Genomic DNA, 57,671 nt, shown 5'->3' with positions numbered 1-57,671 from the left:
TGGTGCAACCATTCTCGGGCGTTGGCGGAGCGTTACTGCCGACCGGTGCAATGACGGCATTATTGGGTGCACCCTTTTTACTTTGGTTATTAAATCGAAAGTTACTGCAATCTGAGCTTAAATCGAGGGAAACCAGTCAAGTAGCATATCAGCACAGAAACATCCAAAAGGTGTTGTTTCCGCTGGTTATTCTCGTGATTGTTTTCTTTGTGGTGGCTTTAGTTGTCGGCAAAAACCAAACCGGTTGGGTGTTGTCATTTAATACTTCAGTGATGGAGCTGCGATTGCCAAGAGTACTGGTTTCTCTTTTAGCTGGCATCGGATTGGCTATTGCGGGGACGGTCATTCAACGGGTCTCGACTAATCCAATGGCAAGTCCGGAAATATTAGGCATTAGCTCTGGCGCGGCGTTAGCGTTAGTGCTTGGCGCACTGTTTGGCTTGACGGTTGAACGCTATGAGCAAATGTTACTTGGCACCTTCGGGGCGTTTACGGTCACTGCGGTTATTTGGTTGATGGGGCGAAAACATAATTTTGCACCGGCGCAAATGTTATTAACCGGTATTGCGCTTAGCGCAGGACTCGATGCTTTTTTACGCATTGCAATGTCATCAGGGCAAGATAACGTGACCGCATTGCTAACTTGGCTGTCAGGTTCGACGTATTTGGTCAGTATGAGTGATGTGTATCTATTAGGTGCGGGAGTGGCCTTATTCGCCGGTATTGCGTTGTTAAATCATCGACGCTTAGATCTGGTTGGCCTTGGGGAAATCACCGCCACCAGTATTGGCTTGGATTGTCGCAAAGTACGATTGCTGTTATTACTCCTGGTAGCTGCGTTGACAACCTTATGCACCATTATTATTGGCCCGCTGAGTTTTATTGGCTTGTTAGCCCCGCATATGGCGCGATCGCTGCATCAGTATCGGGCATCTCATCAATTGTTAACGGCCAGTTTATTAGGTGGCTGCTTGATGATCCTTGCTGATTGGGTCGGACGAACATTCTGGTTCCCGTGGCAATTTCCTGCAGGGTTATTGGCTTCGTTGCTTGGTGGCGCGTACTTTCTATATTTAATGAGGAAGTAGGCGTTATGGTAATAAGTTACTTTAATATTACTTATTAAAACGTTCAATATCCTAGTTGTTTATCTCTCTACCTGTATGAAATTATAGTTTATTTTACTGTTTTTATAAAAAAAACAGTTGACCTCCCAAATGATAATCATTAGCATTCGCCATTGTTAATGGGGAATAATACAAATGTTATCAAAAATAATGATGAATTTAGATTAGTTTTCATAACCTGCAGTATGCGAATTGGTTGAAGCGTAATGCGTTTTAAGTAGTAAATATTAACTAACAAATCGTTATTGAATATTTTTAACGCTGAATACGAATTATTCATCTTTGAGTTCGTAATTCGGTTTGATGTAAACATAAACAAGAGAACAAAAATGAAAGTTAAAAAAGGGAATTATTCACTCACACTCGTTGCTGCCGCCGTTGCATCCGCAGTGTCGTTTGTATCGCTAGCTGCTCAAGCAGAAGGGTATACGTCAGAAGAAGAAACCACAGTGGTGGTGGCGAGTCGAACAGCAAGAGCGATCAGTGACATTCCAGGGACGGTTTGGTTTGTTGATTCAGAACAAATTGAACAGGAATATCGTGGTGGTAAAACTCTCGGTGAGATCTTAGCGGCAACAATTCCATCTTTGGATGTGAGCAGTGGTGCCAGAACCAATTATGGGCAAAACTTACGTGGTCGTGCCATGTTAGTGATGATTGATGGTGTGTCATTACAGTCTTCACGTTCTATCAGTCGTCAATTGGACTCGATTGACCCGTTTAATATTGATCGAATTGAGGTACTTTCAGGTTCTACTTCGGTTTATGGTGCTGGCGCAACCGGTGGTGTGATTAATATTATTACCAAGAAATCGTCAGGTGGAGAGCTGCAATTTGAAAGCTACGTGAGTGGAACCTCAGGGTTTAATAGTGGTGATGATCTTGATTATAAAGTGGCTCAATCTATTTCTGGTGGTAATGACACGGTATCTGCACGTGTTTCGGCTGTTTATACCGAAACTCAAGGATTCTATGACAGCGAAGGCGAGATAATTATCCCAGATATTACACAGGGCTCGTTACAATATAACCAAACAATCGATTTACAAACAACCGTTGATGTAACCTTGTCTGATACCAAAAGCATAAACTTCTTGGCTCAATATTATGATAGCCAGCAAGATTCTCCATACGGTTTGTATTTTAATGGTTACACATTTGTTGATGTCAGAGAAGGCTTCGAATCTGACCGTGAACATGGTACAGAGCGTATCATGTTAAGTTCGGCATACAGTGATTCTGACTTTATTGGTCATCAGTTAGTGGTTGAGGCCTCTTACCGTAAAGAAGATCAAACTTATACGCCGTACTTCCAAGGTGCATCACAGCAAATGACAGATGTGTTCTCGCTAAAAACCGCGTTGGCCAAGTCTTTTGGTAAGGTGGACTTAGTATACGGTGCAGATGCATATTTAGATAAATTCGATAGTAATCAAGCGTTATTTGATCCCACTATTGCAAATGGCTCCGGTAATTTAATCAATGAGACGTATGCCGAAATCGGCCGATACCCTGGGGTTACTGTTGGCTCAGTTGCCGCTTTCATTCAGGCTAGTGTCAATATTACCGATAATTGGTCAGTCGATGGTGGTTATCGTTATCAATACATGAACAATAAAATCGATGACTTTGTTGATTACAAGATCCAAAAGAAAATTGCGCAAGGCACTGGTACATCGGCAGATGCCGTTCCTGGTGGCGAAACGAACTACTCTGTGGGATTATTCAACTTAGGTACTGTCTACAGACTCACTGCTGAGTCACAGGTATGGGCTAACTTCTCGCAAGGTTTTGATCTGCCTGATCCGGCAAAATATTATGGTCAAGGCAGTTATAGCTTGGTTGGAGATCATTATAAACTTAATAACAGTATTAATGTTGCAGATTCTAAAATGTCAGGCATTAAAACCAATAGTTATGAGATCGGCTTTAGAACAGAGCAAGACGCATTAAGTTTCCAAACTGCAGCGTATTTCTCAGAATCGGACAAGTCGGTTAAATACAATAAAACGACATTATTAATCGAAGATGTTGATAATAAAAAGCGTGTCTATGGTGCCGAGGCACTCGTTTCTTATTGGGTTATGGATAACCTACAAGTCGGTGCTTCTGGCCATTATGTTGTCTCAGAGCTTGAAACTGATGGTAAATGGGATGATTTAAGCGCTGGAGAGGCAAGCAGTTCAAAAGCCAGTTCATGGGTTGGTTGGTATGGTTCAGATTTAAGTTTGAAAGTCCAAAGTCAAACTATGTTTGATTATGAAGATGCGGATGAAAATGAGTTAGACGGTTATACCGTATTTGATTTACTGGGCAGTTATCAATTGCCAGTCGGTAGCCTTGGTTTTGGTATTCAGAATTTATTTGATAAAGACTATACCACGGCGTGGGGGCAACGAGCTCAGATCTTATATTCTAATGAGGAAGCTTTTGATTATAAAGGTCGAGGCCGTACTTATACGCTTAATTACCAAGTTAAATATTAATCTTTCCGATTAATATCTAACTATCTTGTATAGAGATAACGTAAATAATTTTACTGTATTACGTGCATTATTGATGGCGTAGTCTAACTTTAATTACGCGTTCTCACATTTGTGAATATGCCTTGTTTTTATGTCCTCATTGGTGGCATGAGAACAAGGTATTTTTTTGTCCTTATTTTAGGGATGAGTTAGCGATGAGGCTAAGTTATTAAGCTTAATGTTAGGGCTTAAACGCTAAATTTAGTTAACGCAATGTTATTTCAGCACTGCAATATCAGTAATTAGCGCTTGAATATCTCTCATAACAGGGGTAGCGTTGCTCCTTTGTACTAAAATAACAACCGGAATTCAAAAAAGGCATTTATGGGTAAGGTATTAAAAGATCTGCTTGGACAGTTAACATTAGAAACCATTGAAGAAGGCATTTATCGTGGTCAAAGCCAAGATTTAGGTTTTGGCGCGGTATTTGGCGGCCAAGTAATGGCACAAGCATTATCGGCAGCGAAAGAAACCGTTTCAGCCGATCGTAAGGTACATTCTTTCCATTCTTACTTTCTGCGTGCTGGAGATGTTAAAAAGCCGATTGTTTATGAAGTCGAAAAAATTCGCGATGGCGGTTCAATTACCACCCGTCGTATTCGCGCAATCCAAAATGGCAACGCTATTTTCTACATGACGGCCTCTTTTCAAATTGAACGAGAAGGTTACGATCATCAAGATCAAATGCCGGATGTGCCGCCACCGGAGGAGCTACTGTCAGAGCAAGACCATGTATTATCACTGCGTGATGAATTACCCGATGATATTTGTGCCAAGTTTGTTTGTGAAAAACCGATTGAAATGCGTCCTGTGCATTATCTTGATCCACTTAATGAAGAGAAGTCTGCGCCAGAGCGTTATATTTGGTTTAAAGCCAATGGGAAAATGCCAGACGATGCCCGTATTCATAAATACTTACTTGCTTATGCATCCGACTTCTGTTTCTTACCAACTGCGTTACAACCACATGGTAAAGGCTTTATGAGTCCGAATATGCAAGTGGTCACCATCGATCATTCAATGTGGTTCCACCGTGACTTCCGCATGGATGACTGGTTATTGTATGCGGTTGATAGCTCGAGTGCCTCGGGTTCTCGTGGTCTGGTGCGTGGTCGTTTCTTTACCCGAGATGGCAAAATGGTCGCAACCACAATGCAAGAAGGATTAATTCGTAATCGAGAGATCGCTTAATTACGTACTTAATAACGTAATAGGACAACATTCCGGTTTAAAGTATCATAATGTTGTTTTATTACGAAAATTTGTGGCCGGGATCATGCTTTCCTGAAAATTATATACATTTCCTATCCCAACATATTCGCTTATGCCTAATTTTAATCTACAATGAAGTTCGTTTCTTGTTACTAGGTATTCAATCTTTATTATGTCAGTTAGAGTTGCTATTAATGGTTATGGACGAATTGGACGCAGTGTTGTTCGTGCGTTGTATGAAAGTAACCGTCAGGATGAAATTAAGATCGTTGTTATTAACGAGCTAGCAGATCCTGAAGCGATCGCGCATTTAACTCAGTATGACTCGACTCATGGCCGTTTTCCCTTCCCAGTACAGCTGGGCGATAACATATTACAAATCAAAAATGATTGTATTCATTTAGTCCGTCATCCCGAACTTGCTGATTTACCTTGGCGGGAACATGATATTGATATCGTACTCGATTGTACTGGTATCTATGGTACGAGGGCTGATGCCGAAGCACACATTGCTGCTGGCGCTAAAAAAGTCATCTTTTCCCATCCGGCCAGCGCCGATGTTGATGCGACCGTGGTATATGGTATTAACCATACCGAATTAACCGGTGATGAAACTTATATTTCTGGTGCCTCTTGTACCACTAATTGCATGATACCAGTGATCAGTGTCTTGGATGCCGCCTTTGATATCAAATGTGGCACGATCACCACGATCCATTCGGCAATGAATGATCAACCAGTCATTGACTCTTATCATACTGATTTGCGCCGTACCCGTGCTGCGAGTCATTCTATCATTCCGGTTGATACTAAATTAGCCGCAGGTATAGAACGTATTTTACCTAAATTTGCCAATAAATTTGAAGCCATTGCGGTGCGAGTGCCAACGCTTAACGTGACGGCGATGGATCTAAGCATCACAGTCGATAAAAGCGTCACCATTCAAGATATTAATGATTGCTTACACGCGGCGGCTGAAACTGAATTACGCGGTATCTTGGGTTATACCGAGGCACCACTGGTATCAATAGACTTTAATCATGATCCACGCTCTAGCATTATTGATGGTACTCAAACACGAGTCAGCGATGGTCATTTAGTCAAATTATTAGTCTGGTGTGATAACGAATGGGGCTTTGCCAATCGTTTACTTGATACCACGCAGTACATCGCTAACTTAGCGAAAAATAGATTGAAATAGATTGAAATAAATTTTATAAAATTGATAGCTTTAAGGATTAAACAATGAATATTATTAAAATGACAGATCTTGATCTTGCAGGCCAACGAGTATTAATTCGTGCTGATTTAAACGTACCGATTAAAGATGGAAAAGTAACATCAGACGCACGTATCCGTGCGTCACTACCAACAATCAAATTAGCATTGGCTGCAGGCGCAAAAGTGATGGTTACATCACATCTTGGCCGTCCAACTGAAGGTGAATTCGCTCAAGAGTTCTCATTAGAGCCAGTAGTAAACTACCTTAAAGAAGCGTTAGAAAATAACGTTGTGCTAGCACGTGATTACTTAGACGGCATCGAACTGAATGTCGGTGAGCTAGTGGTACTAGAAAATGTTCGCTTTAACAAAGGCGAAAAGAAAAACGAAGACGCATTATCAAAAGCATACGCAAATCTATGTGACGTATTCGTAATGGACGCATTTGGTACAGCTCACCGTGCACAAGCATCAACATACGGTGTTGGTATGTTTGCGCCAATCGCCTGTTCTGGTCCGCTACTTTCTGCAGAACTTGAAGCGCTAGGTAAAGCAATGGACAACCCAGCTCGTCCATTCCTCGCTATTGTAGGTGGTTCTAAAGTATCAACTAAATTAACCGTGCTTGATTCATTATCAACAATTGCTGATCAGCTCGTTGTTGGTGGTGGTATTGCTAATACATTCATCGCAGCACAAGGTCATAACGTTGGTAAATCACTGTGCGAGCATGATCTAATTGATACCGCTAAAGCATTAATGGCGAAATGTGATATCCCGGTAGCGACCGATGTATTAGTGGCGACTGAGTTCTCTGAAACGGCGGAAGCGACATTGAAACCCGCATCAGAAGTCAATGATGACGAAATGATCTTCGATTTAGGTCCAGATTCTGCAAATCAACTTGCAGAGATGATCAAAGCAGCGAAAACAATTATCTGGAATGGCCCTGTTGGCGTATTTGAATTTGCTAACTTCGCTAAAGGTACTGAAATCATTGGCCGTGCGATTGCAGAAAGCGACGCATTCTCTATCGCTGGTGGCGGTGACACATTAGCCGCTATCGATCAATTCGGTCTGGCTGATGGTATCTCTTATATCTCTACTGGTGGCGGCGCGTTCCTTGAGTTTGTAGAAGGTAAAGTACTACCAGCAGTCGCCATGTTAGAAGAACGTGCGAAAAACGCATAATTAACAGCTAACAATTAGCAACTAATGGTGAATAATTAATCGTTGTTTTGCTGCTACGGCTATCGCTATAACTATCGTTATAGATTAGCTGTGGCGGCAAAAAATATGTTAAAAATTCGTGCTGAATGATTCAGTACTTAAATATGTAAATAATAAGGCTAATATTATGTCTAAGATCTTTGATGTTGTAAAACCAGGTGTTGTAACAGGCGATGACGTGCAAAAAATCTTTGCGATTGCTAAAGAAAACAACTTCGCGTTACCTGCTGTAAACATGGTAAACACTGATTCAATCAACGGTACATTAGAAGCTGCTGCAAAAGCTAAATCACCAGTGATCATCCAGTTCTCACACGGTGGCGCTGCATTCTTCGCAGGTAAAGGTATTGGTCTAGAAGGTCACGGCGCATCTATCATGGGCGCAATCGCCGGTGCTAAATACGTACACGTTATGGCTGAAGCTTATGGTGTTCCAGTTATCATTCATACTGACCACGCGGCGAAAAAATTATTACCTTGGATCGACGGACTACTAGACGCAGGTGAAGAATTCTTCGCACAAACAGGCAAGCCACTATTTAGCTCACACATGTTAGATCTTTCTGAAGAGTCACTAGAAGAAAACATCGCTACTTGTGGTGAATACCTAGCACGTATGGCTAAAATGGACATGACTATCGAAATCGAACTAGGTTGTACTGGTGGTGAAGAAGATGGCGTAGATAACTCTGATATGGACGCATCTGAGCTTTATACTTCTCCAGAAGACGTTGCATATGCTTACGAAAAACTAACGGAAATCAGCCCTCGTTTCACTATCGCTGCCTCTTTCGGTAACGTACACGGTGTATACAAGCCAGGTAACGTTGTGCTTACGCCAACTATCCTACGTGATTCACAAGCATACGTTTCAGAGAAATTTGGCCTACCAACTAACTCGCTAAACTTCGTATTCCACGGTGGTTCAGGTTCTTCAGAAGCTGAGATCCAAGAATCAATCGGTTACGGTGTTATCAAAATGAACATCGATACTGATACACAGTGGGCTACTTGGGAAGGTATCAAGAACTACTACGAAGGTAAGAAAGATTACCTACAAGGCCAAATTGGTAACCCAACTGGCGTTGATGCACCGAACAAAAAACACTATGACCCACGTGTATGGTTGCGCGCTGGTCAAACAAGTCTAGTTGCCCGTTTAAGCCAAGCACATAAAGATCTAAACAGCGTAGACGTACTTTAATTAATAAGTTAGACGATTTATCCTTGTGATAGATCGCGTTGTTAAAGAGTAATAAATAAAAAGCCTGCTAATTTAGCAGGCTTTTTTATTTTTAGTTAAGCTATATATTCAGCGTAATCCGCGTAGCCCACTTCGGTACCACCGTACATCGTGGTTGGATCCACGTCATTGAATGTCCAATCATGCTTAATGCGCGCTGGCAAATCTGGGTTGGCAATAAATGGACGGCCAAAACCAAATATATCACCGTAACCAAGGTTAAGGATATGCTTGGCTTTTTCTACCGAGTACTTACCTGCATACATGATGATGCCAGAAAATGTATCACGTACGTCTTTATAGAAAGCGTCAGGTAAATCAGGGGCATTATCCCAATCGGCTTCTGCTAATGATAGGTAACCAATACCGATATTTTCGATGGTCTTAACAGCTTCGATATACGTTTCATGTGGATTCTCTTCAACTAAACCAAGATAAACGCGTACATCGTCAGTGCTTGAAAACAGTGGCGCAAAGCGAACGCCGACATTTTCTTTGCCCACTTCGTCAGCGACTGCCTGGGTTATTTCTTTTAAGAAGCGTAAACGGTTTTCTAAACTACCCCCGTATTCATCTGACCGTTTATTACTGTGCTCCGAGATAAATTGATTCACTAAGTAACCGTTCGCGCAATGTAATTCAACACCGTCAAAACCGGCTTGCATGGCATTCTTCGCTGCTTGTGCATACAGAGTGACAAGTTCTTTTACTTCTGCGGTTGATAGCTCACGTGGCATGCTTGGATCTGCCAATGCACCTTCACCTGGCGCCGTCTCAATGAATACTTTCACGTTATCCGCTAGAATTGCTGATGGTGCGACTGGGGCTGCGCCATCAGGTTGTAAACTGGTATGGGAAACACGGCCGACATGCCACAGTTGAGCAAAGATAACGCCGCCTGCATCATGCACAGATTTGGTTACTTTTTTCCAACCTTCAACTTGCTCATCAGAGTAAATTCCCGGTGTCCATGCGTAACCTTGACCACGAGGTTCAATCTGAGTACCTTCGGTGATCATAAACCCAGCAGACGCGCGTTGAGTGTAATACTTAGCCATTAATTCATTCGGAATATTGTTCGGTTGTGTACTACGCGAACGTGTTAATGGCGGCATTACAATACGGTTTTTTAAAACGTGTGTGCCTAATTTGGTTGGTGTGAATAATACGTCATTTTTCATCATGGTCTTTATCTCGTGAGTGGCTTATTAGTTGAACTATATCGCTGCTTAGGTACAATGAAAATCAAGTGAAGTGTGTATGAGAAACAAATATGGCTGATATCAGTAAGCTGGAAATAAAACAATTAAGGGTGCTTGCTGCATTATTACAGTTACACAGCTTAACGAAAGCTGCCGCTAAGCTCGGTATTACTCAGCAAGCCGTTAGTGAGCAATTGAAAAAACTGCGAGATATATTCCAAGATAGGCTATTTATTCGTGGCAGTCATGGCGTGGTACCCACCCCAAAAGCGCAAGAGTTAGCCCCCAAAATCCAACAAATATTAATGGCTATTGGTGAATTAACTGAATTAGCAGAGTTCAATCCGCAACGATTGAATGGGGTATATAAAATCAGTGCTTCAGATTATGCGATGCGCGTTATTTTACCTTCTTTATTAGTGCAGATCAGACAACATGCCCCGCATTTAAAAATCATCATTCGTCGCTTTGAATCGGATAATTTAATTCAGTTAATGGCCACCGGCGAGATTGATTTAGCGTTAACTTTTCCCGCGTTTATTCCGATAACCTGTCCGTCGATGCTGCTGTATGAAGAGCGTCATGTGTGTGTGGCTGCGAAGGCGGTGGCCAATGAATATCAGGGACTGAGTTTAAAAGAGATTGCCGCCGCGCCACAATTGGTTATTTCACCTTCACGGGCGACGCTAAAGGGATCGGCAGACGAATGGTTCGCTGCAAAGGGTTTTCAGCGTAATATTATTATGTCACTGCCGAGTTTCTCAGTCGCGCCAGATTGTATTGAGGCGATGGGGGTGTTGGCATTTTTACCATCCCGTATGTTACCCAATGATAAATTAGTGGAAGTAGTATTACCTGAGCCACTACCCAGTTTTGAGGTTGTGGCGGCATGGCATCAACGCTCGAATCAAACTCAGATTCATCAATGGATCACGGGTTTACTGCGAGAGCTATATCCACAATAATAGCCACAAACATAAGCAAAAAAAAGCCTGTCAGCGCAAACTGACAGGCTTTTTTGTTCCCTTCCAGTGTTAGCTATAAAAGCTAAGGGGGGAGGGTTAGAGAGGGCTCTATCTAGCGTAATAAACGCGAACGGATAGTACCGCTAATAGATTTAAGTTTTGCTAAACCACGTTCTGCATGTGCACTTTCGACATCAATAACCACATAACCAATATCGCCTGCAGTTTGTAGGTATTGACCCGAAATATTCACCCCTTCTTCAGCAAATGCTTGGGTGATCTGGTTTAAGATACCAGGTTGGTTCTGGTGAATATGCATCAGGCGGCTTGAACCTGCATGGTTTGGTAGTGATACTTCAGGGAAGTTAACTGCAGACAGGGTTGAACCATTATCCGAATATTTAGTCAGTTTACCAGCCACTTCATAGCCGATATTTTCTTGTGCTTCTTGGGTACTACCACCCACGTGTGGTGTTAGGATCACATTATCAAACTGGCGTAACGGCGAGATGAACTCGTCATTATTTGATGCTGGTTCGGTCGGGAATACATCAATCGCTGCACCCGATATTTTCTTGCTTGCCAGTGCTGAGACAAGCGCATCAATATCAACCACTGTGCCGCGTGAAGCATTAATGAAGATCGCGCCATCTTTCATTTGTGCAAATTCAACTTCACCCATCATCAGTTTGGTTTGTGGGGTTTCTGGTACGTGTAGCGAGATAATGTCAGACGTTGCTAACAAGTCTTCCATGCTCATGAGCTGCTCGGCATTACCCAGTGAAAGCTTGGTTTCAACGTCATAATACTTCACACGCAGACCTAAGCTTTCAGCCAAAATACTTAATTGAATACCGATATGACCATAACCAATAATACCCAATTGTTTGCCACGAGCTTCGTAAGAGCCGGTTGCGGATTTTTGCCATTCGCCACGGTGTGCTTTCGCATTTTTCTCTGGAATACCGCGTAATAATAATAGGATTTCGCCGAGTACTAATTCAGCCACACTGCGGGTGTTCGAGAATGGTGCATTAAAAACAGGGACCGCCGCTTTCTGAGCTGCAGCAAGATCAACCTGATTTGTACCAATACAAAAACAGCCAATACCAACCAATTTTTTTGCAGCTGCAATGACGTTTGCATTTAAATGAGTGCGGGAGCGAATACCGACAAAATGCACATCTTTAATTTTTTCACACAATTCTTCTTCACTTAATGCGGTCTTAATCGATTCGATATTGGTGTAACCGGCATTAGTGAACGTATCGACTGCACTTTGATGTAGTCCTTCAAGAAGTAATATCTTGATCTTATCTTTCTGAAGAGAGAGGTTGGTCATGTAAATTCCTTTATCACATATTTTGCAAATCGCACTAAATGATAAAGTAGCAGGTTTTATTTCATTAGTGAATATTTGTGATGAAAATCAAAGAAAATAGTTAATTTGTGGTTTACAGCTACCTGATTTGTTTGATAATTGCAGAATTTGGATTATAAAAATGTTTATTTATCAAATAAAGTTGAATATAACTAATTGTTATACTTATATAATATGTTTTGTTTATATTCAGAAAGGAGGTGGGACTGGTGTCGTTAGGTAACACCAGTTTAATATATTTACTTAGTTGTTTTCACGCCATCTTGTGTGCCAGTTAGCACAATGTCCGCGCCGCGAGCAGCGAATAGACCATTTGTTACTACGCCCACTAAGCCATTGATTGCAATTTCTAGTGCTTTCGGATCGGTGATCTGCATGTTGTATACATCCAGAATAATATTGCCGTTATCTGTCACAACACCTTCACGGTAAACCGGATCACCACCGAGTTTAACTAATTCACGTCCCACGTAAGAGCGGGCCATAGGGATCACTTCAACGGGTAATGGGAAATCGCCGAGAACATCGACATTTTTCGTATCATCAATAATACACACGAATTGGTTTGCTACTGCAGCAACGATCTTTTCACGTGTTAGCGCTGCGCCACCACCTTTAATCATGTTGTTGTTGCTATCAATTTCGTCAGCCCCATCAACATAGATATCAAGGTGCGGGATACTGTTTAAATCAAATACTTCAATTCCCATTGCTTCTAAGCGCTTAGTTGATTCGATAGAACTTGAAACGGCACCTTTAATGTCTTCGCGAATTGTACCTAATGCATCAATAAAATGATTAACGGTTGAGCCGGTACCGACACCGACGATGCTATCTTTTTGAACATATTCTAATGCTGCCCAGCCTGCTGCTTTTTTTAATTCATCTTGAGTCATGTTATATCCATTATTATTGATTGGCTTGATACGGAGATCGACTTGTATATTATCGATCTGATTATATACTTAAATTCCCCTAATATGCCAATGACGTATGGTTAACAAAACGCTAATGTTCTGGATGGCGTAATTATTTCTTTAATCGGCATGTCCCAGGGCGCAATGGGTAAATTATCATGCTGTTGGCAGTCATGGGCCAAACCCAGCACGTAGGGAGGCTGTTGATCGTCACGTACAAACTGATGTTGCGAAAAAGTACGATCATAATAACCGCCGCCCATGCCTAAACGATTACCGCATAAATCAAATGCGACTAACGGACTACACACCAGATCTAACGCCAGATACGGGATCACTTGAGTGACATTCAGTGGTGGTTCACTAATGCCGTATTTGTTTTTGATTAATAGCGTTGTCGCAGTAAGCCGGGTAAACAATAGTTGCTTGTGACTAAACGGGTGTAAAATAGGAATGTAGACTTGTTTGCCTTGCTGCCAACACCAGTCAATAACCGCTTGGGTATCGAGTTCGCCATCGTTATGTAAATAAATAGCAATATGTTGGGCGGATTGAATATGCGGGTGCTGACTAAACTGATGAACCAGATCACGGCCTGCTTGTTGCTGCTGCTGGATTGAAAGCTGCTGGCGACGTTGGCGTATTTGTTGTCTTATTGCGGATCGGGTAGTTGCTATTAGGGGGGGTAAATCAGACATAAACAAGATCCCATACTCGTTAAATTCGGTAATGGATTGATGTTAACACAAGAAGGGGGCCCCAGGGTGCGGCTACAAGGTTTAGTCCTGAACCAGAAGGTTCAGGTCGGCAATTCAAGCTGTTGCGTCAGGCTTCTCAGTACGAGCTGAGCTTGCACAATAGCAACAGGAATGAATGCCTATAAAGTGTGATTATCGGCTCAGGGACATAACCCGCATACCAATCACCCCAGGGTTATTTGGTTATACTGTAGACGGTTCTTTATCAACGTTATTATTGATTAAAGCGCGTTCAATGGTGTCTTGTAACAATTGAATGCGATCATCTACGGTATTTGTATATTCTGTTGTTTTATGACGTTCTTGACGAAGTTCATGGCAAAAATTTAACGCCGCCATTACAGCTAATTGCTCTAAATTCTTGATATTAGTCTTCGTTCGTATTTCTTCTAACTTATTGTTCAGTACTGCCGCTGTTTGATGAAGTTCATCAACATCTTCACTTGGACTTCCGACTTTAAAGTGGCGACCCAATATTGAAATATCAACCGCAGTTGTACTCATGTTTATACTCTAAGTTATCTGGCTACAAGGGCTATATCAAGCACCTTGGCTGATATGTCTGACCTGACTATATCTCGCAATTGTGAGCATTGCAAGGGCTTATCTAATTGAAGTTTGGAGTTGCGGATCGAGATTAATCAACTTGCCCATAAATCCAACAGCTTAGTATTAATTTTAGCGGGTGGTATGGATTAATCGGTATAAAATACGGGGATTTACGGGAAAAAGTAGACGTGACAGTTAACTATTTTACTCTAATTTATCGGGTGATTTGACCGCTATTACGTATGCATAGCGGCCGTTGACAGTGTTACGCGTCAGTGACTGATGTTTATACGCCCGACGTGTTGGTCGCTAAAAATGGTTTTGCCAAGCTGTTATCGACGTCTTGCTGCGCATTGGTTGGTTCTGCGTTCGCTTGTTTTGCCAAACGTTTGTTTTTCGCTTCCACTTTTGCTAACCATAATAACGGCAGAATAATAAAGGCGGTGCCAATTGCCATGCCGATATCAGGGATTTCATCAAACCAGATAAGACCGACAACCACAGCGCCAATTAAACCACTGTATTCAGCACTGGCAATTTTACTTGCTTCGCCAGAACGATAAGCCAACACACAAAAACCAGCATAGATAAGGATAAACAGTGTTGACCCAGCCGCTGTTAATAGTGGGGCGAAATCCCAGGGTTTACCTTCCCATACCACTAACCCGAGAGACGCCGGCATACCGACTAAATTGGTTAACAGTAAGGTTTGAAATACCGTTTGGTGTTTTGGCAGTTTACGGATCAATAAATTATTGGCTGCTAAGGTGAACGCAACAATCAGTGCCGCAATAGCAGCCCAGTCAAGTTGGGTTGGGCGGATGACGATTAGTACGCCAACAAAACCAAAAATTCCGGCAGCAACCGAGTGCACGGTTAATTTTTCTTGAAACCACAACATCGCCATGGGCAACATAATTAATGGCGCGGCATAAAAGATGGCATTGGCGGTTGCTAATGGCATGGCGTTAATGGCATAAACCATAAAAATGACACCTAATAGCCAAATATGGCCACGTACCGCATGCCACTTCAAGCCATCAACCAAACTCTTTCTACTGCTGGTTAAACAAAATGGGATCAGCAGCAGTACAGCTGTCAGTTGTCGGAAAAACACAAATTGATATACCGCGATATCTTCCGATAATGTCTTAATTAAGGCATCAGAAAAAACGGCAACAATGTTACCAATAATAAGCAAAATCATTGCTAAACCGACAGACATTTTAGGCATAGTGAATTCCAACTATAAAAATATAAAGTAATAAAAAGCATAAGTAGCAACATAAACAGTAAATAGGCTGGTTAGTTGAAAGATAAAAGTGTGATGTGGCTAGCATATTCCAAAAGCTATGATGAAGTATAATGATAAATATATTTTTAGTATGAGCTGAGCTAATAGTGAAACTTCCCCCGTTACGTGCGTTGCAATGTTTTGAAGCGGTCGCCCGTTTTAACAGTTTTTCCAAAGCGGCTGACCAGCTAAATATCACCCAAAGTGCGGTCAGTCATCAGGTACGTCAGTTAGAAGAGTATCTGGGGGAATCGATGTTTAACCGTAGAGGTCGAACCTTATCAATGACCGACATGGGCGAGCGATATTATGAAGAGGTAAGTCAATCACTGGCGAATATCTCTACGGCCAGCCAGCAGCTCCGAGAAGGTAAGTCCGGCAAGATCCGCTTAGCCTTATACAGCTCGTTGGCGGTAAAGTGGTTGATCCCGCGATTGGATAACTTACGTCAGCAATACCCCGAAATTGATCTGTCATTAAACATGGTGGCGGATGAACCTGACTGTAGTGATCAAGTGGCGGATTGTTTTATTACCGTGAACCCACCGAAACGTAATTTTGTCAGTCAGTTTTTATATGCCGAGCGTTTATATCCGCTGTGCGGTAAAAAACTCTGGCAACAGATCCAAGATCAACCGCTACCAGATGCGTTATGGCAGTATCCACTATTATCGGTACAGTCGGTTTATCCCGATAGCGCACTCGGGGAGGATTGGCAGCGTTGGTGTGAGTTAGGGGGATTTACCTTACCTAAAACCGCCACTGTTCACTATTTTAGTCATATGTTAATGGCGGCAGAAGCGGCACGTTATGACCAAGGTATCACTTTGTTAAATCACTACTTAATGAATGATCAAGACCGGCAGCATAATCTGGTGCGGATCCCCATGCACGAGATCTTAACGGGAGATAACTTTTATTTTGTGTATAAAAAATCCCGCGCCAAACAAACCGATATTGTTAAGTTAGGACGTTGGCTCAAACAGCAATGTTATGACCAAGAAGCTTACGGTTATGATCAAGATCTAGATGGGCCTGAGTAAGGTCTGTACTCGTTGCTAAAACGATTAAGGACTGGGCAACGCGGACTCGCGGTTGCTTGGCTATGGTCTTGATCTGGGTGAAATGCTAATATAGCCCCCATTATTCTAAATACATTAATCTATTGGTAAGGTCCTCGCATGGATAAAGTTAAACTTCCTCTTTTTGCTGACGTAAATACGCAGCTACAACACAGTGATTTATTAGTACACCCGGCCGATGTGCACGGTGTTATCTGTGGTTTATTATGTGGTGGCGTTAAGCTAGACAATAAAGCCTGGTTAGAACCGTTTGATCAGCTTCTTAACGAAGGTTTAGGTATTCCAGATTCATTGGAATCAGTATTCGCTGACATATATAGCAGTAGCGAAGCGGCATTGGAAGACATGACGTTAGGCTTTGAATTATTGATCCCAGATATGGACCAACCGTTAGAATCACGCATGGAAGCATTAGCTGAATGGCTGCAAGGTTTCCTTGGTGGTTTTGGCATGGTGCATTCGACATCAACCAATGCTAGTGATGAAGTGAAAGAATTGATTGCTGACTTTGCGAGTATTGCGCAACTGGATATTGATACCGAAGATGATAGCAACGAAGCAGAAGAAGCTTTTTACGAGATCATTGAATACGTGCGTATGGGCGCAACGTATTGCTTTAATGAATTAAGTGACAGTGGTGAAATTAAAAAAATACCAGTACTGCATTAATTTATCGCAAGCGCAATATAACCTTGGCTCGTGATGATATTAATTCTGGCTGGCTAAGATTATATTGCGTGTATTAACGCTTACCTAAATGGAGACTTATCGATGCAATCGCAGCGATGAAGTTATAGGTAGGTTTAAGTAGATAGGACAAGGAGTGTTTTATGTCTTTAATAAACAAATTAACGGCGAAGTTGAGTAATAAATCAAGTGCCTCTGCAGCCGTCATTTGGCCAGAAACGGCGTTTACCTGCGAACAACATGCAGTGCGTAATACTCAGTTTAGTCAAACTTACCATGCTTATACTGATCCACAGCAAGCCTTCGATTTTTGTCGTGCACAAGCCGATGAAGGTGTGGTCATGGCCCTGTATTTATTGGCCCTGCAGTATGAACAAGGAGATGGTCAGCAACATTATTTAAGCCAAGCGGTGAGTTGTTATCAACGTGCCGCCGATTGTGGCCACCCAGAGTCGTTATTTAATCTGGCGTTATTGCACTTACAAGGACAAGGGCAATTGCAGGGTAAATTAGGTAAGCCAAATGCGGTATTGGCGTTTAGCTATTTTGAACAAGCGGCAGAACAGGGTCTAGTACAAGCGCAGTATAATCTGGCGAGTATGTTGGATCAGGGCTCCGGTTGTTTCCAAGATCAAACCGTTGCATTTAGCTGGTATAACAAAGCCGCGCAGCAAGGTTATACCCAAGCATGGCAGAACATTGCGGTGATGTATTACCGTGGTGAAGGTGTGAAAGCCGATAAATTACAGGCGTATGCGTGGACATTATTAGCAGCAAAAGCCGGTGTTGACGAAGCGATTACCGCAGAACCCGAGATGACACAAGGGTTAAACTCGACCGAAATTTTGGTGGGTAAAGCGCAGTTTGATCACTTACAACAAGGCTTTTTAGCTTATCTACCAATCGAAACGCGATTTGAAGGTTAGCCGCATCTAGTTTAAGACGCGGTCTGTATTGTTTGTAGTTGTGCGATTTTGTTATAGTGTCATCGTTTTTTAATTCCAATAACTTGTTAGGATCGAAATGTCAGTGGTTGAATATGATATTGCAATTGTGGGTGCCGGCATGGTCGGTGCGACACTTGCACACGCGGTAAGCCAAATACAACACCAAGATGGCCGTCAATTATCGATAGCGTTAATTGATGCCAATCCGCCTACGACCAGTAACCACCCTGGGTTTGACGCGCGTGTGATTGCATTATCTTATGGTTCACAGAAGATTTTAACTCAGTTTAAGCTGTGGCATAAGATCGCACCGACAGCGACTGCAATCAAACACATTCATGTTTCTGATCGTGGCCACTGGGGTATTACCCGTCTTGATCACAGCGAATACAACTTGCCCGCATTAGGCCAAGTGATCGAACTGCAAACCGCTGGGCATATATTCCAACAAGGTCTCGCTGAGATCAACAATATCAACTGGTATTGCCCAAATCAGTTAGTCAGCCTCGATCGCCAAGTAGATCATACCGACCTAACCCTCGATGATGGCCAGCAAATACGCTGCAAATTATTGGTCGGTGCCGATGGTAACAATTCAATGGTACGTCAATTAACTCATGTACCAATTGAAGTGACAGATTTTGAACAAACAGCGATCATTGCCAATGTCACCACCAGTAAATTGCACGAAGGCAAAGCTTACGAACGTTTTACTGACACCGGTCCGTTGGCGTTGTTACCAATGACAGATCAACGCAGTTCGTTAGTATGGTCAGTGCGCTCTGATGAAGTGGATGCGATCATGGCATTGAGTGATGAGGCGTTTTTATCGCGTTTACAACAGCGTTTTGGCTATCGTTTAGGTAAGTTCACCAAAACCGGTCAACGTTTTTCGTATCCGCTGTTGTTAACCGAAGCGCTTGAGCCAACCCAACATCGTAGTATCGTAGTTGGTAATGCGGCGCATGCATTACACCCGATTGCGGGTCAAGGTTATAACCTTGGCTTACGTGACGTGGCGGTATTACATTATCAAATTGAACAAGCCTTTTTAAGCGACCAGGATGTCGGCAATCAAGCCGTCACCAAAGGCTACTGGCACAAACGTCAAGGCGATCATCAAAAAACGATCTGGATGACGACCTCGTTAGCGACTTTGTTTGCTAATAATTATGCACCGCTGGTGGTAGGTCGTAATTTAGCCCTACATACCATGGGTTATAAACCAGAATATAAACGCGCATTAGCACGTCAAGCACTTGGCGCGTTCAAGTTATTTTAAGCTATCAAAATTAGGATGTTATATGCAATCTTATGATATTGCGGTTGTTGGTGGTGGCATGGTTGGTCTTGCTTTTGCTGCAGCATTAAAGGAAACCACCCTTAAGATCGTGGTTATCGAAGGTAATGAATTTGATCGCGAATTAGGTGATGCACCTGAATTGCGCATCAGTGCACTGAGTCGTGCCAGCCAAAACATATTACAAAATTTAGATGCCTGGACAGGTATCGAAAGCCGCCGTTATCAAGCGTACAACGCCATGCAAGTTTGGGATCGTAATGGCTTTGGGCATATCGAATTTGACGGCGACGGACTAATGACAGATACCTTAGGTCATTTAGTTGAAAACAAAGTGATCCAATTAGCGCTGTTAGAGCAGATCGAAACAGCCAGCAACATTACCTTATTAACCGGTACTCGTATTCGTAAATTAACCCGCGGCGATGATGCTGCTTGGTTAACCTTAGAAGATCAAGAACCCGTGTATGCGAAACTGATTGTTGGTGCAGATGGCGCTAATTCATGGACGCGTTCGCAAGTGGATATTCCGCTGACGACCTGGGATTATAATCACCATGCTATCGTCGCTAATATCCGTACTGTTGAACCACATCAATCTTGTGCGCGTCAGATCTTTAATCCAGAAGGACCACTCGCGTTTTTACCGTTATGGCAACCGGATCTGTGTTCAATTGTGTGGTCATTACCGCCAGAGCGTGCCAATGAACTGTTAGCAATGGACGACGCTGAGTTCAACAAACAACTGACCGTGGCTTTTGATGGTCGTTTAGGACTGTGTAAAATTGAAGGTCAGCGTCAGGCATTCCCACTTAAAATGCGTTATGCCCGTAGCTTTGCTAGCGAGCGGGTAGCATTGATTGGCGATGCCGCGCATACCATTCACCCATTAGCAGGGCAGGGCGTAAACCTTGGTTTGTTAGATGCGGCGAGTTTGGCGCAGTGTGTATTAGAAAATCACCTCGCCAACAAAGACATCGGCACCCATGCCCATCTGCGTAAATTTGAGCGCTGGCGTAAAGCTGAAGCGGCGGTGATGATCTCAAGCATGGAAGGGTTAAAGCGTTTGTTTAGTGGTGGTCATCCGGCGAAACGTATTTTCCGTGATATTGGTCTAACCTTATCGAATACATTACCTGGGCTAAAGCAAAGCTTTATTAAACGTGCCATGGGCTTGGATGGTGAGTTACCTGAACTTGCTAAACTAAACAGTAGTCGTTAAGCTGATCACAGTTAATTGTTAAATAGTGTAATTAATCCACCTGCTTGGAGACACTATTAATGAGAATAACTAATGTAAACACTCGGTTTACATTAGTTATTATAATGTTAACAGGGTTGCTTTTAAGCATTGCAGCAGCTTAATCATTGTTAATATAGCTCCTACCTGGTAAAAACAACTGCCTAGTCCAGTGTTTTTGTGATCTACTACGTCATTATCCCCCTAAAATAACTTTTTCCACTATTTAAGTGTTAGCCTCATCCGCATTATTATTTGTTTAACCATTAGATTTTCTATTCCTTAAATGATTTTTAACGAATGCTATCTAAGGGTATAATCGAATTATTGTCATGTAATAGGCTTTACATAACTATTTTATACGAAAGCAACAAAGCAATTTTACTTGATCCCAAAGTCTTGATTAATAACTGTCAATTAAAGGAATTATAGAATGGCTCAACAAACAGTACTGTTCCCGAAGCACGTAGAAGCAGGGGCAAAAATGGTGGACTTTCATGGTTGGGATATGCCAATCAATTACGGTTCCCAGATTGCTGAACATAATGCTGTCCGCGAAGATGCGGGTATGTTCGATGTGTCACACATGACCATCGTTGATATCAAAGGCGCTGACGCTAAGCCGTTCTTACGTTATTTACTTGCCAATGATGTGGCAAAATTAACTGTTTCTGGTAAAGCGCTATATACAGGAATGTTACAACAAGATGGTGGGGTTATTGATGACCTTATCGTTTACTTCTTCAATGATGAATATTACCGTTTAGTGGTTAACTCAGCGACGCGTGTTAAAGATTTAGCATGGATCAACAAACAAGCTGCAGAATTTACTGTTGAAGTGACTGAATTACCTGAACTGTCAATGATTGCAGTACAGGGCCCGAAAGCCAAAGAAAAAGCTGCTACTGTATTCACCGCTGAGCAAAACGCCGCGGTCGAAGGCATGAAGCCATTTTTTGGTGTACAATCGGGTAGTTTGTTTATTGCGACAACGGGTTATACCGGTGAAGCAGGTTATGAAATCGTGGTTCCACAAGACCAAGCTTGCGATTTATGGCAGCAACTTGTGGACGCAGGTGTACAACCAGCAGGTCTCGGCGCACGTGACACACTACGTCTAGAAGCCGGCATGAACCTTTATGGTTTAGATATGGATGAAACTGTATCGCCGCTAGCCGCTAACATGGGCTGGACAATTGCTTGGGAACCTCAAGAACGTGACTTTATCGGTCGCGCAGCGCTAACTGCTCAAAAAGCAGCAGGCACTGACAAACTTGTTGGTTTAGTACTTGAAGCGAAAGGTGTATTACGTACTGGTCAAAAAGTCGTATTCACTAACGCAGCAGGCGAAGCATGCGAAGGCGTTATCACCAGTGGTAGCTTCTCACCAACACTTGGTTTTAGTGTTGCATTTGCACGCGTACCAGCATCAATCGGTGCCACGGCTGAAGTTGAAATGCGTAAAAAGCTTGTTACTGTTGCCGTAACTAAACCAGCGTTCGTTCGTAATGGTAAAAAACTAGTTTAGTGCGACCAAATAACAACATAATCATTTAAGTAAAAGACAAAAGGAAGTTTCAACAATGAGTAATATCCCAGCTGAATTAAAATATGCATCTTCACACGAATGGGTTCGTAAAGAAAAAGATGGTACTTACACTGTCGGTATTTCTGACCATGCACAAGGCCTTTTAGGTGACATGGTATTCATTGATTTACCAGACGTAGGTGATGAAATCACTGCTGGCGAAGATTGCGCTGTAGGCGAATCTGTTAAAGCGGCATCAGACATCTACGCTCCAATCAGTGGTGAAATTGTCGCAATCAATGAAGAATTAGAAGACTCGCCAGAGTTAGTAAACTCGGATGCATTCGGCGAAGGCTGGTTGTTCCGCGTGAAAGCGTCTGACGAAAGCGAACTCGAAGCGCTACTTGACGCGGTTGGTTATGCTGAGTCAATCGAAGACTAATTGTTGTTGAAACCCTGAGCTAGCCTCGGGGTTTTTTTTAGCGTTTAAATGCTAAGTTAATTTTATGAAACGTGAATTTAATTAGCACTTACTTATTTTTTATAAAATGTCATTTAATTTTGTAATAGTAAATATACAGGGAATTGCATGAAAACCCATACCCCACTTGCCCAGTTAGAGCAGATTGATAATTTCGCCCGTCGCCACATCGGTCCTTGCGAAGCAGAAACTAAAGCGATGTTAACGAAAGTTGGCGCAGACTCTTTAGAAGACCTTATTCAACAAACAGTACCAAGCTCGATCTTATTGGCAGAAGATATTGTTGCTGGCCATCAGTTATCTGAAGTTGCCGCACTGCAAGAATTAAAAGCCATCGCAGCAAAGAACACAGTAAATAAAAGCTACATTGGTATGGGCTATTACGGTACCAACGTGCCGAATGTTATCCTACGTAACGTATTCGAAAATCCAGGCTGGTATACGGCATACACGCCTTACCAACCAGAAATTGCTCAAGGTCGTTTAGAAGCACTACTAAACTTCCAAACCATGACGTGTGATCTAACCGGCATGGACTTAGCAAGCGCATCATTACTTGACGAAGCAACTGCAGCAGCTGAAGCAATGGCAATGTGTAAGCGTGTTTCTAAAAACAAAAAATGTGATAACTTCTTTATCGCCGACAGCGTACACCCACAAGTAGCTGACGTGATGATCGAACGTGCAGAGCACTTCGGTTTCACTATTATTCAAGGCCCTGCAGAAACAGCGCCTGAGCATGACTTGTTTGGTGCGGTACTACAGTATCCTGGCACGAACGGCGAACTGACTGACATTAGCGGCATCATCGCGGCTATCCAAGCGAGAAAAGGTGTGGTTGCAGTTGGTTCTGATCTACTGGCTCTAACACGCGTTAAATCACCGGCTGAACTTGGCGCAGACATCGCGTTTGGTAGTTCACAACGCTTTGGTGTACCAATGGGTTATGGCGGTCCACACGCGGCATTCTTCGCAACGTGTGACAAACATAAGCGTTCTATGCCGGGTCGTATTATTGGTGTTTCTAAAGACACCCATGGTAAACCTGCACTGCGTATGGCAATGCAAACGCGCGAGCAACACATCCGCCGCGAAAAAGCCAACTCAAACATTTGTACTGCACAGGTACTATTAGCGAACATGGCTGGTTTCTACGCAACGTATCACGGTCCAGAAGGCCTGAAAGATATTGCTAAGCGTGTCCACCGTTTCACGGATTTATTAGCAGCTGGTCTTGTTAAAGGTGGTTTAAGCCTTGCTAACAATACATGGTTCGATACCATCACAGTGCAGTTAGACAACGACCAGTTAGATAACAAAGAGAAAGTGGTTACTCGCGCATTAGCAGCGGGCATTAACTTCCGTCTTGACGCTGAACATCAAGTTGGTATCAGCATCGATGAAACCATCACGCAAGCAGACCTAGCGACATTATTCGACGTACTACTGGGCGATGACCACGGTATCTCGATTGATGCACTAGAAGCTGAACTAGCAGCAACCGGTAGCACGTCTATCCCAGCTGAACTTGAACGTGAATCAGCATTCCTAACTCACCCAGTATTTAATACTCACCATTCTGAAACAGAAATGATGCGTTATATTAAATCACTGGAAAATAAAGATTTAGCGCTTAACCATTCAATGATTTCATTAGGTTCTTGTACTATGAAACTGAATGCGGTTGCCGAAATGATCCCAGTAACCTGGCCTGAATTCAGTAACATGCACCCGTTCTGCCCAGCAGATCAAGCGGTTGGTTATAAAGTGATGATTGACCTGTTAGAAGACTGGTTAATTAGCATCACAGGTTACGATTCAATTTGTATGCAACCTAACTCGGGTGCACAAGGTGAATACGCGGGTCTACTCGCAATTCACAAATACCATGAGTCACGTGGCGAATCGCACCGTAACATCTGTCTGATCCCTAGCTCTGCGCACGGTACTAACCCTGCATCAGCGCAAATGGCGGGTCTGAAAGTTGTAGTAACTAAGTGTGATGCGAACGGTAACGTTGACGTTGCAGACTTACGTGCTAAAGCGATTGAGCTGAAAGACAATCTTTCTTGCATCATGATCACGTACCCATCGACACACGGTGTATACGAAGAAACGATCAAAGAAATCTGTCAAATCATTCATGACAACGGCGGCCAAGTTTACATGGACGGCGCGAACATGAATGCACAGGTCGCATTAACATCTCCGGGCTCGATGGGTTCTGATGTTTCTCACCTTAACTTACACAAAACATTCGCTATCCCACACGGTGGCGGTGGTCCAGGTATGGGTCCTATCGGCGTTAAAGCACACCTTGCACCTTTTGTTGCTGGTCACGCGGTTGCTGACACAGGTAAAGAAAGCCGTCACAACGGTGCGGTATCGGCTGCACCGTTCGGTAGCGCAAGCATCTTGCCTATTACGTGGATGTACATCAACATGTTAGGTACAGCGGGTCTGAAAGCGTCTACACAGACAGCTATCTTGAACGCTAACTACCTAGCTCAAAACTTAGACCCACTGTTCCCAGTGCTTTATAAAGGCCGTAATGATCGTGTTGCTCACGAGTGCATCATTGATTTACGCCCACTTAAAGAAATTACGGGTATCACCGAGTCTGATGTGGCTAAACGTCTAATGGATTATGGTTTCCACGCGCCAACAATGAGCTTCCCAGTAGCGGGTACGCTGATGATTGAGCCAACTGAATCAGAATCTAAAGCGGAATTAGATCGCTTCATCGAAGCAATGACCAGCATCCGTGCTGAGATTGCGAAAGTTGAATCGGGTGAGTGGACTGCAGAACAAAGCCCACTCCATCACGCACCACACACGCTAGCTGATATTGTTGACGCTAACTGGGATCGTGTTTATGACCGTGAAACGGCGGTTTACCCTGCACCTTACGTGAAGAAAGACAAGTTCTGGCCTACAGTAAACCGCATCGATGATGTGTATGGCGACCGTAACTTATTCTGCTCATGTCCGCCAATTGAAGCGTATAACGACTAATTTTGGTGTGTAGCCGAGTGTTATAAATTCGGACAAAGGTAATTAAAAAAAAGACAAACTTCGGTTTGTCTTTTTTTTACTGAATCGGGGTGGGAACATGGCATTAAGTTGGTTAACTTTAACAAGATGATTAATTTCCCAATTAAATAATAAAAAAGGCGAATCAGAGATTATTCGCCTTTTTGTTTTTCTATGCCATATACTCATTAAACGAGTTCAGAACATCATTATTGGGTATTCCTATGTAACATTCATGCTATGTTGAAGATCCTTGAAGTTTATTCTCTGTGTTTCTAGATCTGCTTTTCCAAATTTATATCTGAAATAACTTGAAGTGTGGTCTTCGTGAGTAGAGATGAAAATCTGTCGATCCCTAAATTCATGTCTTAGCAGATCAATAAAACCAGCAACATTAATTTCATCCATTGTCTGCACTGGATCATCAATCAACAATAGTGAGTGCTTGGCATACTTATGGTTTAAAGCCATTGTGAACGCAATTACTAATGATGATAATTGCCCTGAGCTCATAGTGAAAATTACATCATGTTCAGCATTAGGAGTATCTTTAAAGGAGATTGATTTGCCATCGGATTCAATAAATATACCTAAACCATTATGAAAATTCTGAAGTAAACGACCAGAATAGATATGGAATAATATTTCAATGCCCTTACTGATACTCTCTATATAGTCGTTTACATTATCCGTGTATAGACGAATTAGATTACCGAGATTTGCGTCAATCGTAACCGCATTATCGAATGTGTTTTTTTCTTTATCGTATTTTTTTTCTTGGTCTTTTATATCTTGTAATCTTGATTTAGCATATTGTTGTTGCAAGTACTTTATTTTTATATCTATTGCAGCAATGTTTAATTTAAGTAATTCGTTTTCATTATTTTCAAATACCTCAGTAAATAAATCATCTAGATCTGGAGATAAATTATCATAGATAACAGGCTTGTATAGAGTTTTAACTTTCTTTATTAATAATTCGGTTTGTGTATCTATAGATAAATCAAACGATGGCAAATAGTAACTAGATAAATCTATCCGATATTTAATAAAGATCTTTTTTAATCGATTTAGGTATGTTATTTGTTTCTCGTCAAGATCGCATATTTTTGTTTTATAATCAATTTGAGATTTTCCAGTGTTAACTATGGCTGTACAAATATTTATAATCTGGGATAGGTATTTGGTTTCAATGTCTTGAACTATTTGTTGTAAACTTGAGTTGCTAGCCTTAAGAATCGACGCCAATGCTTGTTCTTGTATTTTAAACTGAGAAAGAAGTACCTCATGTCTTAACCAGTCATGTCCACATGTAGGGCATTCAGATTCATTTGAATCAAGCTGTTTTTGATATGTATCATGATCCTCTAAATATTGCGCTCTAGATGATTCAAGTTGAGATAAATGCTGGCTTAACTGATCCGATGATTTTAGTAATATTTTTAACTCTCCAACTTGTGATTCGAATTCTTCAAATTTGAGGTGTTCGGGAAATTTTTTTCTAATTGATATTTTTGGAAATATTAGATTGTTTTCAACTAATTTAACTAATCCAGTTTTGGAATTGTCCACATATTGCTTCGCATCCTCACATAAATCAATTTCAATTTTATATTGAGCAATGCGGTCAAGGCGGTGGCCAAATTGTAATAAGGGTATAAGCGCCTTAGATTTTAGAGCTAACTTTTTTTGATATTCTCGTTATAACGGTTGTTTAAGAAATCATCACTATTTTCTTTTAAATATTTTAAGCGCGCTAATATTCCATTTTCACTAGTCCATTGAGCATATGTACCAGTGCTAAAGTCAACAGTTTCGCCATCCCAAGGGAAATTTTTGGTCTCAATTAGGTGGGTATGAGGTATCAAATTAGAGCTATCGGGGAGCGATTCTTTTTTTAAAGAGTTAAGGGCTTCGAGCAAAGTACCTAATGTGGTTTTCTTAGCCGGTGTTTTTAGTTTTCCAATACTATTTCTGATCTTTGTTAATTTTTGTATCTTTTTTCGGTAATCTTCAACATCAAATAGGTGATCAATTTTTTGTTGCTTTGACTCACCTTTGCTTTTAAGCATTGCAGTGTTTTCTTCTTGCTCAATATAGTGGAATAAACCATAATTTTTTTTGTAGTTATTTCCGAGCAGCTTAGTTAGATAAGTCTCGTCATGGGAAATTTTTTCCCACTTATCACTCTCTAATTCTTTGACATAAAAGTCGAACTTAGCATCCGATATGCGCTTCGCACTTTCCAGAGTTTCTTTTGTTGCGCATCGTTTTATATATTTAACACTATGGTCTATCTCAATTGTTGCTTCTATCGACAGTGAGTCACCGGATTTAGTGCCATCATAAAGAAGTGGGAAACTCCCAATACGTTTTCGTAGATTAGATACATTTGAGTCTAAATCAATATACCTTGATACGTTTCCTAAAAAGAGGAGTTCTAAGGCATCATAAAATGATGTTTTTCCAAACCCGTTAGGACCATCAAGTAGAGCCAAATTAGTTGTTGTGATTTCTAACTCAACAAAATGAAATATTTTGAAGTTTTTAATAGTCAATTTTTTTAATTTAATGTTCATAATTCACTGGTCTCAAGTTGTTCCATTATTAAATTAAGTAACTTATCAGGTTTACACGCTAGTTCGCTTTCACTTAATTTTTGAGCCACGGTGTTTAAATTTATTAAACTATCTTTATCTTTTATTTTATTCATAGCGATGTCATGATTTTTGTACAGGTTTGATATGTCTTCATTAGATCCTTTTTCAATAGGTATGAAAGTTAATTTCATGCATATTCTATAAAGTAATGATTCCCACGTACCTTTATTTATACTTGCTTTATAGCGTTGGAATACCTCAGGGTTTGTTGGGTACTGTTGAAGTAAATTTCGAAGAGGGTAAGCTGAAGACTGTTCTTTAAAGCTAGTAAGTTCACTTTGGGTATAATAAAGCACGTTTTTTTTGAAAAAGTAGATATCTTCTTCTGCATGATGGAGTTGACGAATGGTTTTTTTGTCTATAGATTCAACATCCCATAAGCAAATAATATTAGCATTTTTTTCGAAAGCGGGATCGGTGCAAACCTTTTTACACTGAGCCATTAACTCACTCTGTCCTTTTTTTTCTAAAAGTTGACTTGGTGAACCTTGATAAATTACCCAGTAATCATCCATTATATTAGATTTAAATATGTGAATATCACTATTTGGTAATTTAGAATAGTTGAATATTTCAAAGGTATTTATTATTATCTCAATCATTTATAACTCGCTTGGCTTCTGCTATGGATATGAGTGATACATTTCTAAAACTATTGATTCTGTTCTCGTTTAGTTCATCCGAAAATCCATCTTCTAGGTTAAATTCAATCTGGTTACCAACTGCAACACTTGAGAAAATAGATTGACAATTAATATGTCGATTAACTAATTTTCCACCCTCAAACAAAAAGTTAACGTCATCAGCTATTGATGCCTCGATTATTTCAATGCAGAGATCTTCAGCATCATCTTCGTGATGGTGAATTGCCGTTGGGTATAGATATTCATTGTTATTTTCCCAGAAAAAAAAACGATGGTAATTGTAAGGATTCATCAAATTCAGATTGTGCCATTTGATCCAATACTTTCAATAATCCTCTTTTAAAATCATCAAGATGGAATGTATTATCTTTATATTGAGATATGTTATTAAATCCAACTTTTTTATGCGGCACTATTGCTCGAATAAATTTTGTCAACGAGTTACGATCAAGTTTGTTAAATTTAGAAAAATAATAATTTAGTTTAAGTAATGTATTTTCCTCGTTGACTCCTAGTTTCTGGCAGTACGCATGGAAATATATTCCCGCATCCTTTAACAGTAAATAGTGAAAATAACTTTCATCTAAAGCTCGGTCATTGAGGTTTTCTGTTAATACTTCGTAAATTTCATTGAATTCAATATTGCGACGAGCAGCCACTCCTCTTTGCACTGCACCTGTTGCGCTGCTTTGTTGTATTTCACTATGGACATCAATAACATGCTTGATAATAATATCTTCTAGGAACTGACGGCTCTTGAGTAAATAGTCATTATTAGTACGGTATTCTTCATTTTGAAAAAGTGTGCTGTAAACTTTCTCGATTTGGTGTTCGATAAAAAGATCAACATTGCTAAGGGTGCAGTGGTCAACAGGGCTATCGTTAGTATCAAAGTATTGGTAAAACGTTACAGGGGAATAATCATCCTCAAATGTATCTGGGATGCGTCTCAATTGTAAAGATACATGGAAGAATGCTTCAGCATTTTCGTGTCGCTCAGCTTTAGCTCGCTGTTGAATAATATCAGTTCTATAGTCTGAGAAGAGACGATCTTTTCTTGCTTTTACTTGGTGTAATGACTTACAAGAATTATTAATATTTAAAATTGCAAAGTCTTCAATACTTTCAATTTGTAATTTTAGTCTTCGGCTTTCTTCTGGGGCTTGTTCAATTAATCTAAGACAATGTAATAGAGCTATTTTTCCTTGATAAATATAACCACTGTAGCTTGTTATTGCTGTATGAGGGTGAGCCATCTCAATATTTCCGACTTGATCTACCATATTTCCCTTTATAACTATTAGCAGCTTGAATATCACGCTTAAAATCACATTGTAAGTACCGAGTATTACTAACTTGAAATATTAGCGATCCCTCAAGGATTCCGTGTGTAATTAATTCGTAACCATAAGAAATTGAAGGCATTATCCTATCATGCATTGAATTTAAGGACTATTTCAAGATCAAGTTTTGGATGTTTATTAGATTTTAATGATCCGTATTTATCTTCGTATTGCTAAAGTTAGAATCTTGCTATTTGTCAATATCACTATAAAACCCTTACAGTCATAAATATATTTATCCCTATAATCGAGTGCGTAATACCTCGATTTAGAGTGGAGGGCCACTTTATGCACCTTTTCACACTGAAACTCTGCGGTCTTATCTATTACTATCATCCTGTATTAAATCGGCAGTGCCAATATCGCTCAAGCCAGCAATGTAGTCAAAATCGTAACCAACGGTGCCCCGACCCTTGAGCTTGGTTTTAATGGCGGCTATATAAAAGTTGTTATACCTAGCTCATAACTAGGTTGAGAATACATACTGTGAATGAAGTCTAAATTTATTAGGTATGCGCTGTACTGAAGTCCGGCGATAAGACGGTGTTGATGACACTATTACGACCGTTATCTAACTCGTTAAGTGGGCTAACTATGTAAAATAAAAGTGTACGATATTACACTTTGTTAGTTTGTATATATAAGCCCTTATTAAAAGTGAATGATCGTACACTTTAATCTAAATACCAATGTCAGTAATAAGAATAGTGTAGATAGATACACTTTTTCTTGCTTATAAGCATATGAAGACCTAAAGTAACCATAAGTACACTTTTTAGGGCAGTAGAATGGTTACTCAACTTGATCCAAGCACCTTAGGTAAATTGATTAAAGACCATAGAAAGGCAGCATCGATGACTCAAGAAATCGCAGCGTCATTTTGTGGTGTTACCAAGAAGACCTTGATCAGAGTTGAAAAGGGCGAAGATGTATACTTTTCAACAATAGTTAAAATCCTTAATGGTCTTGGTATCAGCCTCGCTGTAGATACACCTAGTAACAAAAATACATTAGGTGGCAGCAATGAATGGTTCTAACTTTAATACGCTAGAAATGCATTTTAGGGGGATGATCATAGGTGAAATATGTTTTGACATTGATACTGAATATTTCTCTATCGAATATACCAAAGAATGGCAGGATAAGGGTTTTCCTATCTCGCCAAAGCTTCCACTTAGTGGCCGAGTACCTAGTTCACAGGTATCGATTTATCTGACCAATTTGCTGCCCGAAAACAAAGGACTTGATTATCTCATTGAGGCCCTCGGTATTTCCAAAAACAATACATTTGCTCTAATCAAGGGTATTGGGTTCGATACATCTGGCGCTATATTATATTTGCCAGTGGACGCGAAACCACAAGTAACATCTTTTACTTCGATCTGCGAAGAAGACCTTATAAAACGAATCGAAGACCCAGAAATGTGGCCGATGGAAATTTGGGACGGGAAACCACGTCTTTCAGTGGCAGGGGTTCAGTCTAAATTGAACCTATTCCACATCGATAATGAATACGGGTTTGGTGAAGGAGAACTTTGTTCAACCCACATCGTTAAATTTGAAAAAAATACTCAGCAGCATCTGGTACTCAATGAGTTTATTACTATGAAACTTGCTGAACTTATCGGTATGCAGGTTGCGAAAGTCGAGGCTATGCCAATAGGGAAGTATAAAGCCCTATCTGTTACGCGTTTCGACCGCATGTATAATGCGGAACGAAAAATCGTAATGCGTCGCCATATGATTGATGCATGCCAGGCGCTTGGATTTTCGGTTGCTAGAAAGTATGAACGAAATTTAGGTAGCAGTCGTGACGTAAAAGAGATCCGTGAAGGCGTGAGTTTAGAAAAGCTGTTTAGTATTGCACAGCACTGTGTTAATCCCGCGCAAGCTAAATATGACATGCTCCGTTGGACAATTTTTAATTTACTTGTCTGCAATGCCGATTCTCATGGCAAAAATTACTCGTTCTATGTTACTGCAGATGGATTGGAACCTACTCCATGGTACGATCTCGTTAATGTGCAGATGTATCCAGAGTTTGATCAAGAACTTGCGATGGCTATTGGTGATGAATTCGAACCTGATGAAGTGCATGCTTATCAGTTGATGCTCTTTGCTGAAGAATGTGGGATAAAGCAGAACGTACTTGAAATAACGATGAAGCAACTAGCGAAAGCTATTATCAATAATGTGGATAAAGCAGTAAATCTAGCTTGGCAGCTCACCGATGCAGAGTTTGAGTATGTTGAAAAGTATAAACATAGTATTCAAGAACGTTGTGAATATTACTTAGCTCAGACAGAAGAGATGAAACATATCCTGCTATAGCTGAATAGCCATTGTGTGCTGTTCAGGGTTTTCTAATTTCTAGCCGATACCTATGGAGGTTACAATGAATCGTGCATTTGAAAGTATTCAACAAGGCTTAATGGAAGCAATTGAATTTGCTGAAGGCAATACCAAAGCTGCCTCTGTGCATAAATTTCATATTTATCTGATTTGACCCCAAGATCAAAAAAGCCTCCAAATAAGGAGGCTCATTGCAATTAACCACAACAGTTAAAGTATTATTATGCTTCAGCAGTTGCTAGTACTTTAGTTACTTTTTTCGGTGCAGTTTTTAGTTCGCTAACCATCGTCGTAAGTAGGTCAATTTTGCTTTCTAATTCACTCAATTTTGAACCTTGAACACCCGTAAAACGGCTAGTGATACTTTGTGCTTTAGTTTCAATTGATTCTAACGTGATTTTTTTAGCAAAGATTGCAGACATTTGCTCTTTTAGCTTAGGCTCTACTTGCGTACCGCGCTCAACCAGAGATTCAAAAAGTTGCGTCGCTTTATCTGATGATTTTGATGCTTGATCAAGGATAGTGCCATAAACACCAAAACCAGCAGTGATAGATGTTTTGGCCGTGTCTTTTGCGACAGTTAAGATAGTTTGTGCTTGGTTAAGTAATTTACTCATGATAATCACTCCTTGTTAAATAATTTGATTCAGGTTTGTTTCAACTGAGTTAATCATATTGGTTTTATTTAGAAAGGTAATACCAGAGCAAATAGATACATTTATAATTTTATCTATAAATATTTCTCAATAGGCCGTAATTGTAAAAAACTGATTTAAAGCGTTGCCACTGGTTAGTCTCAGGATCGCTTTCCCAACTTTGAGTGCCCGAATACTAACGGAGTTCTCCGTCATTTAAGTCCAAGCGCCAGCTGTTATCTTAGGGGATCGCCTGCTCAATATCATTCGCAAGACTTATCGCCATTGCTTTTTCCTACCGCGCGATCAGTTCTTAATTTAGTTAAAATATTTTCTTTTATACGTTGATGATTTAGACAGCAGTACCATCGAAGGAATAATAAAAATAAACCCTAAAGAAAAAATGATGCGGTTGAATTCCAATAATTGATAGGCCGAAAACAAGGTTATGATCAATAAAGAAATGATATGCAGTTTATGATAAAACTGATTATCCTTTGAAAATTTTGAGTAAGACCGAACAATCACGATGACTCCATAATACAAAAATAGAATGCTGAAGAATTTATATTCTACCTAGAGTCGTTATGCGCATTATCACCTTTGTATTCAATAGGCCATATATCAGCGATTTCATCTCTAGAGCAAAACCTCGAACTAGCAATCATAAGACAAAATCATTCCCGTAATAAAGAGTAAACATATAGCAAATATGTAATAAGAATGCCTATTATTAAGATTACGCCTCGTGTGATGGTCGTAAGCGAGATCATTGCAATTCACCTCACCTTAATTGGCGTCAGTATTCCATACCCAGTTATATAATATGAAAATGCTAATCATAAACGTAATGATAAATGTTATTTTTAAAAAAACCATACAATGCCTCTTCTTCGTTCCAGATGTAAATTGATGCTTTACACCATAAATTGTATTTTTAGCTAATATAATCGCGAGTAATTCGACTGCTTGTTTGCTTTTGTCTTGGGTCGTATCAGCTACGCTTGGAATAATGATTGGTGGGAATTAGTTCGCTATATTTTACGTAGCGAACCATAATTTTGTTCTTATCTTACATGGCATAATTCTTTTGTTTTCTATGTAAGAGATTGATTTATTGTTTGATTATTCCCGCAATTTTAGTTTGATCAACACCAATGATGCGGTTTAGTACACCAAGGACTGATGAGGTATCTGAAACTGTTGACTTAATTGTCACGATTTCAGAATGTTTTGGCGTTAATTCCATTGCTCGTTCTTGGGTGTCACCACCAGGGAACTGCATAAATAATACATTTACATTTTCTGCATGGGCATCAAACGTTGCGTCAGTTTGACGAATACCAGAACAACCAGAACAACCAGAACAACCAGACAAACCGCTAACAAGAAAAGGCAGTATTAATAAATTTTTCATTTTAAACGCCTTAATAATATGTAGGATTATTATAGGTTTTTTAAAAAGTCTTATTCAATGTTTAAAATGTAAGCGTTTGTCGGACTAAGCTAGTACAAATATTTACATTCATAAATATATTTATCATCTTTGACGTAAAACCCCGACTTTTTGTGGCTGAAAGACGTATCAAGCGTGCTTTTGCAACAGGCGTTAAAATACCTTAACAAAGGTTTTCAGTCCTTTTTTAAGTCAGGGTTTGGTTACCCTAAATTTAAATCAAAGCAACCGCTTAAAATAAAGTGGTCGCGCTACTTCACAGGAAAACCAAGTTCACTTACCGTATCCAAGACTAAATCAGGTAAGTATTTTGTTTCAATATTAGTGAAAGAAGCTATAAAACAGCTGCCGATTGTCCCAATCATAATAACTAAGTTGAGTCATTGCTGATGAAAAGTGAATTCGCTGCGTATTCAAACTCTCTGAGTGACGATATTGGCGGCGCAGCTAATTTATCGTTATTATCTAAGAAAGGTCCATCGGATTGTTTTTTAAAACGTAATGCGCTCATCCGATACATATCATGAACACCAAGTAAGTAATCAGAATCTTGTAGTTTTTTGGGTTTTATTTTTTCTATTGTCGCGACGGCAGCTTCCCTGTGTTGCATGAGTAAGCGACCCCAACGATCTGGGCAGGAGTCGAGGAATATCCTAAAATTGCGATCGTCATTATTATATTGTTCCCCTTTAAATAATTTAAGTTCAGGATCAATAGGATAAACAAATTTAGACGTTAGCCAGTTGTCGTTATAGGCAAAGCTAAATACCGATCGTATCGGTCAATAGAAATGGTGAATAACACTACAAGAAGTTTAGTTATCAAATTAAACTTAATACAAGTTAATTTTTTAGCTATATATCACGTTTATTTCTGCCAGATATTGGTATATTAAACATTTTATTTAGTTGGAACAGCAGTATTTATGACAACAAAAATCATTCTGGATACCGACCCAGGCATTGACGATGCGATGGCAATCATTTTTGCCGAAGCACACCCCGAAATAGAGCTTAAGGCCATAACCTGTGTTTATGGTAATGCCACCATAGAAAATGCCACTCATAACGCCCTTTTTCTAAAGCAAAAGTATAACTTGCAGGCTGATGTAGCCAAGGGCGCCGCGAAACCTATTGTTCGTCCGCCCGTTGGTGCCACTGTTGTGGTACATGGCGAGTCTGGCTTTGGCTATGTGCAAGCACCTGCTGAATTATCCGTCGTGGCCGATCCGCGTCCTGCTTATCAATATATTATAGATGCCCTAAGGGCCGAACCCGGTGAAATCACACTGGTGGCCGTGGGTCCGTTGACCAATCTTGCGCTGGCGTTGGAGGCTGCTCCCGACATTGTGACCCTGGTGAAAGAAGTGGTGGTGATGGGCGGTGCATTTGGTGTTAACGATCACCGAGGCAATGTGACTCCCTATGCCGAGGCCAATATTCATGATGATCCCCACGCTGCAGATATGGTCTTCGGTGCGTCTTGGCCCGTAGTGATCATAGGTCTGGATGTGACCGAGCAAAGCTTCTTTACCAAAGACTATCTTGATCGCCTCAGGGACGATGCTGGTGAAGTTGGTCAGTTTATCTGGGATATCAGCCGTTATTACTTAAAGTTCTATTCCGAGAAAGTCGGCCTAGAGGGCTGTCATGTGCATGATCCATCGGCTATCGCCTATGTGATAGACCCGTCTCTGTTTACCCTACGAGAAGGGCCTGTACGTGTAGTCACCGATGGCCCTGCGGAAGGCATGACAATACAAAAATTCGATAAACGTGAGTATATGCACGATGAATGGGACAGTAATAAGCCACAACGGGTGGGTATCGCGGTAGAAGACGAACGCTTGTTGTCACTTTATCGACAGACCATTATAAATTACGGTAAAAATAATAAATAAGCTGGGTGGGATTAGCATAATCCCGTCACTGAGCATAAATTTGATGCCATAGACGTTAAAGAAGAACGCCATGATGTAGATGTGGTATCAACTTGAACCGCGCACTCTCTTTATTCTAACAAGCCGTTCGCACTTTACTCCAAGATCAAAAAAGCCTCCAAATAAGGAGGCTCATTGCAATTCACCACGACAGTTAAAGTATTATTATGCTTCAGCAGTTGCCGGTACTTTAGTTATTTTTTTAGGTGTCGTTTTTAGTTCGCTAACCATAGTCGTAAGTAGGTCAATTTTGCTTTCTAATTCATTTAATTTTGAACCTTGAACACCTGTAAAACGGCTAGTGATACTTTGTGCTTTAGTTTCAATTGATTCTAACGTGATTGTTTTAGCAAAAATGGCAGACATTTGCTCTTTCAGTTTAGGCTCTACTTGCGTACCGCGCTCAACCAGAGATTCAAAAAGTTGTGTCACTTTATCTGATGATTTTGATGCTTCATCAAGGATAATGCCATAAACACCAAAACCAGCAGTGATAGATGTTTTTGCAGTGTCTTTTGCAGTAGTGTAAATAGTTTGTGCTTGGTTAAGTAAGTTACTCATGATAATCACTCCTAGTTAAATAATTTTGATTAAGGTTTGTTCCAACTGAGTTAATCATATTGGTTTTATTTAGAAAAATAATACCAGAGCAAATAAATAACTCTCAATGATAAATAGTCGCTTATCAGTGTTGTGCTGTTGCGATTTAAAGACGATAGCGGCAGTGGATACTTCATCATATAGTTGTAACGAGAGTAGGGCTGTAAAAAACTGGGACTAATTTTTTAATAAAAACATGGAAGATATGGGCCTTGTCGCTCTTTATGGTGCGTGGTATGTTGGATCTGCTATAGGTAGTGCGTTTGCAGCATTTGTATTTATTGATTCTCCTTTGATAACAGAGTATATCGATGTTTATTTTATCGTTATCATTGTTGTTATGTTCTGTGTTGACCGGTAGAAATAAAAAAATTAAAAGCCGAAATTAAACAACTAAAAAGTAAGTCTTCGGCGGAGTAAGCTTCATCATAACGATAGTTCATAATATGGGTAAAGCATGAGCGAGCGCAATAAAAGCATACTGGTAGTGTTAATCGCAATGCCGTTTTTTCTGGTTTTGTTGTTGCCAGCCGCAATCATTAATGCCTTATTATCCATTGTCGTCGTCTTTTTTTCTACTCTATGTGGTTTTCTCTGTTATGTAATTTTGACTGCGAATGATGAAACGTCTACAATTTCATTAACGCCTATGGTGTTTGTTACCACTGCTTTATTTACGAGTATATTAGCTATTTCAGCTGGGTATTTTAGCTATTGGTTAGTGATGTTTGAACCCTTTGAGGTTGTTTGTAAGACCCCAGATTGTTTAACCGGTCCCTATGGTTGGTCTGCAGCGTTACTTGCTTTTATGTTATCTCTGCTGATGTTAATTGTGAGCTTTAAAATGTTTAAGCGACATTTTTTCAGTAAAGGTAAGTCTGCTAAGCGATGAATAAAACATACAAACAGCGGTGTGTTGTGGCTAAGTAAACCTAGCCACAAGTTCGACACTGCTCGCTCGTTTTACAAGTACTTCTCAATGGGCAGCAATTGTAAAAAACCTGATTTAAAGCGTTCCCATTGACTAGTCTCAGGATCGCATTTCCAACTTTGTTTCCCTGAATACCAACGGATATCACCGTCATCTAAGTCCAGGCGCCAGCTATTATCTTCACTCATCGCCTGCTCAATATCATCTGCCAGACTTATCGCCACAGCTTGATCTTCAATAATTAAAATAGACTCTGTATTGAGATAGGTTGACCGTAAGTTGTAGTTAAAAGAACCGATAACTGCGACACGCTTGTCAAAAACAGCCGACTTGGCATGCAGACCATAGGCCGCTATCGGCGCACACTTAGACATGTCTTTCGTCGACGCTTCACACAGACTAGCATCTGGTTTTAATTCGAATAGCTGCATGCCACTGTCAAGCATGTCCAGACGTCGTGCTGCGTAACCAGAATGATTAGCGACTAAGTCATTAGAGGCCTGTGAATTGGTGAGTGCTTTTACCTGCACGCCTTTGTTAGTCAATGTCTGTAACGCGGCCAGTTGACGATCATCGAATATCAGATAAGCAGATTCTAATAATATCTCTTGCTCGGCCTGAGCCGCCAACTCGCCTAGTGTTTTAGCTGTCAGCTTGGGCTTGTTGGTATCACTGGCATCGATAGGGACTGGGCGGTCAAAAACAAAACGCGCTTGTACCCAAGATGATTGTTGTATTGAATCTTTTAACAAGCGTTTGGCAGTCTCATTTCTTGCTGGTAACGCGGGATAATGTTTGTAGCGGGGCATTGGCACCTCATCCAGCATGGCTAGCTCTACAGCGGTACTATTAGTTAGTAAGTCATCAGTTAGTAAGCTGTCGGTCAGTAGGTTAACAGGGTAAGACCAGCGACTGTTCCAGTATTGCCCAAAGCCAGTTTGAATATCGTCTACCACCGGACCTGATACCAGTACATCACGATCACGAAAATTGATGTCATCAGAAAGATCAAAATATTCATCACCGATATTACGCCCCCCGACAATGGACATTGCCCCGTCGACGGTAAATGACTTATTGTGCATACGGCGGTTTAGACGAGAAAAGTCACCTATGAAATGTAGCCACTTGGTTAATCCTCGAGTGGGGATTGGATTAAATATGCGGATCTCTATTTGCGGATGACGATCAAGTGTCGCGAGCAGATCTTCTCGTTCGTTAAGATTAATATCATCAAGCATGACCCGTACCTTAACGCCGCGATCGGCCGCTGCGAGCACGCGGCTTGCTAGGTAGCTTCCTGACGCATCGCTGTTCCAAATGTAATACTGGATATCGATGCTGTGCTCTGCTGTTTCGATAAGTGCCAAGCGCTGAGCTAATGCATTCCAACCGCTATCCAGTAACAGAACTGCGTTCATTCCTGCTTGCTCTTGCTCAGGTCGAGTTTGTTGAGGTCTATGAGAGTCAATCAATGCGGACAATGAACTGACTGGCTGCGTGTCTAACGGTTCAGTAGGATGTTCGATCTCTTCGGGCAGTGAGGCACACCCCGCGAGAATGGTGATTAAAAATAGGGTTACACTGATCCGTTGCAGCACAGGCATTGTGACACTTCCTTATTTGTATTTAAGTAACAATATCATTAGGAATGATTTTCTGCTTATTTTTTACATATAGATGATATATGGGCGTCACAATCTTAACTTGCTGCTCGCGACTATAGTCAGTCTGGCCGTTCTTTTATTCATGTCCTTAAAGCCTGCAAGTAGGATCGCTGCATGAGCAGTTGATGCAAGTTTCGAATGACAAAGGGAGTCACTTCTATTTCAAGTGCATTTTCGACTAAAAACAAAATAGCGTCTTTGTGGTTAAGTATCATAACCGCGTCTGCATTTAAGTTGCCATCGGCCCTTACTGTTAGCAACTGTATATTTTATAACTTAGCAGGCTCATTCTGGTATAGTTGATATACGCATTATTACGATGAAATCGTCTGTTTATTAAGGAAAAAAATAAGATGAACCTATTATTTGAACATGCTTTGACCGTTTTCATGGCCTTTTTTGCCATTATGAACCCGATTGCAAATACCACGGTTTTTGCTGGGTTAACAGGGCGTATGGGAAAGTCGGAACAAGTTAAAGTCGCAGTTAAATCTCTGACTATCACCTTTGTTATTATTGTTTTATTTTCGATTTTAGGTAAATCAATCTTCCATCTATTTGGGATCACGCTGCCAGCATTACGCATAACCGGTGGTATTTTAGTATTCCTTGTCGGTTATCACATGCTGCAAGGCAAAAGTTCGAAGTTACATACAGCAGAAGACAATAATGATTCAGATGTGGCTGTATCACCGCTTGCTGTGCCTCTGCTGGCTGGACCTGGCACGATTGCCACCGCGATGAACTATTCATCAGCAGGTGGGTGGGGTGAAATTATTATTACCATATCTGCGTTTGCTGTTTTATGTCTTATCACCTTTGTTTGTTTTATTTTTTCGTCAAAGATCATATCGGCAATCGGTGAGAGTGGGCTTGGTATTGTTACCCGCCTTATGGGATTGATCTTGGCTGTGATTGGTGTAGAAATGCTGATTGGTGGCGTAACTGATGTTATCAGTACTGTGAGCTAACAAGACTGGTCATAGTGCTATTGCGCACAAACGTGGTAAAGGTGCTCAGATGAGCGCCTTTTTAGTATTAAGCCGATGATTATTTTAATTCAACAGGTATGTAGAATTGAATTTTTGGCTCGGCAATGATTAAGTTTCCAACATTTTCAATTAAGGCTTTAAAATAATCTTGCTCGCAATGAAAGTCGAAGGCAGCTTGGTCGACAAATCTTTCTTGAAATAGATAGATGCTTTTATCTTCCGTGCGTTGTAATTGATAGCTAATACAACCATCTTCTTGTCGTGATGGCTCTAGCATGCTGGTTAGCAATTGTTCTAATAGATTTTCGCTACCCGTTTGGGCAATAAATTCTGCAGTTAAACAAATCATAAATCTTCCTGTTTATATACGCTGTTCAGTGTTTTAAAAATGGTTAAATATAACGACCTTTTCGTTCAATAAATTCGATTTTGTATCCGTCCGGATCTGAGATGAAAAAGAATGTAGCCAATAATTGTTCTTCCCACTGCAGACATTTAATTTTACTCGGCTGTAAATTTAGATTGGTTAGTTTTTGATGTACGGAATCAATATCTGCAACGCTCACAGCTAGGTGACCATATTGATTTCCATGAACCGGTTCTTCACTTGGTGAATGATTGAAGGTTAGTTCGAGCTCAAAAGCAGACTCTTTGTTTTTTAAATAGACGAGAGTGAAGTCTTTAAAAGGGAACCTATCGGCCAAGTTAAGCTCAAGGGCTTGTTGATAAAATAAAATTGAGCGTTCTAAGTCAGACACTCTTAACATGCTGTGGATCAGTTTGACCATTGGTTACTCTTCCGATTTACTGTGGAAAGCAGAGTAACTAAATTCAGGACGGTTTAGGTAGTACTAGGGTGTTACATTAAATTTAATTATTATGATTTGCTTCCATAAGCTGCTGTTTCACTATCTCCATAACGTCATCTGGCCTCTTTAAGTAAAGTAAGCAAGCACAGCGTAGCAATGAAGCAAAATTGGATATTTTTCCGTTGTAGTGTAATGCCTCATTGTAGATATAAGTGATAAAGCTTGGCGTGGTCATATTTTGCTGATGCGCGATCTGATCTAAAATATCCCAAAAGCTGGCTTCTAATTTGATGCTTGTAGAATGACCGCTAATACGAATAGATCGAGTGATATAACTGTAACTTTCTAAGGGTTGATTGGCAAAAATCTGGCACATTACTGACACTCATTTTAAATGAAAATAATCATGAGATAAAATTATGAATGAGTCAATAATAGTTTTCACGTTTCGCTCTGAGATTTTTACATATTAACTTAAAAGGACTTTTTCTTATACGTAGTGGTATTCACCTTTAAGTCTTATGTTTATGGGTCTTGGATGATGGGGTGTTTTATATTTTATATGTATATCAATCGGATAGTGTCAAATTTATTGATAATCCTGAGTGGTCAGTTTAAACTGGCATTTCAAATGATTAATAAATGGTAGTTTAAAATGAAACGTATTTTAGTGATTTTACTTTATGCTTGTGCTGTAAACACAGTGCAGGCGTTTGACCTTTCGATGGAATCTTACGATAAGCAACAATTGCAAACCGTGAATGCTGCTAAAAACAGTACGGACCCTATAGCGCTTTATGCTGCCGCTAACGTACTTTGGTATGACAGTGATTTCCAAGAAAATGTTGAGCAAGGTACCTTGTATATGGAACAGGCTGCTAATGCTGGTTTTTTACAAGCTATTGAGGCTATGGGTGAATTCTATTACGAAGATAGTCTAGTCGATGCTGACAATAAAAAAGCTATTCAATGGTTTGAAAAATCGACTGTGAAAAATAGTGCCCATGGTTATTATTCACTTGGTACTATTTATTATGAGGGCGGTGCTGGAGTTGATGTTGATTATAAAAAAGCGTTTGATTATTTTATAAAAAGTGCTGAACTCGGTAATGACAGTGCTATGTATGATCTTGGTTTCCAATATAAGTTGGGAGAAGGGGTTAAACAAAATAATAAAAAGGCATTTTACTGGTTTAAAAAATCAGCTGATCTTGGCGATGCTCGTTCGGCTTATCAAGTTGGTTACGCTTACCAGTTTAGTAAAGGCGTAGAACAAAATTGCGCTGAGGCAATAGCGATATACCAAAAAACGTTTGATGAAGATGAATATACTCGTTCTGCAGTCGCGTTAGCTGATATCTATTATGATAACCGAGTGCAATGTGCTGTAAAAAGATCTGATTATAAAAAATCATTCAGTTTTTATAAATCTGCAGCCTATAACGGCAATACCTACAGTAAGTATCAGTTAGGGTATGCTTACCGTAATGGTCATGGCGTATACAGTGATTTTGTACAGTCTCTAGCTTGGTACTCTCTTGCTGATGAAGATGGCTATCAAGAGGCTGCTAATGCTATCAGAGAAGTAAAAACGAATATGAGTTCAGAGCAAATAGCAAAAGCTGGCGAGCTTAAAGTCGAACTTGCGGAAGAGGTTTATTAACGGTAAGGAACTGGTGTCTAGTGGGTTTCAGTGTTTATTACTACCACAATGAAGCTGTACCGCGGTTCATGCTAACGTTTTTTCTATGCGTTGATCTTGGTTGTTTAGTTCTGTGATACCCCATAAGTCTAGGCTAGGGGTATTTTTAGTTTCAATTATTGGTTACTCAGGAGTGGCATCCAGTCAGGTAGCTATCGAATTCTCATTGGTTTATTCACGTCATTTTCTGTATTTTTAACCAAAAGCTTTCTTGGCACTTATTGATGAATGTTTTTTTCATTGGGCTTACACTTTCAGTTGATGAATCTATAACTTCATAGCTAACCCAATATTCCGCACATACTTCAGAGGATGGTGGTAACTCATCAAACTCGATACAGTGTTTTAAAATAACACCATTAGAAAAAGATAATAGGCTTTCAAAGCTAGTGACAGTAATGCCTTGGTCATTGTAGGAGTTGTTAGTGATCACTTTATTAACTATACGCACTTTTTCATCAACGCCATTTATAGCCTCAATATATGTAAATAATTGATTCATCTTAGTTCTCCAGCAACTAATCTAAGTATACCCAAACGTTAATCTTAAATTGTGGTGGCATTAGCGATACCACCACACAATTTTAGTAATAGATTATTTACCTTGGCTGAATAACCAGAGGTGCAAAGGTCGCTCTTGCATTACCACCTGCGCCATAGTGATCTGTGTATGTTTCACCTTCTTGTAAGGTGTAATATGCATCCACAAAATCATCGTCATTAGTAAACCATGCATCAGGTAACGATTTTATTATTCCATTGGTGATGGTGGCTATAATAGCAAAGCCTTGTACTTCAGGATCTGGAATTGCTTTTAAAATTGTTTCGGCAGCAGAGACGAGCTGCGTAGCAAGTTCTTTGTAATTTGTACCGTCATCATGCTCCATCAATATAATATCTGCCGCAGCCCAACGATAGCGTTCCCAATGAATGACGACTTGATTTGGATAGTATTCTTTCTCTGCATAATCAAGATAAGGCATTTCAATGATATCAAGGACTGGCTCATCACGGGTAGGGTTAACGCCATTCACTATCGCGTATACTTCAGCTGCACCTGATATCCAAGGTTCCTGATCATCCTGTAAGCTTATCTGCTTAATTAAGGTCGTCGATATCGGTTTATCTCCAGATTTAGACGCACTTCGCTGAGGATAGGCCGACTTGAGTTGTTTTGCTGAATCAGTGCTTTGAGCTAATATTTTGCGCATTACCGCTAGCCCTTCACGCATCGTTTGTTGTTTATCTAACCCAACCACAATGACCGGTCTGTCTGGCAGTTGGTACACATCGAGTAGCTGAATATCACCATTTACATCATAGGCTTCAATATTAGCCCAGTCTTTATCATTGCCCTCTGGCTCGAAGGCAAATAACGGAGATACACCTTGCTGCCAGTCGCTTAGCATACTTGCGTCAGCGAGACGAAATTGAACTAAGTTAGGATTATCAACGCGCTTAAAAATGGAGTTTTGTACCGACCTAGTTGGTAAACCTTTTGCCGAACGAATAGCCCGCTCACTTTTATGTAATGCCTGAGTTGCAATACCACTAGACTGCAACACTTGATCCGCATTGACAGTTAAATTATATCGGTTAATGCCAGATTGCAGAGCCGGTAAGACCTGAGCGTATTGTCGACTCAGTTCCAATGCTATTTCACGTTTAGCACTCGCAACACTGATACCGTATTCAGGTTGCTTTTGAACTATTTGCTTTGTATCGGCAGGTTTCGCAGCAGACACAAAGGATGCATTAATTAAAGTGAGAGGAGCTACTACGATCAGCATAGCTAAAGTCATTTTTTTCATATAATGTCCTTATTAATTGTTACTCATTTAAACCACTGAGTTCAAAGCGAATCGTATTGATAACGATTCTCACTGTCAAAGACTTTGTTTCAACTATGCTGATCTAGATTGTTTTTTCTGTATTTGGGGATTTGTAGTGTTATGAAGATCACTATTCACTTATGGATATAAGATCACCTTCTGGGGGGCTTGGGGTAAAGTTCATATATGCGGTCTATTGAACATAAAAGTGATAATATACACACGCTAATCTAGGGGATGAGTTGCAGCCAAACTCGCTTAATTGTGTAATGTGCATCGCATTTACGGCCATGTTCGTCATTTAACGCTGTTGAAATGGATTAAAAAGGTGACTCGTAAAACGGTCACCTTTTATTTATAACGACGGATTAAAAAGTCGTGAGTTGCAGCATTTTATGTAATCGCTCTAAGGCAATCGGGCTAGCTTTTAATGTGATGCGAATACCTTTTTCATGGTACTCCTCTTCAAGCACCTGCATTTTACTGTGAATTTCACCCATTACACCACTGGCTGTGTAAGGGATATCAAAGCAAGCTGGGCACATTTTCTTTTCCAGTATATTTTGAATTTCTCGATGTACGAACGCGACATCAGCTTTGTCATGGGCACTGATTTGTAGCGCATCTGGATAGCGTTCCAGCAGGTCTAACTGTTGCTCTTCGCTTAAACAATCGACTTTATTCAGCAATAATACCTTGTTATTCAAATCGATATTTAATTGCCCTAATACATGGTCAACAATGGCTAATTGCGAAATGAAATTGTCGTCTGATGCATCAACCACGTAAAGCAATAAGTCGGCATTTTTTGCTTCTTCCAAGGTTGAATGAAATGATGCAACTAAATCATGAGGTAACTTTTGGATAAAACCAACGGTGTCGGAGATTAAAATACGCGGTTTTGTCGGCGGCTGTAGTGTACGTACCGTGGTATCTAAAGTAGCAAACAGTTTATCTTCAACTAATACTTCAGAGCCTGTTAGAGCACGCATTAAAGATGATTTACCGGCATTGGTATAACCCACTAACGCCACGGTTAACTGTTCGATACGACCACTGCTTCGACCATGCATCTCGCGTTGTACCTTGGTCAGTTCTCGTCGTAGTTCGGCTATTTTAGTGCGCACACGGCGACGACTAATTTCAAACACAGTTTCACTGATTGAACGGCCTTTTTGGCGTTCGCGATCGCCACTGCTTTCATCATGTAATCGCGGTGTTAAGTAATTAAGTCGCGCGATCTCTACTTGCAGTTTAGCGGTGCGGGTATGTGCATGTTTACTAAAAATTTCGATAATAACGCGGGTACGATCGTAAACCTCGACGCCTAATGCCGCTTCAACATTACGTAATTGATTCGGGCTCAGTTCGCAATCGAATACCACAACGTTGGCTTGGCATGTAACATCTGTTGTTGCTAATAATTGGCTTAACTCGTCTTGGTCTAATTCAATCTGCACTTCATCTTCATAAAATGTACTTTCACCTGTTAACGTGGCTAACTCTTCCAGTTTACCAGTGCCTAATACAGTTAGCTGTTTGGTCGATTTTTGGCGTTGGGTTCTAGTCCCAACCACAGAAAAACCGAGGGTATTAACTAAACGGCTTAATTCAGATAATGATTCGTCCACGTCCTGTTGCGAAATACAAGGGGTGCGAATAGCGATTAATAAGGCGCGGGTAGCGGTGTCTTCTGTTGTTGCGATCGACATGTCGGTCTCATAGCTTTAAGTAATATGAGGTGCATCCTACCCGTTTGTGCTGCGCTTATAAACGCATTTCGCATTTCTATTGTTAGCGGTGTTATAAATCGTAACTATATCAATGCACAAACAAAATTTTTATAGGGCTTTGATTGTTATATGAGAGGCTAAATAGGGGGCGATGATTTGTTTTCATGTATCCTCGTTACATGGCTTTATTAATGCTGCTGCTTGCTATTGTACCTGGTCCCGGCGTATTCGCTATTATCGCACGTTCGTTTTCATCTGGTTTGTCGCGTGGTGTATATATGGTGATTGGGATGGTGTTAGCTGACTATGTCTTTATCGTTCTGGCTTTATTTGGGCTATCAGCGCTTGCTGAAATTATGGGTACGGCATTTTTTATCATTAAATATATTAGTGCTGCTTATTTAATTTGGCTTGGTTTTAAATTGTTGAAGACCAAAGCGACGGCTGTTGATATTGAAGCGACGCAAGAGTCATCATTAATGTCTAATTTGATGGCTGGACTGTTAGTGACCTTGGGCAATCCTAAAGCTATTTTGTTTTATGTGGGATTCTTCCCTGCTTTTGTCAATATTGGCGATGTCTCTTATTATGATGTTGCTTCAATAATGTTGGCGGCGACGGTTGCTTTTGGTAGTGTGAATATTGGTTATGCTTTTCTTGCTGTGAAGGCGAGAAAGGTATTTAAATCGCCCAATGCATCGAACGTAATCAACAAAACGGCGGGGACTGTCATGGTTTCCATGGGTGCTTTAGTCGCGGTCAGGTCGTAATGCCGGTTTTTTACAAGCGATGGGTGACTTTTATTATGAAGATAGTCTGATCGATGCTGACAATAAAAAGTCTATTCACTGGTTTGAAAAATCAGCAGAACTTGGTGATGTTCGCTCGGCTTATCAAGTTGGTTACGCTCTCCGAGTGAGTTCGTTAGCTGTTGTTGTTCGATACAAGTCTAGCGAACATTCTTACTTTGCCGCTTAACTTTTCAGTCTTTTCAATCACATTTTCAAAGTCGTTAGTTTGCAGACCAAAGTGGAAGATACCGAGGTGAAATTATCAGTTTTTATGATGGTAGGTCAAAATTTGGTTGTTAGGTCATTTAATGTTGCGAGAGTCACAGAAGGGTGTTGAATGTTAGATATGAAATTCTAATGTCATTCGTTACATTGATGATGGAAATAATATTACCATTAATATTATACGTTTAAATGGATTTACTATGAAAACTTTTGCTAAATTAGCTGTTGTTGCTTTTACTTTCACTATTCTTTCTGGTTGCACTGGTACTACTTACAACCAAGATAAAAGCTGCTCTGCAGACTACCTGATCCACCCAGCGGTTTCTATTCCGACAATAATCGGCGCGTGTGAAGCGAAATAATTTTTGTTACGGGGATTAACGCGCCAAGGTGAGTCCTAATTTCTGGATTCGTGTTGTTGAATGATAATGCTCGTCGTCATTATTTAAAAAAGGCTACTAAATTAGTAGCCTTTTCTATTTGTATTTATGTCCATTCAAGCACTGTTTTAACCCTCTCCAAGGCAAGCGCCACCAACGTTATCCCAACTTGACGCTCTATTTGTTCTATCCCGGTTATGTTGGGAATTAGCATCGCGGTATCGTTTTCATGTTTAAGTTGCTCTAATGTTACCTGATGTTCATATTGTTACGTGGTAAGTTCCAGCCTACATTTGTTAGTGATCTTACTGTCTAACAATATGGATATCGCTATTGACGATATATTTTCACTACGTATCTATTTGGTTACAGTTTGTACGCTACACGATAACGAAAATAGGTTTACATCTACTTATCAGATGTAAGATCTTATTTTAATAGTAAATTCATGTAGATATTGATATTAGTATTAGTATCTAAATGCATTGTGTGAGTAGTATTTTGTTGTATCAGAGGTGTAATAATGAGAGAAGTTAACTTTAGAACCATAGATAAGCTGTTCATAAAAATGAATATTACCGATAAGTTTTGGCTGTTGTTCATTATAATGTCAGCGACTTTAATTGGTTTTTCTGGCAGTCATTATTACGCGACCATAGCGCAAAGCAATGCTGCAAACCATCTGCAAGCACAAACCAGACTCGTGTCTACGGTGAATACGTTGAAAGGGGTTGGTTTAAATAAAGATGATTTACAAACATCCCTTCGACAGCAGAATATTCGCGTGGTCAGCCAGCCGCCAAAAGCTGCAGCAGCAGGTGATACTGACATAACAGTGTCGATACCGTTGGGCAAGGGCTATGCTGTGCTTACTCATTCCGTGGATAACACCGAAGTGGAGAAACAGGCGTTCTTTACTTTTTTACTTTCTCTACTGCCCCTTGCGCTAATTGGACTATTTAGTTACTGGCTTGCAACACACTTAAGCGGCGCCCTGTGGGTGATGCATCAAGCGACCTGCCGCATTGCCAATGGTGATTTGACTTCGCGCCTTGGTTTTCATGTGGGACGTGATGAGTTTGGTGTGATCGGCTACGAACTTGATCGTTCAATGGACACCATCAGTGAATTAGTCGAAAGCGTTAAAACCAGTACCGTTACTTTCCATCGGACCACAACGGCATTTGCAAAAGATGCCCGAGATTCAGAAGACCAGGTTAATCAACAGTATGCCTCGGTTGATTCTGTGGCGACAGCAATGGAAGAGATGTCGGCTACGGCGAAAGAGATCGCCGGGTTGGGTCTGCAAGCATCCCAGCAAGCGGATAACGAAACCAGCAAGATCCGGCAGAGTAATGAAAGAGTCCGGGATGCGATTGTCATGGTGACTGAATTGTCTGAGCACACCAATGCCGCGTCAGTCTCTGTGGTTAGTTTGAATGAGAAAGTGACTGAAATTGACAATGTTATTATTACTATTAATGCGATCTCCGAGCAGACCAACCTGCTGGCACTGAACGCGGCGATTGAAGCTGCCAGAGCGGGTGAGCAGGGTCGCGGTTTTGCGGTTGTCGCAGACGAAGTACGGACTCTTGCCGGGCGTACGCAACAGGCGACTGTTGAAATTCGGGATATGATTGACAAGTTGCAAGCTGAAACACAGGGGATTTCAAAAATTACGGCTGAAACCTTAGAGCAAGCGAATAAAAGTCGAGACATAATTACTGACATTGGTGCTGATGTGAATGATATTGCTGAATCTGCGCAGTCAGTGATGGATGTGAGTACTCAAATCGCGACCGCCGCCGAACAGCAAACGTCGGTAGTTAATAATATTGCAACTGACCTTAGTGATATTCGCTCGCAATCAAGCGTGCTACTGGCTTCAACACAGGCGTCAGTTACCGGTATTCAAGAGCTTGTAGAAGCATCACTGTCATTGGGTAGTATCTTAGAGAAGTATCGTACATAACATTAAACAATTAGTTTTTCTAAACCGATAGACTCACAGATTATGCGTTTTTCACTTTTATTTCCGGTTTCTAACACTTTTATAATGTAATAAACTTGATGTTGTTCTATATCGTTGAGTAATAGATATTCTTTGATTATACGCTCTATGTTTTCGATCATGTGTTGCTCCTTGTTATTGCAGAGGAGCTTTTTTTGCTTGGGATGATGAAAATTAATCCTTAAGCGAAATTGGCGTCCCTAATTCAATTTAATCACTAAGGTATAAATGGAATTGTACGCTTACAATTTAGAAAGTTTTATCTAACAATTAAGTTTTATATATCATTATTAAAGATTTATATATTCAGATCGTGACGCTGATTTAATATATGAAATATAGATTTCTAATCTATATTGGAGATGCTTGGTTGCAGATATGTTGTAGGGTGGGGCATGTTAAAACGTACGCACAAAAGGTGCAAGAAGGGAGCAGCTCTTATCAATAAAGAGTATCATCGCCGCTCGCCATAGTATCCCGAAGGAAATCGAAAAGGTGTAGTTTAATATCGAGTAAGGTGAAGTTATACTAACTCTGGCCCTAAACGTAGACGCGCTTCATAGTCGTCGTAATAATCTCTTTCTGCTAATAACACCGTTAACTGTTCTAATGTGAATGCTTGATTGCTCATGCCATTGGCTAAACGTTGTAAGCAATGACTAATCGCTGTTTTTTCGTCTTGCGCTAAATATTCACGGCAAAAGTACAGTGGCGGCAGGCCATAAGCAAATGAAGTTAATTGGGCAATGTGCATTGCATCGAGTGGTTGTGCTAATTGTGCGAGAGAGATGTTGGCAATTGATTGATCTTGACCGGTATTAGACATTGAAAGCGCTCATATAAGAAAGACCCTAAATATACTACAGTAAAACTATTTTTATTACTGAGCTTATTCGACATAAATTCGATGGTTTCTGGTGCGGAATTGCTGTGGTGTCATAGCAAAACGTGCTTTAAAGGCTTTGATATAAGATGAATCATTTTGATAACCCACTTGATGTGCCACGCTTTGTATTGAAAGCTCTGACTCTAACAGAGACAGTGACTGGATCAGACGTAAATGCTGTCGCCACAACGCAAACGATGTATTGAACTCTTTTGCAAATATCCGTGACAGTGTGCGCTCTGATGCCCCGACTATCCTCCCCCATTTGGACAAGGTGAAATCAAGTTCTGGTTGCGCTGTTAATCGCTCAAAGATCACTTTAATTCTTCTGTCTTCAGGAATTAATAGTTTGAATTTGAACGATTCACTCGTATGGATTTGGTCATACAACACCTCAAGTAAGCGCAAGATATTGTCGTGTGAAAGTGCTGGCTCTAATTGACATTGTTGTTTAATCATCAATATCAGTTCTTTGAGAAAAGACGTCATGGAAACTTGCTTAAGTTGTTGTCCTGCATTGCGGGTATAACAGCGACCATAGTCGGGATTGATGTATAGGCCAATGAAGGTGGTGTCGGTGATGGCGATTGATTCATGGTCAACGCCAGCCGGAATAAAGATCGCTGTAGTATGAGGTACAAGAAACTGATAGTCATCCGCTTCTGTTTGTATCAACCCTCGAATTGGAAATATAAGTTGGTGCCAGTGGTGCTGGTGCAACTTGTCAATAAATCCCTTATGCATCTCGATGGTATTGATTAATGCTGGCGCATGCTGATGTTGTGTTATTAATGTATTTGCGGATAAATTTTGGCTGGTTGGCATGGTTTAATGTCTCGATGGCCTTATTCAGTCATTGTGGGTAAGTGTAACATAAAGCCAATAGCCAAATAATATTACAGGGGAAATATGAGAATCCATTTTATTGTGCACGAATCTTATGAAGGGCCAGGGTATTTTACTGAGTGGGCGTCTCTGCATGACTATCAGGTAAGCTTCACTAGAGTGTACTTGAATGAAGCATTACCTTGTGAGGTGGATGCGTTTGATCTGCTTGTTGTATTAGGCGGACCGCAGAACCCAAATACCCGACAAGAGGAATGTGTATATTTTGATAGTCTGGCTGAGCAAGTATTTATTAACCAAGCAATATCGAAAAATAAAGCCGTCGTTGGTGTTTGTTTGGGCGCGCAGTTGATTGGTGAAGCCTTAGGGGGGACATATCAAATCAGTCCTTACCAAGAGATTGGCCACTTTCCTATCGCGCTTACAGAGAGTGGTAATGTCGACCCTAAGTTAGCTGAGTTTGATTTAGCAGAGGTTGTTGGCCATTGGCATAACGATATGCCGGGACTGACAAGTGATAGCAAGGTATTGGCGGTCAGTGAGGGATGCCCTCGGCAAATTGTTCGATATTCGCCGTTAGTATATGGTTTTCAGTGTCATTTAGAATTTATCTGCGAGCAATTAGCGACTTTGATTACACATGACCAGTCAGCGTTTAATACAAAGAGTCGGGGCAAGTATGTTCAGGACCCGAGTGTGATCATTAAACATGACCACACTCGAATGAATCTATTGCTTGCTGGGTTTATGGATAAATTAGTACAAGCTTATCGAGATTACTGACCCTGTCCTAAATCTATCTTATCTTTGTTGAGCCCACTATGTTGCCACTATCTAGCCATTGCTGATTTGGGATATAGTTGTGTAACCAATTTGGGATATCAGATGCTGGCATGGGCCGGGCAATGCCGTAACCTTGTGCCGCATAGCAACCCATTGAGAGCAACATCAAGCCGTGCTCTGTTGTTTCAACACCTTCCGCAATGACTTCACGATTAAAGGAATCTGCTAGTGCAAGCACGCCCTTGATAATGGCATAATCATCAGGGTCGTCGAGCATGTTTTTTACAAAATTTTGATCAATTTTGATGGTATTAGCAGGCAAGTTTTTGAGGTGAGTCAGTGAGGAGTATCCCGTACCAAAATCATCCAGAGCGATATTCACGCCTAATACATCCCGACAGGTATTGAGAATATTACGGATGGTATTGAGATCACCCAGAGCGCTGCTTTCTAATATTTCTAATTGTAAATATTTGGCATCTAAATCTGGGTGACTTGCCAACGCACTTTCAAGCAGGGTTAAAAATTCTGCTGACAACAAGTGATAAGACGCGATATTAACACTCACTTCCATAAAAATGCCCAGCTTTTGCCATTCCACAATTTGTTTCAGTGCTTGGTTGATAACCCAGTCACCGATTTGGTTTTCTAGTTTTGAGCCCGCAAGAATAGGTAAAAAATCAAGTGGCGGGATCAATCCTTTCTCCGGGTGAAACCAACGAATTAACGCTTCAGCACCAAATACCTGGCCGGTCTTCATATGGATTTTCGGTTGGTAATACAAAGAAAACTCGTTATTTGATAAGGCTTGTTTTATCTCATCAAGTTGCTGGTGTTTTTGGATTGTTTGTTGATCTCGCTCGGGATTAAACAGATGGAAACGATTTTTACCGGTTAATTTTGCTTGATACATCGAATAATCAGCGTGACGTAATAAGGTATCCAGATCGGCATCATCATCTGGATATAGCGTTACCCCAATTGAGACACTGATATTAAAAGTATGCCCTGCAATGATATAAGGTTGGGCAAGAAAGTAATTAATTCGTTGCAGTATTTCGTCACAGTGCTCAAGTGATTCAATATCACCCAGTAACAGGACAAACTCATCGCCACCTTGGCGTGACGCGGTATCTTCCTCTCTGATATTGCTTTTGAGACGTTGGGCTACGGCGATGAGTAATTGATCGCCTATGTCATGGCCATAGCTATCATTGACGGGTTTGAAATTGTCCAAATCGAGAAAACAAACACCCAGCATAGTGTCAGTGCGCTGACTATGGGCAATACCTGACCTAAAACGGTCAGCAAGCAGTGAGCGGTTGGGTAACTTGGTGAGCATGTCATAATGCGCCATCAATTCCAGCTTTTGTTGCTGTTGTTTAATCTGGGTTATATCAGAGAATAACCCCACGTAGTGCAAGTTTTCACCATCATCATTGGTGAGTGACGAAATAGAAAGTCGCGCCGCAAACAGCTCGCCGTTTTTCTTTTTATTCCAGACTTCCCCATGCCAGTAACCTTGTTCCATGAGATTTTGCCACATTTCAATAAAAAAAGCCGGACTCTGCTTGTCGGAAGCGAGGATACTGGGTTTTTTACCTAATACTTCGCTACGGCTGTACCCGGTGGTTCGAGTAAAAGCAGGGTTGATATCAATAATGTTACCCGTCACATCGGTAATCATCAGTCCTTCATTAGTATCGTTAAATACGCGGGAAGAAAGCCGAAGCTTTTCATCGGACAGATTTCGTTCAATCGCTATCACACTGAGTTGAACTGCGAATTCGAGCAATTTGAAATCGTGTTCGGTTGGCGTACTTGGCTCACGTTGGTAAATTGCAAAGGTACCAAGCAGTTGGTTGTTTGACCCGATAATCGGCTCGGACCAACAAGCGGCTAGTTGAGCTCGGGCTGCTAACGCTTTAAAATTAGCCCAATAGGGATGAGTTTGAATATCCTCTACAATGACTCTTCTTTTGGTGAACGCTGCGGTGCCACAACTGCCCACGCCATCGCCAATTTCAATGCCATCAACTGCTTCATTATAATAATCAGGAATGCCTGATGATGAAAATCCAGAGTTAAGATGCGTGCCCTGTGCATTGATCAGTAGCACAGAACACAGTGCTCCCGTTTGTTCTTGTTCGATGAAGTTAACTATGTGTTCCCAAATTATTTTTAATGGATCGCCTTTTAATAATTTCTCTAATACCGCGTTGCGGGCATTATCACGCAGCTCTATCTGCTTGCGCTGGGTGATATCGGTATGAACGCCGGTGCACCAGATTGGTTTATGATGCTCATCCCATGTTGTAAATTCACAGGCCGTGTGGATCCATAACCAGTTTCCATCTTTTATTTTTAGCCGATATTCAAGTTCAAATGGCATACCTGATACCAAGGATTGTTTATATCGATTGGAGGCTGATACAAAGTCATCGGGATGAATTTTTTCTAACCATTGTTCAAAGATCGTTTTAATATTGGATGGATTGACATCTGTCAGTTGTTCGTTTTGGCCGCCAAATAAAACTTCATCACTCTGTATGTTTAGCTCAAACCACACTTGACCCGTTGACTTTAGCGCCAAATCTAAGCGTGTTAAATTATCACTCAATTGCTTAGTACGTTCAGCTACAATATTTTTAAGCGACTTTTGGTTGTCCTTTATACGCATGATTAATATGGCGGAAAAGGTGGTCAAGCTCGTAAATATTATGCTGAGCAGAATCATGACTAGAATCGACATGTAGTGAATCCAGCCATTGATGGGGGACATTTTTAACATCCAAGTCACGTTCGCGATGTCTATACTATTTGCAACAGGGTTAACTAACAGTGGTGCTGATGAGTTTGATAAAACTTGAATTTGTCCAGTGTCTGGATTAATGCGAGATAACTGATATGCGACCCCTGCCTCGACCAAGTCCGGTAGCTTTACTGCTTCGAGTACTTGTGGGAAACGCATTAAAACAGCCACGAAGCCCCAAAAAGACTGTTTACCGCTTGGACGATCCAAATAGATAGGTAACTGTCCAACGGCGCCATAGCCTCCTTGGATTAACTGAAAAGGGCCTGTCAGCGTTAAGTTACCGCTATCTCTGGCTGAAAATGCCTCTTTATTCCGGTTCGGAGAGGTAAGTAAGTTATGGCCAATTGCCTTTTCATTTCCTGCTAATGGTGCAATATATTGGATAATACCATTAGGAGCGAGTTGCAGTGCCGCTATACCAGGATAGAAAGGCAACATTTCAGTTGCGAATAGGGTAAAGCTAGCCTCATCAAGGTGTTGATTTTGGACTAAGGCGGCAAGTGGGAATGCGGCCGATAATGCCTGATTGATGTTAGTTTCAATGAGATTGGCGTAACTGTGGGATAAGTTTTGAACCGCTGAGCGCTGTTGCTGATGTTTGTAACGATCAATGGCGTAAATCATAATAACAGATAGCGCGATTGAGACGGCAAAGATCAGTTGTATGATTATGGATGTTTTTAACTCTTTCAACATTGAATTATTCAAGGCCGCTGCGCCAGTCCTTGCTCATGGTTACGGGTCATTATGGTCCTTTCCCTGCCGATTTTATTCGAGGCTGTCTAGGTTTTCGTCTTACTGCTTGCCAAATTATATCGGCATGGCCTGTTATTTGTACCATGATGACGCTTAGCGGTATATACGCATTAAGTGTAATTAAACATAATTAAGTATCTCGGCGCTACATTTTTAGTTTAAAACTGTCTCCTGTAATTATAAAAAATGAAGTTGATAACTGTTATAAATCTCCATTGATGCGTAGGAGACAAAAATAACGCCAGCTACTTTTTCAACGGGTTGCACGATTTTATTTACATAGGGTTTCATATTATCAATGGTTAACATGATTGAGATGAAGCAAAACCAAGAAAAACAGATAATCGTGATGACGACACCATACCCAACTTGAAGGAAGATCGGTGTGTTAGGGTCGACCACTTGACTGAAAATACTGATAAAGAACAGCGTGGCTTTGGGGTTTAGTAGGTTATTAATAAAACCTTGTTTCCAAAATGCAGAGCGTTTAATTTTATCCGTTTCTGTTTTTGGTTCCAAAGACTGTCCTGTCGACGTTAATGATTTCCACCCGAGCCAAAATAGATAGGTTGCCCCGAGTAGTCTTATTACCTCAAATAGAAATTCAGATTGCGTGGCCACAAATTGAACTGCGGCAATAGAATAAAATATATGTACCCAAATTGCAGAGGCAATACCAAACGCAGTTAAAAACCCCGCCCGTCTCGATACCCCAACCGTATTTTTAACCACGACTACAAAGTCTGGCCCTGGGGTGATAACAGTGACTAATGTGATAATCACTAAGGCATAAAATTCATGGCTAAACATCAACGTTCCTTATTATGTAACATATGCCTGTACTTTGTGAACATTCACAAAGTAGAGGTATATGTTACCCCCCAGTGTCAGAATAGTTGCAATGTTAACTTAAATAAGTTTTCATAATTACCAAAGAAGGTTAAAGAGCAACATATGGCAC

Annotated in this window: 53 protein-coding genes and 1 other RNA gene (1 of these 54 running past the window's edge); 26 read left to right on the top strand and 28 right to left on the bottom strand. The window is 40.7% G+C overall.

Annotated features, from left to right (window positions below):
• The 6 genes from fhuB to fbaA form a co-directional block, all read left to right on the top strand.
• Positions 1-1,088 carry the 3' portion of a Fe(3+)-hydroxamate ABC transporter permease FhuB gene (gene fhuB / locus HRT96_RS16070; protein ID WP_293158775.1) on the top strand. It extends 940 nt beyond the left edge of the window, so only the last 1,088 of its 2,028 coding nucleotides appear in the window; its start codon lies off the left edge, out of view; the stop codon is at positions 1,086-1,088.
• 368 nt (positions 1,089-1,456) lie between these two features.
• A complete protein-coding gene (locus HRT96_RS16065; RefSeq protein WP_293158773.1) occupies positions 1,457-3,613 on the top strand; it encodes a TonB-dependent receptor in 2,157 nt (718 codons plus the stop codon).
• A gap of 363 nt (positions 3,614-3,976) precedes the next feature.
• Positions 3,977-4,843, top strand: a complete 867-nt coding sequence (gene tesB, locus HRT96_RS16060) for an acyl-CoA thioesterase II (RefSeq protein ID WP_293158771.1) — start codon at positions 3,977-3,979, stop codon at positions 4,841-4,843.
• 193 nt (positions 4,844-5,036) lie between these two features.
• Positions 5,037-6,065 carry an erythrose-4-phosphate dehydrogenase gene (epd, locus tag HRT96_RS16055; protein WP_293158769.1) on the top strand — a complete coding sequence of 343 codons (1,029 nt, stop codon included), beginning with the start codon at positions 5,037-5,039 and terminating at the stop codon, positions 6,063-6,065.
• A gap of 44 nt (positions 6,066-6,109) precedes the next feature.
• Complete coding sequence (locus HRT96_RS16050) at positions 6,110-7,276, top strand: phosphoglycerate kinase (RefSeq protein WP_293158767.1); 1,167 nt, start codon at positions 6,110-6,112, stop codon at positions 7,274-7,276.
• Positions 7,277-7,442: 166 nt separating this feature from the next.
• On the top strand, positions 7,443-8,519 hold the full coding sequence (gene fbaA, locus HRT96_RS16045; protein WP_293158765.1) for a class II fructose-bisphosphate aldolase: 1,077 nt from the start codon (positions 7,443-7,445) through the stop codon (positions 8,517-8,519).
• 95 nt (positions 8,520-8,614) lie between these two features.
• Here the strand turns inward: fbaA and HRT96_RS16040 are convergent, their stop codons facing one another.
• On the bottom strand, positions 8,615-9,739 hold the full coding sequence (locus HRT96_RS16040) for an alkene reductase (protein ID WP_293158801.1): 1,125 nt from the start codon (positions 9,737-9,739) through the stop codon (positions 8,615-8,617).
• A 92-nt stretch (positions 9,740-9,831) separates the two neighbouring features.
• Here HRT96_RS16040 and HRT96_RS16035 point away from each other — a divergent pair, with 92 nt between their 5' ends.
• Positions 9,832-10,725 carry a LysR family transcriptional regulator gene (locus tag HRT96_RS16035; protein WP_293158763.1) on the top strand — a complete coding sequence of 298 codons (894 nt, stop codon included), beginning with the start codon at positions 9,832-9,834 and terminating at the stop codon, positions 10,723-10,725.
• Between the two features lie 112 nt (positions 10,726-10,837).
• Here the strand turns inward: HRT96_RS16035 and serA are convergent, their stop codons facing one another.
• The 6 genes from serA to HRT96_RS16005 all read right to left on the bottom strand — a co-directional run bounded on the left by serA (position 10,838) and on the right by HRT96_RS16005 (position 15,564).
• Entirely contained in the window at positions 10,838-12,067 is a 1,230-nt protein-coding gene (gene serA / locus HRT96_RS16030; RefSeq protein WP_293158761.1) for a phosphoglycerate dehydrogenase, read from the bottom strand.
• Between the two features lie 278 nt (positions 12,068-12,345).
• Positions 12,346-13,002 carry a ribose-5-phosphate isomerase RpiA gene (gene rpiA / locus HRT96_RS16025; RefSeq protein ID WP_293158759.1) on the bottom strand — a complete coding sequence of 219 codons (657 nt, stop codon included), beginning with the start codon at positions 13,000-13,002 and terminating at the stop codon, positions 12,346-12,348.
• A gap of 101 nt (positions 13,003-13,103) precedes the next feature.
• Positions 13,104-13,721 carry a 5-formyltetrahydrofolate cyclo-ligase gene (locus tag HRT96_RS16020; protein WP_293158757.1) on the bottom strand — a complete coding sequence of 206 codons (618 nt, stop codon included), beginning with the start codon at positions 13,719-13,721 and terminating at the stop codon, positions 13,104-13,106.
• A 54-nt stretch (positions 13,722-13,775) separates the two neighbouring features.
• A non-coding RNA gene (gene ssrS / locus HRT96_RS16015) (6S RNA) lies at positions 13,776-13,960 on the bottom strand.
• Positions 13,961-13,964: 4 nt separating this feature from the next.
• The gene (zapA, locus tag HRT96_RS16010; RefSeq protein ID WP_293158755.1) at positions 13,965-14,285 is read right to left on the bottom strand and encodes a cell division protein ZapA; all 321 of its coding nucleotides are present in this window, start codon (positions 14,283-14,285) and stop codon (positions 13,965-13,967) included.
• Positions 14,286-14,616: 331 nt separating this feature from the next.
• The gene (locus HRT96_RS16005; protein WP_293158753.1) at positions 14,617-15,564 is read right to left on the bottom strand and encodes a DMT family transporter; all 948 of its coding nucleotides are present in this window, start codon (positions 15,562-15,564) and stop codon (positions 14,617-14,619) included.
• A gap of 167 nt (positions 15,565-15,731) precedes the next feature.
• On the opposite strand from HRT96_RS16005, the gene HRT96_RS16000 reads away from it, so the two are divergent.
• The 8 genes from HRT96_RS16000 (at position 15,732) to gcvP (ending at position 25,904) form a co-directional block, all read left to right on the top strand.
• Positions 15,732-16,667, top strand: coding sequence for a LysR substrate-binding domain-containing protein (locus HRT96_RS16000; RefSeq protein ID WP_293158751.1), 936 nt, complete (start codon positions 15,732-15,734; stop codon positions 16,665-16,667).
• Positions 16,668-16,805: 138 nt separating this feature from the next.
• Positions 16,806-17,375, top strand: a complete 570-nt coding sequence (locus tag HRT96_RS15995) for a UPF0149 family protein (RefSeq protein WP_293158749.1) — start codon at positions 16,806-16,808, stop codon at positions 17,373-17,375.
• 161 nt (positions 17,376-17,536) lie between these two features.
• Complete coding sequence (locus HRT96_RS15990; RefSeq protein WP_293158747.1) at positions 17,537-18,319, top strand: tetratricopeptide repeat protein; 783 nt, start codon at positions 17,537-17,539, stop codon at positions 18,317-18,319.
• A gap of 97 nt (positions 18,320-18,416) precedes the next feature.
• A complete protein-coding gene (ubiH, locus tag HRT96_RS15985; RefSeq protein ID WP_293158745.1) occupies positions 18,417-19,622 on the top strand; it encodes a 2-octaprenyl-6-methoxyphenyl hydroxylase in 1,206 nt (401 codons plus the stop codon).
• 22 nt (positions 19,623-19,644) lie between these two features.
• Complete coding sequence (locus HRT96_RS15980; RefSeq protein ID WP_293158743.1) at positions 19,645-20,862, top strand: FAD-dependent 2-octaprenylphenol hydroxylase; 1,218 nt, start codon at positions 19,645-19,647, stop codon at positions 20,860-20,862.
• Between the two features lie 451 nt (positions 20,863-21,313).
• Positions 21,314-22,408, top strand: a complete 1,095-nt coding sequence (gene gcvT / locus HRT96_RS15975; RefSeq protein ID WP_293158741.1) for a glycine cleavage system aminomethyltransferase GcvT — start codon at positions 21,314-21,316, stop codon at positions 22,406-22,408.
• Between the two features lie 55 nt (positions 22,409-22,463).
• Entirely contained in the window at positions 22,464-22,850 is a 387-nt protein-coding gene (gene gcvH, locus HRT96_RS15970) for a glycine cleavage system protein GcvH (RefSeq protein ID WP_293158739.1), read from the top strand.
• Positions 22,851-22,997: 147 nt separating this feature from the next.
• Positions 22,998-25,904 (top strand): aminomethyl-transferring glycine dehydrogenase, encoded by a 2,907-nt coding sequence (gene gcvP / locus HRT96_RS15965; protein ID WP_293158737.1) that lies wholly within the window; start codon positions 22,998-23,000, stop codon positions 25,902-25,904.
• A gap of 240 nt (positions 25,905-26,144) precedes the next feature.
• On the opposite strand, the gene HRT96_RS15960 is transcribed toward gcvP, so the two are convergent.
• The 5 genes from HRT96_RS15960 to HRT96_RS15945 all read right to left on the bottom strand — a co-directional run bounded on the left by HRT96_RS15960 (position 26,145) and on the right by HRT96_RS15945 (position 30,509).
• Entirely contained in the window at positions 26,145-27,494 is a 1,350-nt protein-coding gene (locus HRT96_RS15960) for a hypothetical protein (RefSeq protein WP_293158735.1), read from the bottom strand.
• 107 nt (positions 27,495-27,601) lie between these two features.
• On the bottom strand, positions 27,602-28,501 hold the full coding sequence (locus HRT96_RS15955) for an AAA family ATPase (protein ID WP_293158734.1): 900 nt from the start codon (positions 28,499-28,501) through the stop codon (positions 27,602-27,604).
• Positions 28,498-29,184 (bottom strand): ABC-three component system middle component 1, encoded by a 687-nt coding sequence (locus HRT96_RS15950; RefSeq protein WP_293158733.1) that lies wholly within the window; start codon positions 29,182-29,184, stop codon positions 28,498-28,500. Before HRT96_RS15950 ends, HRT96_RS15955 begins: the two co-directional genes overlap by 4 nt.
• Positions 29,177-29,518, bottom strand: a complete 342-nt coding sequence (locus HRT96_RS21990; RefSeq protein WP_366051345.1) for an ABC-three component system protein — start codon at positions 29,516-29,518, stop codon at positions 29,177-29,179. Before HRT96_RS21990 ends, HRT96_RS15950 begins: the two co-directional genes overlap by 8 nt.
• Positions 29,475-30,509, bottom strand: coding sequence for an ABC-three component system protein (locus HRT96_RS15945; RefSeq protein WP_293158731.1), 1,035 nt, complete (start codon positions 30,507-30,509; stop codon positions 29,475-29,477). The genes HRT96_RS21990 and HRT96_RS15945 overlap by 44 nt, the downstream gene beginning before the upstream one ends.
• An 848-nt stretch (positions 30,510-31,357) precedes the next feature.
• On the opposite strand from HRT96_RS15945, the gene HRT96_RS15940 reads away from it, so the two are divergent.
• Positions 31,358-31,606 (top strand): helix-turn-helix transcriptional regulator, encoded by a 249-nt coding sequence (locus HRT96_RS15940; RefSeq protein ID WP_293158729.1) that lies wholly within the window; start codon positions 31,358-31,360, stop codon positions 31,604-31,606.
• Positions 31,593-32,900 carry a HipA domain-containing protein gene (locus HRT96_RS15935; protein WP_293158727.1) on the top strand — a complete coding sequence of 436 codons (1,308 nt, stop codon included), beginning with the start codon at positions 31,593-31,595 and terminating at the stop codon, positions 32,898-32,900. The genes HRT96_RS15940 and HRT96_RS15935 overlap by 14 nt, the downstream gene beginning before the upstream one ends.
• 242 nt (positions 32,901-33,142) lie before the next feature.
• Here HRT96_RS15935 and HRT96_RS15930 read toward each other — a convergent pair whose 3' ends face one another.
• The 3 genes from HRT96_RS15930 to HRT96_RS15920 all read right to left on the bottom strand — a co-directional run bounded on the left by HRT96_RS15930 (position 33,143) and on the right by HRT96_RS15920 (position 35,622).
• Complete coding sequence (locus tag HRT96_RS15930; RefSeq protein WP_293158725.1) at positions 33,143-33,538, bottom strand: hypothetical protein; 396 nt, start codon at positions 33,536-33,538, stop codon at positions 33,143-33,145.
• A 1,132-nt stretch (positions 33,539-34,670) separates the two neighbouring features.
• A complete protein-coding gene (locus HRT96_RS15925; protein ID WP_293158723.1) occupies positions 34,671-34,973 on the bottom strand; it encodes a tRNA modification GTPase in 303 nt (100 codons plus the stop codon).
• Positions 34,974-35,382: 409 nt separating this feature from the next.
• Entirely contained in the window at positions 35,383-35,622 is a 240-nt protein-coding gene (locus HRT96_RS15920) for a hypothetical protein (protein WP_293158721.1), read from the bottom strand.
• A gap of 315 nt (positions 35,623-35,937) precedes the next feature.
• On the opposite strand from HRT96_RS15920, the gene HRT96_RS15915 reads away from it, so the two are divergent.
• On the top strand, positions 35,938-36,912 hold the full coding sequence (locus tag HRT96_RS15915) for a nucleoside hydrolase (protein WP_293158719.1): 975 nt from the start codon (positions 35,938-35,940) through the stop codon (positions 36,910-36,912).
• Positions 36,913-37,116: 204 nt separating this feature from the next.
• On the opposite strand, the gene HRT96_RS15910 is transcribed toward HRT96_RS15915, so the two are convergent.
• Complete coding sequence (locus HRT96_RS15910) at positions 37,117-37,512, bottom strand: hypothetical protein (protein WP_293158717.1); 396 nt, start codon at positions 37,510-37,512, stop codon at positions 37,117-37,119.
• Positions 37,513-38,008: 496 nt separating this feature from the next.
• Between HRT96_RS15910 and HRT96_RS15905 the strand changes: the two genes are divergently transcribed.
• Entirely contained in the window at positions 38,009-38,443 is a 435-nt protein-coding gene (locus HRT96_RS15905) for a hypothetical protein (protein ID WP_293158715.1), read from the top strand.
• Between the two features lie 71 nt (positions 38,444-38,514).
• Here HRT96_RS15905 and HRT96_RS15900 read toward each other — a convergent pair whose 3' ends face one another.
• Positions 38,515-40,089: a phospholipase D family protein gene (locus tag HRT96_RS15900; RefSeq protein ID WP_293158713.1), complete on the bottom strand. Its 1,575-nt coding sequence runs from the start codon at positions 40,087-40,089 to the stop codon at positions 38,515-38,517.
• A gap of 413 nt (positions 40,090-40,502) precedes the next feature.
• Between HRT96_RS15900 and HRT96_RS15895 the strand changes: the two genes are divergently transcribed.
• The gene (locus HRT96_RS15895) at positions 40,503-41,120 is read left to right on the top strand and encodes a MarC family protein (RefSeq protein ID WP_293158711.1); all 618 of its coding nucleotides are present in this window, start codon (positions 40,503-40,505) and stop codon (positions 41,118-41,120) included.
• Between the two features lie 79 nt (positions 41,121-41,199).
• Here the strand turns inward: HRT96_RS15895 and HRT96_RS15890 are convergent, their stop codons facing one another.
• The 3 genes from HRT96_RS15890 to HRT96_RS15880 form a co-directional block, all read right to left on the bottom strand.
• Entirely contained in the window at positions 41,200-41,490 is a 291-nt protein-coding gene (locus HRT96_RS15890) for a putative quinol monooxygenase (protein WP_293158709.1), read from the bottom strand.
• 43 nt (positions 41,491-41,533) lie between these two features.
• Positions 41,534-41,929, bottom strand: a complete 396-nt coding sequence (locus HRT96_RS15885) for a VOC family protein (protein ID WP_293158707.1) — start codon at positions 41,927-41,929, stop codon at positions 41,534-41,536.
• 82 nt (positions 41,930-42,011) lie between these two features.
• Entirely contained in the window at positions 42,012-42,326 is a 315-nt protein-coding gene (locus HRT96_RS15880) for a ribbon-helix-helix domain-containing protein (protein ID WP_293158705.1), read from the bottom strand.
• A gap of 279 nt (positions 42,327-42,605) precedes the next feature.
• Between HRT96_RS15880 and HRT96_RS15875 the strand changes: the two genes are divergently transcribed.
• On the top strand, positions 42,606-43,613 hold the full coding sequence (locus HRT96_RS15875) for a tetratricopeptide repeat protein (protein WP_293158703.1): 1,008 nt from the start codon (positions 42,606-42,608) through the stop codon (positions 43,611-43,613).
• Between the two features lie 214 nt (positions 43,614-43,827).
• Here HRT96_RS15875 and HRT96_RS15870 read toward each other — a convergent pair whose 3' ends face one another.
• From HRT96_RS15870 to hflX, 3 genes are all read right to left on the bottom strand, one after another.
• A complete protein-coding gene (locus HRT96_RS15870; protein ID WP_293158702.1) occupies positions 43,828-44,154 on the bottom strand; it encodes a hypothetical protein in 327 nt (108 codons plus the stop codon).
• Positions 44,155-44,251: 97 nt separating this feature from the next.
• Positions 44,252-45,463 (bottom strand): DUF3103 family protein, encoded by a 1,212-nt coding sequence (locus tag HRT96_RS15865; protein WP_293158700.1) that lies wholly within the window; start codon positions 45,461-45,463, stop codon positions 44,252-44,254.
• Between the two features lie 389 nt (positions 45,464-45,852).
• Positions 45,853-47,196 carry a GTPase HflX gene (gene hflX, locus HRT96_RS15860; RefSeq protein WP_293158698.1) on the bottom strand — a complete coding sequence of 448 codons (1,344 nt, stop codon included), beginning with the start codon at positions 47,194-47,196 and terminating at the stop codon, positions 45,853-45,855.
• A gap of 185 nt (positions 47,197-47,381) precedes the next feature.
• On the opposite strand from hflX, the gene HRT96_RS15855 reads away from it, so the two are divergent.
• The 4 genes from HRT96_RS15855 (at position 47,382) to HRT96_RS15840 (ending at position 50,585) form a co-directional block, all read left to right on the top strand.
• A complete protein-coding gene (locus tag HRT96_RS15855) occupies positions 47,382-47,987 on the top strand; it encodes a LysE family translocator (RefSeq protein ID WP_293158696.1) in 606 nt (201 codons plus the stop codon).
• A gap of 19 nt (positions 47,988-48,006) precedes the next feature.
• Positions 48,007-48,195 carry an SEL1-like repeat protein gene (locus tag HRT96_RS15850; protein ID WP_293158694.1) on the top strand — a complete coding sequence of 63 codons (189 nt, stop codon included), beginning with the start codon at positions 48,007-48,009 and terminating at the stop codon, positions 48,193-48,195.
• Between the two features lie 238 nt (positions 48,196-48,433).
• Positions 48,434-48,595 (top strand): DUF4223 family protein, encoded by a 162-nt coding sequence (locus HRT96_RS15845; RefSeq protein WP_112714686.1) that lies wholly within the window; start codon positions 48,434-48,436, stop codon positions 48,593-48,595.
• A gap of 541 nt (positions 48,596-49,136) precedes the next feature.
• The gene (locus HRT96_RS15840) at positions 49,137-50,585 is read left to right on the top strand and encodes a methyl-accepting chemotaxis protein (protein ID WP_293158692.1); all 1,449 of its coding nucleotides are present in this window, start codon (positions 49,137-49,139) and stop codon (positions 50,583-50,585) included.
• A gap of 2 nt (positions 50,586-50,587) precedes the next feature.
• Here HRT96_RS15840 and HRT96_RS15835 read toward each other — a convergent pair whose 3' ends face one another.
• The 3 genes from HRT96_RS15835 to HRT96_RS15825 all read right to left on the bottom strand — a co-directional run bounded on the left by HRT96_RS15835 (position 50,588) and on the right by HRT96_RS15825 (position 52,335).
• On the bottom strand, positions 50,588-50,746 hold the full coding sequence (locus HRT96_RS15835; protein ID WP_293158690.1) for a hypothetical protein: 159 nt from the start codon (positions 50,744-50,746) through the stop codon (positions 50,588-50,590).
• A 401-nt stretch (positions 50,747-51,147) separates the two neighbouring features.
• Complete coding sequence (locus HRT96_RS15830) at positions 51,148-51,450, bottom strand: hypothetical protein (protein ID WP_293158688.1); 303 nt, start codon at positions 51,448-51,450, stop codon at positions 51,148-51,150.
• A gap of 63 nt (positions 51,451-51,513) precedes the next feature.
• Positions 51,514-52,335: a helix-turn-helix transcriptional regulator gene (locus HRT96_RS15825; RefSeq protein WP_293158686.1), complete on the bottom strand. Its 822-nt coding sequence runs from the start codon at positions 52,333-52,335 to the stop codon at positions 51,514-51,516.
• An 84-nt stretch (positions 52,336-52,419) separates the two neighbouring features.
• Between HRT96_RS15825 and HRT96_RS15820 the strand changes: the two genes are divergently transcribed.
• Positions 52,420-53,139 (top strand): glutamine amidotransferase, encoded by a 720-nt coding sequence (locus tag HRT96_RS15820; protein WP_293158684.1) that lies wholly within the window; start codon positions 52,420-52,422, stop codon positions 53,137-53,139.
• Between the two features lie 13 nt (positions 53,140-53,152).
• Here HRT96_RS15820 and HRT96_RS15815 read toward each other — a convergent pair whose 3' ends face one another.
• Positions 53,153-56,662 carry an EAL domain-containing protein gene (locus HRT96_RS15815; RefSeq protein ID WP_293158682.1) on the bottom strand — a complete coding sequence of 1,170 codons (3,510 nt, stop codon included), beginning with the start codon at positions 56,660-56,662 and terminating at the stop codon, positions 53,153-53,155.
• Positions 56,663-56,887: 225 nt separating this feature from the next.
• Positions 56,888-57,520 carry a LysE family translocator gene (locus HRT96_RS15810; protein WP_293158680.1) on the bottom strand — a complete coding sequence of 211 codons (633 nt, stop codon included), beginning with the start codon at positions 57,518-57,520 and terminating at the stop codon, positions 56,888-56,890.
• Positions 57,521-57,671 lie beyond the last annotated feature (151 nt).

Source organism: Moritella sp., assembly GCF_013215705.1.
GTDB lineage: Bacteria > Pseudomonadota > Gammaproteobacteria > Enterobacterales > Moritellaceae > Moritella.
The sequence above is the reverse complement of the archived record's forward strand: the minus strand, read 5'-3'. Positions and strand labels throughout refer to the sequence as shown.

What these genes read in the sequence shown, in the direction of transcription:
- HRT96_RS16065 (WP_293158773.1), top strand. Translation starts at nt 1,457, where the DNA reads ATGAAAGTTAAAAAAGGGAATTATTCACTCACACTCGTTGCTGCCGCC.
- tesB (WP_293158771.1), top strand. Translation starts at nt 3,977, where the DNA reads ATGGGTAAGGTATTAAAAGATCTGCTTGGACAGTTAACATTAGAAACC.
- epd (WP_293158769.1), top strand. Translation starts at nt 5,037, where the DNA reads ATGTCAGTTAGAGTTGCTATTAATGGTTATGGACGAATTGGACGCAGT.
- HRT96_RS16050 (WP_293158767.1), top strand. Translation starts at nt 6,110, where the DNA reads ATGAATATTATTAAAATGACAGATCTTGATCTTGCAGGCCAACGAGTA.
- fbaA (WP_293158765.1), top strand. Translation starts at nt 7,443, where the DNA reads ATGTCTAAGATCTTTGATGTTGTAAAACCAGGTGTTGTAACAGGCGAT.
- HRT96_RS16040 (WP_293158801.1), bottom strand. Translation starts at nt 9,739, where the DNA reads ATGAAAAATGACGTATTATTCACACCAACCAAATTAGGCACACACGTT.
- HRT96_RS16035 (WP_293158763.1), top strand. Translation starts at nt 9,832, where the DNA reads ATGGCTGATATCAGTAAGCTGGAAATAAAACAATTAAGGGTGCTTGCT.
- serA (WP_293158761.1), bottom strand. Translation starts at nt 12,067, where the DNA reads ATGACCAACCTCTCTCTTCAGAAAGATAAGATCAAGATATTACTTCTT.
- rpiA (WP_293158759.1), bottom strand. Translation starts at nt 13,002, where the DNA reads ATGACTCAAGATGAATTAAAAAAAGCAGCAGGCTGGGCAGCATTAGAA.
- HRT96_RS16020 (WP_293158757.1), bottom strand. Translation starts at nt 13,721, where the DNA reads ATGTCTGATTTACCCCCCCTAATAGCAACTACCCGATCCGCAATAAGA.
- zapA (WP_293158755.1), bottom strand. Translation starts at nt 14,285, where the DNA reads ATGAGTACAACTGCGGTTGATATTTCAATATTGGGTCGCCACTTTAAA.
- HRT96_RS16005 (WP_293158753.1), bottom strand. Translation starts at nt 15,564, where the DNA reads ATGCCTAAAATGTCTGTCGGTTTAGCAATGATTTTGCTTATTATTGGT.
- HRT96_RS15995 (WP_293158749.1), top strand. Translation starts at nt 16,806, where the DNA reads ATGGATAAAGTTAAACTTCCTCTTTTTGCTGACGTAAATACGCAGCTA.
- HRT96_RS15990 (WP_293158747.1), top strand. Translation starts at nt 17,537, where the DNA reads ATGTCTTTAATAAACAAATTAACGGCGAAGTTGAGTAATAAATCAAGT.
- ubiH (WP_293158745.1), top strand. Translation starts at nt 18,417, where the DNA reads ATGTCAGTGGTTGAATATGATATTGCAATTGTGGGTGCCGGCATGGTC.
- HRT96_RS15980 (WP_293158743.1), top strand. Translation starts at nt 19,645, where the DNA reads ATGCAATCTTATGATATTGCGGTTGTTGGTGGTGGCATGGTTGGTCTT.
- gcvT (WP_293158741.1), top strand. Translation starts at nt 21,314, where the DNA reads ATGGCTCAACAAACAGTACTGTTCCCGAAGCACGTAGAAGCAGGGGCA.
- gcvH (WP_293158739.1), top strand. Translation starts at nt 22,464, where the DNA reads ATGAGTAATATCCCAGCTGAATTAAAATATGCATCTTCACACGAATGG.
- gcvP (WP_293158737.1), top strand. Translation starts at nt 22,998, where the DNA reads ATGAAAACCCATACCCCACTTGCCCAGTTAGAGCAGATTGATAATTTC.
- HRT96_RS15955 (WP_293158734.1), bottom strand. Translation starts at nt 28,501, where the DNA reads ATGAACATTAAATTAAAAAAATTGACTATTAAAAACTTCAAAATATTT.
- HRT96_RS15950 (WP_293158733.1), bottom strand. Translation starts at nt 29,184, where the DNA reads ATGATTGAGATAATAATAAATACCTTTGAAATATTCAACTATTCTAAA.
- HRT96_RS21990 (WP_366051345.1), bottom strand. Translation starts at nt 29,518, where the DNA reads ATGAATCCTTACAATTACCATCGTTTTTTTTTCTGGGAAAATAACAAT.
- HRT96_RS15945 (WP_293158731.1), bottom strand. Translation starts at nt 30,509, where the DNA reads ATGGTAGATCAAGTCGGAAATATTGAGATGGCTCACCCTCATACAGCA.
- HRT96_RS15940 (WP_293158729.1), top strand. Translation starts at nt 31,358, where the DNA reads ATGGTTACTCAACTTGATCCAAGCACCTTAGGTAAATTGATTAAAGAC.
- HRT96_RS15935 (WP_293158727.1), top strand. Translation starts at nt 31,593, where the DNA reads ATGAATGGTTCTAACTTTAATACGCTAGAAATGCATTTTAGGGGGATG.
- HRT96_RS15930 (WP_293158725.1), bottom strand. Translation starts at nt 33,538, where the DNA reads ATGAGTAAATTACTTAACCAAGCACAAACTATCTTAACTGTCGCAAAA.
- HRT96_RS15925 (WP_293158723.1), bottom strand. Translation starts at nt 34,973, where the DNA reads ATGAAAAATTTATTAATACTGCCTTTTCTTGTTAGCGGTTTGTCTGGT.
- HRT96_RS15920 (WP_293158721.1), bottom strand. Translation starts at nt 35,622, where the DNA reads ATGCAACACAGGGAAGCTGCCGTCGCGACAATAGAAAAAATAAAACCC.
- HRT96_RS15915 (WP_293158719.1), top strand. Translation starts at nt 35,938, where the DNA reads ATGACAACAAAAATCATTCTGGATACCGACCCAGGCATTGACGATGCG.
- HRT96_RS15910 (WP_293158717.1), bottom strand. Translation starts at nt 37,512, where the DNA reads ATGAGTAACTTACTTAACCAAGCACAAACTATTTACACTACTGCAAAA.
- HRT96_RS15905 (WP_293158715.1), top strand. Translation starts at nt 38,009, where the DNA reads ATGAGCGAGCGCAATAAAAGCATACTGGTAGTGTTAATCGCAATGCCG.
- HRT96_RS15900 (WP_293158713.1), bottom strand. Translation starts at nt 40,089, where the DNA reads ATGCCTGTGCTGCAACGGATCAGTGTAACCCTATTTTTAATCACCATT.
- HRT96_RS15895 (WP_293158711.1), top strand. Translation starts at nt 40,503, where the DNA reads ATGAACCTATTATTTGAACATGCTTTGACCGTTTTCATGGCCTTTTTT.
- HRT96_RS15890 (WP_293158709.1), bottom strand. Translation starts at nt 41,490, where the DNA reads ATGATTTGTTTAACTGCAGAATTTATTGCCCAAACGGGTAGCGAAAAT.
- HRT96_RS15885 (WP_293158707.1), bottom strand. Translation starts at nt 41,929, where the DNA reads ATGGTCAAACTGATCCACAGCATGTTAAGAGTGTCTGACTTAGAACGC.
- HRT96_RS15880 (WP_293158705.1), bottom strand. Translation starts at nt 42,326, where the DNA reads ATGTGCCAGATTTTTGCCAATCAACCCTTAGAAAGTTACAGTTATATC.
- HRT96_RS15875 (WP_293158703.1), top strand. Translation starts at nt 42,606, where the DNA reads ATGAAACGTATTTTAGTGATTTTACTTTATGCTTGTGCTGTAAACACA.
- HRT96_RS15870 (WP_293158702.1), bottom strand. Translation starts at nt 44,154, where the DNA reads ATGAATCAATTATTTACATATATTGAGGCTATAAATGGCGTTGATGAA.
- HRT96_RS15865 (WP_293158700.1), bottom strand. Translation starts at nt 45,463, where the DNA reads ATGAAAAAAATGACTTTAGCTATGCTGATCGTAGTAGCTCCTCTCACT.
- hflX (WP_293158698.1), bottom strand. Translation starts at nt 47,196, where the DNA reads ATGTCGATCGCAACAACAGAAGACACCGCTACCCGCGCCTTATTAATC.
- HRT96_RS15855 (WP_293158696.1), top strand. Translation starts at nt 47,382, where the DNA reads ATGTATCCTCGTTACATGGCTTTATTAATGCTGCTGCTTGCTATTGTA.
- HRT96_RS15850 (WP_293158694.1), top strand. Translation starts at nt 48,007, where the DNA reads ATGGGTGACTTTTATTATGAAGATAGTCTGATCGATGCTGACAATAAA.
- HRT96_RS15845 (WP_112714686.1), top strand. Translation starts at nt 48,434, where the DNA reads ATGAAAACTTTTGCTAAATTAGCTGTTGTTGCTTTTACTTTCACTATT.
- HRT96_RS15840 (WP_293158692.1), top strand. Translation starts at nt 49,137, where the DNA reads ATGAGAGAAGTTAACTTTAGAACCATAGATAAGCTGTTCATAAAAATG.
- HRT96_RS15835 (WP_293158690.1), bottom strand. Translation starts at nt 50,746, where the DNA reads ATGATCGAAAACATAGAGCGTATAATCAAAGAATATCTATTACTCAAC.
- HRT96_RS15830 (WP_293158688.1), bottom strand. Translation starts at nt 51,450, where the DNA reads ATGTCTAATACCGGTCAAGATCAATCAATTGCCAACATCTCTCTCGCA.
- HRT96_RS15825 (WP_293158686.1), bottom strand. Translation starts at nt 52,335, where the DNA reads ATGCCAACCAGCCAAAATTTATCCGCAAATACATTAATAACACAACAT.
- HRT96_RS15820 (WP_293158684.1), top strand. Translation starts at nt 52,420, where the DNA reads ATGAGAATCCATTTTATTGTGCACGAATCTTATGAAGGGCCAGGGTAT.
- HRT96_RS15810 (WP_293158680.1), bottom strand. Translation starts at nt 57,520, where the DNA reads ATGTTTAGCCATGAATTTTATGCCTTAGTGATTATCACATTAGTCACT.